The 57,181-nt window shown below is 71.1% G+C and carries 51 protein-coding genes and 1 pseudogene; 29 read left to right on the top strand and 23 right to left on the bottom strand.

The genetic code is table 11. From position 1 onward, the window contains the following. Positions 1–116: 116 nt before the first annotated feature. The 12 genes from BMY97_RS30335 (at position 117) to BMY97_RS30280 (ending at position 11,907) form a co-directional block, all read left to right on the top strand. Positions 117–896, top strand: a complete 780-nt coding sequence (locus BMY97_RS30335) for an MlaE family ABC transporter permease (protein ID WP_091623324.1) — start codon at positions 117–119, stop codon at positions 894–896. Positions 897–900: 4 nt separating this feature from the next. Further along, entirely contained in the window at positions 901–1,752 is an 852-nt protein-coding gene (locus tag BMY97_RS30330) for an MlaE family ABC transporter permease (protein WP_091623321.1), read from the top strand. Next, on the top strand, positions 1,749–3,026 hold the full coding sequence (locus tag BMY97_RS30325; RefSeq protein ID WP_091623318.1) for an MCE family protein: 1,278 nt from the start codon (positions 1,749–1,751) through the stop codon (positions 3,024–3,026). The genes BMY97_RS30330 and BMY97_RS30325 overlap by 4 nt, the downstream gene beginning before the upstream one ends. Beyond that, the gene (locus BMY97_RS30320; RefSeq protein ID WP_091623315.1) at positions 3,023–4,024 is read left to right on the top strand and encodes an MCE family protein; all 1,002 of its coding nucleotides are present in this window, start codon (positions 3,023–3,025) and stop codon (positions 4,022–4,024) included. Before BMY97_RS30325 ends, BMY97_RS30320 begins: the two co-directional genes overlap by 4 nt. Further along, the gene (locus BMY97_RS30315; RefSeq protein ID WP_091623724.1) at positions 4,021–5,007 is read left to right on the top strand and encodes an MCE family protein; all 987 of its coding nucleotides are present in this window, start codon (positions 4,021–4,023) and stop codon (positions 5,005–5,007) included. The genes BMY97_RS30320 and BMY97_RS30315 overlap by 4 nt, the downstream gene beginning before the upstream one ends. After that, positions 5,004–6,026, top strand: coding sequence for an MCE family protein (locus BMY97_RS30310; protein WP_218156917.1), 1,023 nt, complete (start codon positions 5,004–5,006; stop codon positions 6,024–6,026). Before BMY97_RS30315 ends, BMY97_RS30310 begins: the two co-directional genes overlap by 4 nt. Further along, complete coding sequence (locus BMY97_RS30305) at positions 6,023–7,075, top strand: MCE family protein (protein WP_091623310.1); 1,053 nt, start codon at positions 6,023–6,025, stop codon at positions 7,073–7,075. The genes BMY97_RS30310 and BMY97_RS30305 overlap by 4 nt, the downstream gene beginning before the upstream one ends. Further along, positions 7,075–8,295, top strand: coding sequence for an MCE family protein (locus tag BMY97_RS30300; protein WP_091623308.1), 1,221 nt, complete (start codon positions 7,075–7,077; stop codon positions 8,293–8,295). Before BMY97_RS30305 ends, BMY97_RS30300 begins: the two co-directional genes overlap by 1 nt. Then, positions 8,274–8,954, top strand: a complete 681-nt coding sequence (locus BMY97_RS30295) for a hypothetical protein (protein WP_245787583.1) — start codon at positions 8,274–8,276, stop codon at positions 8,952–8,954. The genes BMY97_RS30300 and BMY97_RS30295 overlap by 22 nt, the downstream gene beginning before the upstream one ends. Before the next feature lie 800 nt (positions 8,955–9,754). Next, positions 9,755–10,219, top strand: a complete 465-nt coding sequence (locus BMY97_RS30290) for a hypothetical protein (RefSeq protein ID WP_245787582.1) — start codon at positions 9,755–9,757, stop codon at positions 10,217–10,219. Between the two features lie 56 nt (positions 10,220–10,275). Beyond that, positions 10,276–10,917, top strand: a complete 642-nt coding sequence (locus tag BMY97_RS30285; protein ID WP_091623305.1) for a hypothetical protein — start codon at positions 10,276–10,278, stop codon at positions 10,915–10,917. Positions 10,918–11,265: 348 nt separating this feature from the next. After that, positions 11,266–11,907, top strand: coding sequence for a DUF6801 domain-containing protein (locus BMY97_RS30280; RefSeq protein WP_091623303.1), 642 nt, complete (start codon positions 11,266–11,268; stop codon positions 11,905–11,907). 57 nt (positions 11,908–11,964) lie between these two features. Here BMY97_RS30280 and BMY97_RS30275 read toward each other — a convergent pair whose 3' ends face one another. After that, entirely contained in the window at positions 11,965–12,906 is a 942-nt protein-coding gene (locus BMY97_RS30275) for an RCC1 domain-containing protein (RefSeq protein ID WP_425425344.1), read from the bottom strand. Positions 12,907–13,156: 250 nt separating this feature from the next. Here BMY97_RS30275 and BMY97_RS47290 point away from each other — a divergent pair, with 250 nt between their 5' ends. Continuing rightward, complete coding sequence (locus BMY97_RS47290) at positions 13,157–14,992, top strand: DUF6801 domain-containing protein (protein WP_177231609.1); 1,836 nt, start codon at positions 13,157–13,159, stop codon at positions 14,990–14,992. Between the two features lie 864 nt (positions 14,993–15,856). On the opposite strand, the gene BMY97_RS30265 is transcribed toward BMY97_RS47290, so the two are convergent. Continuing rightward, the gene (locus BMY97_RS30265) at positions 15,857–17,146 is read right to left on the bottom strand and encodes a PucR-like N-terminal domain-containing protein (protein ID WP_091623298.1); all 1,290 of its coding nucleotides are present in this window, start codon (positions 17,144–17,146) and stop codon (positions 15,857–15,859) included. A 333-nt stretch (positions 17,147–17,479) separates the two neighbouring features. Between BMY97_RS30265 and BMY97_RS30260 the strand changes: the two genes are divergently transcribed. After that, positions 17,480–18,202, top strand: coding sequence for a hypothetical protein (locus tag BMY97_RS30260; protein ID WP_091623297.1), 723 nt, complete (start codon positions 17,480–17,482; stop codon positions 18,200–18,202). Next, positions 18,203–18,592: a GntR family transcriptional regulator gene (locus BMY97_RS30255; RefSeq protein WP_091623295.1), complete on the top strand. Its 390-nt coding sequence runs from the start codon at positions 18,203–18,205 to the stop codon at positions 18,590–18,592. It begins immediately after the preceding gene. A 148-nt stretch (positions 18,593–18,740) separates the two neighbouring features. Here the strand turns inward: BMY97_RS30255 and BMY97_RS30250 are convergent, their stop codons facing one another. The 4 genes from BMY97_RS30250 to BMY97_RS30235 all read right to left on the bottom strand — a co-directional run bounded on the left by BMY97_RS30250 (position 18,741) and on the right by BMY97_RS30235 (position 25,463). Continuing rightward, positions 18,741–19,544, bottom strand: a complete 804-nt coding sequence (locus BMY97_RS30250; protein ID WP_091623293.1) for an arginase family protein — start codon at positions 19,542–19,544, stop codon at positions 18,741–18,743. 121 nt (positions 19,545–19,665) lie between these two features. Then, complete coding sequence (locus BMY97_RS30245) at positions 19,666–23,043, bottom strand: pyruvate carboxylase (RefSeq protein ID WP_091623291.1); 3,378 nt, start codon at positions 23,041–23,043, stop codon at positions 19,666–19,668. A gap of 142 nt (positions 23,044–23,185) precedes the next feature. After that, a complete protein-coding gene (locus BMY97_RS30240) occupies positions 23,186–24,079 on the bottom strand; it encodes a S8 family peptidase (protein WP_245787581.1) in 894 nt (297 codons plus the stop codon). Positions 24,080–24,239: 160 nt separating this feature from the next. Further along, positions 24,240–25,463 (bottom strand): erythromycin esterase family protein, encoded by a 1,224-nt coding sequence (locus BMY97_RS30235; protein ID WP_091623285.1) that lies wholly within the window; start codon positions 25,461–25,463, stop codon positions 24,240–24,242. 31 nt (positions 25,464–25,494) lie between these two features. On the opposite strand from BMY97_RS30235, the pseudogene BMY97_RS30230 reads away from it, so the two are divergent. Then, a pseudogene (locus tag BMY97_RS30230) lies at positions 25,495–26,091 on the top strand (TetR/AcrR family transcriptional regulator); the annotation flags it as partial. Between the two features lie 223 nt (positions 26,092–26,314). Here the strand turns inward: BMY97_RS30230 and BMY97_RS30225 are convergent. Genes BMY97_RS30225 through BMY97_RS30215 form a run of 3 tightly spaced genes read right to left on the bottom strand, consistent with a single transcriptional unit; the run spans position 26,315 to position 30,854 of the window. Beyond that, entirely contained in the window at positions 26,315–26,839 is a 525-nt protein-coding gene (locus BMY97_RS30225; protein WP_091623280.1) for a GNAT family N-acetyltransferase, read from the bottom strand. Continuing rightward, positions 26,836–28,989, bottom strand: a complete 2,154-nt coding sequence (gene recG / locus BMY97_RS30220) for an ATP-dependent DNA helicase RecG (protein ID WP_091623277.1) — start codon at positions 28,987–28,989, stop codon at positions 26,836–26,838. The genes BMY97_RS30225 and recG overlap by 4 nt, the downstream gene beginning before the upstream one ends. A gap of 2 nt (positions 28,990–28,991) precedes the next feature. Further along, a complete protein-coding gene (locus tag BMY97_RS30215; RefSeq protein ID WP_245787580.1) occupies positions 28,992–30,854 on the bottom strand; it encodes a DAK2 domain-containing protein in 1,863 nt (620 codons plus the stop codon). A gap of 133 nt (positions 30,855–30,987) precedes the next feature. Here BMY97_RS30215 and rpmB point away from each other — a divergent pair, with 133 nt between their 5' ends. Next, entirely contained in the window at positions 30,988–31,179 is a 192-nt protein-coding gene (gene rpmB, locus BMY97_RS30210; RefSeq protein ID WP_091623274.1) for a 50S ribosomal protein L28, read from the top strand. Positions 31,180–31,306: 127 nt separating this feature from the next. On the opposite strand, the gene BMY97_RS30205 is transcribed toward rpmB, so the two are convergent. The 5 genes from BMY97_RS30205 to BMY97_RS30185 form a co-directional block, all read right to left on the bottom strand. Then, positions 31,307–32,098: an alpha/beta fold hydrolase gene (locus BMY97_RS30205; protein ID WP_091623271.1), complete on the bottom strand. Its 792-nt coding sequence runs from the start codon at positions 32,096–32,098 to the stop codon at positions 31,307–31,309. Between the two features lie 82 nt (positions 32,099–32,180). Continuing rightward, entirely contained in the window at positions 32,181–32,858 is a 678-nt protein-coding gene (locus BMY97_RS30200) for a uracil-DNA glycosylase (protein ID WP_091623269.1), read from the bottom strand. Between the two features lie 31 nt (positions 32,859–32,889). After that, positions 32,890–33,420 carry a gamma carbonic anhydrase family protein gene (locus BMY97_RS30195; protein WP_091623266.1) on the bottom strand — a complete coding sequence of 177 codons (531 nt, stop codon included), beginning with the start codon at positions 33,418–33,420 and terminating at the stop codon, positions 32,890–32,892. A gap of 15 nt (positions 33,421–33,435) precedes the next feature. Next, positions 33,436–33,903, bottom strand: a complete 468-nt coding sequence (locus BMY97_RS30190; protein WP_425425347.1) for a GNAT family N-acetyltransferase — start codon at positions 33,901–33,903, stop codon at positions 33,436–33,438. 66 nt (positions 33,904–33,969) lie between these two features. Then, positions 33,970–34,926: a thiamine-phosphate kinase gene (locus BMY97_RS30185; protein WP_091623264.1), complete on the bottom strand. Its 957-nt coding sequence runs from the start codon at positions 34,924–34,926 to the stop codon at positions 33,970–33,972. A gap of 138 nt (positions 34,927–35,064) precedes the next feature. On the opposite strand from BMY97_RS30185, the gene BMY97_RS30180 reads away from it, so the two are divergent. Both BMY97_RS30180 and BMY97_RS30175 read left to right on the top strand, forming a co-directional pair. Then, positions 35,065–35,298 (top strand): Lrp/AsnC ligand binding domain-containing protein, encoded by a 234-nt coding sequence (locus tag BMY97_RS30180; RefSeq protein WP_091623261.1) that lies wholly within the window; start codon positions 35,065–35,067, stop codon positions 35,296–35,298. A 19-nt stretch (positions 35,299–35,317) separates the two neighbouring features. Further along, the gene (locus BMY97_RS30175) at positions 35,318–35,866 is read left to right on the top strand and encodes a DUF3515 domain-containing protein (RefSeq protein WP_177231608.1); all 549 of its coding nucleotides are present in this window, start codon (positions 35,318–35,320) and stop codon (positions 35,864–35,866) included. Here the strand turns inward: BMY97_RS30175 and BMY97_RS30170 are convergent. From BMY97_RS30170 to pdxR, 3 genes are all read right to left on the bottom strand, one after another. Then, positions 35,847–37,187 carry an MFS transporter gene (locus tag BMY97_RS30170; protein ID WP_091623259.1) on the bottom strand — a complete coding sequence of 447 codons (1,341 nt, stop codon included), beginning with the start codon at positions 37,185–37,187 and terminating at the stop codon, positions 35,847–35,849. The two genes, BMY97_RS30175 and BMY97_RS30170, sit on opposite strands and share 20 nt — an antisense overlap. Positions 37,188–37,424: 237 nt before the next feature. Next, on the bottom strand, positions 37,425–38,522 hold the full coding sequence (locus tag BMY97_RS30165) for a D-alanine--D-alanine ligase family protein (protein WP_091623256.1): 1,098 nt from the start codon (positions 38,520–38,522) through the stop codon (positions 37,425–37,427). A gap of 965 nt (positions 38,523–39,487) precedes the next feature. Further along, on the bottom strand, positions 39,488–40,858 hold the full coding sequence (gene pdxR / locus BMY97_RS30160) for a MocR-like pyridoxine biosynthesis transcription factor PdxR (RefSeq protein ID WP_091623254.1): 1,371 nt from the start codon (positions 40,856–40,858) through the stop codon (positions 39,488–39,490). Between the two features lie 90 nt (positions 40,859–40,948). Here pdxR and BMY97_RS30155 point away from each other — a divergent pair, with 90 nt between their 5' ends. After that, complete coding sequence (locus BMY97_RS30155; protein WP_091623251.1) at positions 40,949–41,623, top strand: pyridoxamine 5'-phosphate oxidase family protein; 675 nt, start codon at positions 40,949–40,951, stop codon at positions 41,621–41,623. On the opposite strand, the gene BMY97_RS30150 is transcribed toward BMY97_RS30155, so the two are convergent. Both BMY97_RS30150 and BMY97_RS30145 read right to left on the bottom strand, forming a co-directional pair. Continuing rightward, positions 41,595–43,046, bottom strand: a complete 1,452-nt coding sequence (locus tag BMY97_RS30150; RefSeq protein WP_091623248.1) for a sensor histidine kinase — start codon at positions 43,044–43,046, stop codon at positions 41,595–41,597. The two genes, BMY97_RS30155 and BMY97_RS30150, sit on opposite strands and share 29 nt — an antisense overlap. Further along, complete coding sequence (locus BMY97_RS30145; RefSeq protein WP_091623245.1) at positions 43,043–43,753, bottom strand: response regulator transcription factor; 711 nt, start codon at positions 43,751–43,753, stop codon at positions 43,043–43,045. Before BMY97_RS30145 ends, BMY97_RS30150 begins: the two co-directional genes overlap by 4 nt. A gap of 147 nt (positions 43,754–43,900) precedes the next feature. On the opposite strand from BMY97_RS30145, the gene BMY97_RS30140 reads away from it, so the two are divergent. The 6 genes from BMY97_RS30140 (at position 43,901) to BMY97_RS30115 (ending at position 48,707) form a co-directional block, all read left to right on the top strand. After that, entirely contained in the window at positions 43,901–45,247 is a 1,347-nt protein-coding gene (locus BMY97_RS30140; protein ID WP_091623242.1) for a ferredoxin reductase family protein, read from the top strand. 10 nt (positions 45,248–45,257) lie between these two features. Beyond that, entirely contained in the window at positions 45,258–45,671 is a 414-nt protein-coding gene (locus tag BMY97_RS30135) for an FMN-binding protein (RefSeq protein WP_091623241.1), read from the top strand. Then, the gene (locus tag BMY97_RS30130; RefSeq protein WP_091623239.1) at positions 45,671–46,408 is read left to right on the top strand and encodes an FAD:protein FMN transferase; all 738 of its coding nucleotides are present in this window, start codon (positions 45,671–45,673) and stop codon (positions 46,406–46,408) included. Before BMY97_RS30135 ends, BMY97_RS30130 begins: the two co-directional genes overlap by 1 nt. A 67-nt stretch (positions 46,409–46,475) precedes the next feature. Further along, positions 46,476–46,856, top strand: a complete 381-nt coding sequence (locus BMY97_RS30125; RefSeq protein ID WP_091623237.1) for a VOC family protein — start codon at positions 46,476–46,478, stop codon at positions 46,854–46,856. Further along, positions 46,853–47,674: a class I SAM-dependent methyltransferase gene (locus tag BMY97_RS30120; protein ID WP_091623234.1), complete on the top strand. Its 822-nt coding sequence runs from the start codon at positions 46,853–46,855 to the stop codon at positions 47,672–47,674. Before BMY97_RS30125 ends, BMY97_RS30120 begins: the two co-directional genes overlap by 4 nt. Before the next feature lie 37 nt (positions 47,675–47,711). Further along, on the top strand, positions 47,712–48,707 hold the full coding sequence (locus BMY97_RS30115) for an asparaginase (RefSeq protein ID WP_091623231.1): 996 nt from the start codon (positions 47,712–47,714) through the stop codon (positions 48,705–48,707). 105 nt (positions 48,708–48,812) lie between these two features. Here the strand turns inward: BMY97_RS30115 and BMY97_RS30110 are convergent, their stop codons facing one another. The 3 genes from BMY97_RS30110 to BMY97_RS30100 all read right to left on the bottom strand — a co-directional run bounded on the left by BMY97_RS30110 (position 48,813) and on the right by BMY97_RS30100 (position 51,227). Beyond that, on the bottom strand, positions 48,813–49,292 hold the full coding sequence (locus BMY97_RS30110; protein WP_091623229.1) for a cysteine dioxygenase: 480 nt from the start codon (positions 49,290–49,292) through the stop codon (positions 48,813–48,815). A 211-nt stretch (positions 49,293–49,503) separates the two neighbouring features. Beyond that, positions 49,504–50,529: an NAD(P)H-dependent glycerol-3-phosphate dehydrogenase gene (locus tag BMY97_RS30105; protein ID WP_091623227.1), complete on the bottom strand. Its 1,026-nt coding sequence runs from the start codon at positions 50,527–50,529 to the stop codon at positions 49,504–49,506. Then, positions 50,529–51,227 carry a lysophospholipid acyltransferase family protein gene (locus tag BMY97_RS30100; RefSeq protein WP_091623224.1) on the bottom strand — a complete coding sequence of 233 codons (699 nt, stop codon included), beginning with the start codon at positions 51,225–51,227 and terminating at the stop codon, positions 50,529–50,531. Before BMY97_RS30100 ends, BMY97_RS30105 begins: the two co-directional genes overlap by 1 nt. A 111-nt stretch (positions 51,228–51,338) precedes the next feature. On the opposite strand from BMY97_RS30100, the gene cofC reads away from it, so the two are divergent. From cofC to BMY97_RS30085, 3 genes are all read left to right on the top strand, one after another. Then, complete coding sequence (gene cofC, locus BMY97_RS30095; RefSeq protein ID WP_091623221.1) at positions 51,339–51,971, top strand: 2-phospho-L-lactate guanylyltransferase; 633 nt, start codon at positions 51,339–51,341, stop codon at positions 51,969–51,971. A gap of 433 nt (positions 51,972–52,404) precedes the next feature. Further along, a complete protein-coding gene (locus tag BMY97_RS30090; protein ID WP_425425346.1) occupies positions 52,405–54,576 on the top strand; it encodes an RNA degradosome polyphosphate kinase in 2,172 nt (723 codons plus the stop codon). Then, positions 54,573–55,526 carry an NUDIX hydrolase gene (locus BMY97_RS30085; RefSeq protein ID WP_091623215.1) on the top strand — a complete coding sequence of 318 codons (954 nt, stop codon included), beginning with the start codon at positions 54,573–54,575 and terminating at the stop codon, positions 55,524–55,526. The genes BMY97_RS30090 and BMY97_RS30085 overlap by 4 nt, the downstream gene beginning before the upstream one ends. 900 nt (positions 55,527–56,426) lie before the next feature. On the opposite strand, the gene BMY97_RS30080 is transcribed toward BMY97_RS30085, so the two are convergent. Then, entirely contained in the window at positions 56,427–57,134 is a 708-nt protein-coding gene (locus tag BMY97_RS30080) for an HU family DNA-binding protein (protein ID WP_091623212.1), read from the bottom strand. Positions 57,135–57,181 lie beyond the last annotated feature (47 nt).

The raw sequence follows: 57,181 nt of genomic DNA, 5'->3' as shown, positions 1-57,181 counted from the left end.
CCGCACGGTAACACCCGGAAAAGCATTTGACCGGCCGGTGAGTCCGCCATTCGGACCAGCCGGAAATGGCTCTCCCGGGTCGATTCACCGTGCCCGGGGAATGCTGGGAGGCGCGGATGGCGACACAGTTCCCGGGTGCCGCCGCGCTCCGGCAGACCGGGCGGCTCTACGCGCTCGCCCTCGACGTCGTCCGGCTGACCTTCCGCCGCCCGTTCCAGTTCCGGGAGCTGGTGCAGCAGTTCTGGTTCATCGCGAGCGTCTCGATCCTGCCGACGGCACTGGTCTCGATCCCGTTCGGCGCCGTGATCGCGCTCCACATCGGCTCGCTGACCACGCAGATCGGCGCGCAGTCGTTCACCGGCGCGGCCAGTGTGCTGGCGATCATCCAGCAGGCCAGCCCCATTGTCACCGCGCTGCTGATCGCCGGCGCCGGCGGGAGCGCGATGTGCGCCGACCTCGGTTCGCGCACCATCCGCGAGGAGATCGACGCGATGGAGGTGCTCGGCGTCTCGCCGATCCAGCGCCTGATCGTGCCGCGGGTGCTCGCCGCGATGGGCGTTTCGGTGTTCCTCAACGGCATGGTCAGCGTGGTCGGCGTGCTCGGCGGCTACTTCTTCAACGTGATCATGCAGGGCGGCACCCCGGGCGCGTACCTGGCGAGCTTCTCCGCGCTGGCCCAGCTGCCGGACCTGTGGATCAGCGAGATCAAGGCGTTGATCTTCGGTTTCGTCGCGGCCGTCGTCGCCTCCTATCGCGGCCTCAACCCCCGCGGCGGCCCGAAGGGCGTCGGCGACGCGGTGAACCAGTCCGTGGTCATCACCTTCCTGCTGCTGTTCGTGCTGAACCTGGTGCTGACGACCGTTTATCTGCAACTCGTGCCGCCCAAGGGGAGCTGAGCCGATGGCCACCAAGACCCCGCCCCGGGCCACGCGGGTGCTCGAAGCCGTCGACCGCCGCTTCGGCTTCCTCGACACGCTCGGCGACCAGATCCTGTTCTTCCTGCGCGCGCTGGGCTGGGTGCCGCGCACGGTGCGCCGCTACCTGCGCGAGGTCGTGCGGCTGCTGGCCGAGGTGAGCTTCGGCAGCGGCGCGCTCGCGGTGATCGGCGGCACGATCGGCGTGATGATCGGCATGACCGTCGCGACCGGGACAGTCGTGGGCCTTCAGGGTTACTCCGCGCTGAACCAGGTGGGCACGTCGGCGTTCGCGGGCTTCATCTCGGCCTACTTCAACACCCGCGAGATCGCCCCGCTGGTCGCCGGGCTCGCGCTTTCGGCGACGGTCGGCTGCGGTTTCACCGCGCAGCTGGGCGCCATGCGGATCTCCGAGGAGATCGACGCGCTCGAGGTGATGGGCATCCCGAGCGTGCCGTACCTGGTCACCACCCGCGTGATCGCCGGCTTCCTCGCGGTGATCCCGCTGTACGCGATCGGCCTGCTGTCCTCCTACCTCGCCTCCCGGCAGGTCACCGTGTGGGCGTTCGGCCAGTCCGCGGGCACCTACGACCACTACTTCCTGCTGTTCCTGCCGCCCGGCGACGTGCTGTGGTCGTTCGGCAAGGTGCTGGTGTTCAGCGTCGTGGTGGTGCTGGCGCACTGTTATTACGGCTTCCGCGCGAGTGGCGGCCCCGCCGGCGTCGGCGTCGCGGTGGGGCGCGCGGTGCGCACCGCGATCGTCGCGATCAGCGTGATCGACTTCTTCCTCAGCCTCGCCATCTGGGGCGCGACGACCACGGTCCAGGTGGCCGGATGAGCCGGCACGCGCGGCTGCGCAAAGCGGGCGTCCGGACCGCGGGAGTGCTGTTCCTGGCCGTGATGTCGGTGTTCGTGCTGATCACCATCAAGGTCTACGACAAGGACTTCGTCACGTCCGTGCCGGTCACGCTCAAGGCCGACCGCGTCGGCAACCAGCTGCGCGAAGGCGGCCAGGTGAAGGCGCGCGGGGTCGTCGTCGGTGAGATCCGCGGCGTGCGCGCGGTGGCCGGCGGCGCGGAGATCTCGCTCGCGCTCGAGCCGGACAAGGTGAGCCGGCTCCCGCGTGACGTCTCCGCGCTGCTGGTCCCGAAGACGCTATTCGGCGAGCGCTACGTCCAGCTGTCCATCCCGGCCGCGGACCGGACGCCGCCGCTGCGGTCCGGCGACGTCATCGCGCAGGACCACTCGGCCAACGCGATCGAGCTGGAACGCGTCTTCGACAATCTTTTACCCCTGCTCCAGGCCGTGCAGCCGCAGAAACTCGCCACCACGCTGACGGCCGTCTCCACCGCGTTGCAGGGCCGCGGCGCGCAGCTCGGGCAAACGCTGGCCCAGGCGTCGGACTACCTCAAGCAGTTCAACCCCGACCTGCCCCGGCTGGACCAGAACGTGCACGACCTCGCCACCGTTTCGAACCTGTACGGCGACATCGCGCCGGATCTGCTCGACGCGCTGTCCGCCTCCGCCACGACTCTCGGCACCGTCAACGAGAAGCGCGGCGACCTCGGCGCCCTGTACCAGCAGGTGACCGCTTCGTCCGGCGACATCACGACGTTCTTGCAGCACAACGGGAACAACATCATCTCGCTGTCCGCCGACAGCAGGCGGCCGCTGGAGATCGCGGCCGAGTACTCCCCCAGCTTCCCCTGCACGCTGCAGGCGCTGACCGACCTGAAGCCCGACATGAACAAGGTGCTCGGCGCCGGCACGAACCAGCCCGGCCTGCACGCGGAGATCTCGGTGACGCAATCGCGCGGCAAGTACGTGCCCGGCCAGGACGCCCCGGTGTACAACGCCACCGGCGGCCCCCGCTGTTACCCCAGCGGCGTCGTGCCGACCACCGGCACCGCGGCGGCCGCGCCCGGCACGCAGGCGCACCCACTGTTACCCGGCGCCGACGGCGACCTCGGCGTCGCGAATTCGCCGCAGGAGCAGGAATTGCTGGCCACGCTCGTCGCGCCGTCGATCGGCGTGCCCACCGCGCAGGTGCCCTCGTGGGGCAGCGTGCTCGTCGGCCCGCTCTACCGCGGCACGGAGGTGAAGCTCAAATGAGGAACCTCGCCGCGCCGCTGGTCAAGAGCCTGATCTTCATCCTGGTCACGGCCGTCGCCACGCTGGTGCTCGCGCTGTCGATCACCGGCGGCACCGTGGGCAGCGCCCAGGTCTACGGGGCCACCTTCCTGGACGCGACGGCGCTGAACGTCGGCGACGACGTGCGGATCTCCGGGGTCAAGGTGGGCCAGGTCGAGAGCCTGGAGATCACCGGCCGCAACCGCGCGCACGTCAGCTTTTCGCTGGAGCAGGGCCGCACGCTGCCGTCGAATGTCAGCGCGGTGATCAAGTACCGCAACATGGTCGGCCAGCGCTACATCGCGCTGGACCGGGGCGAGCCCGGCGCCGGTCCCTTGCCGCCGGGCGGCGAGATCCCGCTGTCGCGGACCACACCCGCGCTGGACCTGACCGACCTGTTCAACGGCTTCAAACCGTTGTTCCAAGCGCTTTCGCCGAAGGACGTCAACGATCTGTCCGGCGAGATCGTGCAGGTGCTGCAGGGCGAGGGCGGGACGGTCGACGACCTGCTCGCGCACACGGGCTCGCTGACCACCACGCTGGCCGACCGCGACCAGGTGATCGGCCGGGTGATCGACAACCTGAACTCGGTGCTGAAGACCGTCAACGGCAAGGGGGACGCACTCGCGACGCTCATCTCCACCCTGCGCCAGCTCGTCTCCGGCCTGGCCGGCGACCGCACCGCGATCGGTGACGCGATCGGCGGCATCGCCGACCTGTCCCAGTCCACCGCCGGCCTGTTCGAGCAGGCCCGGCCGGGGCTGAAGGACAGCATCTCCGGGCTCGGCACGCTGTCCCAGCACCTGAACACCGGACAGTCCGATGTGGACAATTTCCTGAACAAGCTGCCGCCGAAGCTCAACGACCTCGGCCGGATCGGCTCGTACGGCTCCTGGCTGAACTTCTACCTGTGCAGCGCCACGCTGCAGACCTCGCCGCCTCGCGGCGTTCCGGCGACCGCGGCGAGGTGTGGCGCGTGAAGTCCTTCCGCGAACGCAATCCCCTGACGCTGGGGGTGGCCGGCAGCGTCGCGCTGGCGGCCGTGCTGACCCTCACGCTGAACTGGAACAACCTGCCCGTCGTCGGTGGCGGCACCACCTACGAGGCCGAGTTCACCGAGGCCGCGGGACTGCAGCCGGACGACGAGGTGCGCATCGCCGGCATCAAGGTCGGCGCGGTGTCCAGCGTCGACCTGGCCGACGACCACGTGCTGGTGAGCTTCCAGGTGAAGGACGCCTGGATCGGCGACCGGACCTCGGCGCAGATCAAGATCAAGACCCTGCTGGGCCGCAAGTTCCTGGCGCTGAACCCGACCGGCGCCGGCGTCCAGGACCCGGACCAGCCGATCCCGCGCAGCCGCACCGTGACGCCCTTCGACGTCACCGACGCGTTCAACGGCCTCGCCGACACCGCGGGCGCCATCGACACCAAGCAGCTCGCGGACAGCTTCGCGACGATCAGCGACACGTTCAAGAACTCGCCCGAGCACGTCCGGACCGCGCTGGACGGCCTCAGCGCGCTGTCCAAGACAGTGTCCTCACGGGACAACAAGATCGCGGAACTGCTGGCGGGCGCCCGGAAGCTGACCACCACGCTGGCGAACTCCAACGACGACTTCGAAAAGCTCATCGGCGACGGCAACCTGCTGCTGACCGAGCTGAACAACCGGCGCGACGCCATCCACCAGCTGCTCGTGGGCGCGCAGCAGCTCTCCCAGCAGCTGAACGGGCTCGTCGCGGACAACAAGGACCAGCTCGGCCCCGCGTTGCAGCAGCTCGGGCAGGTCACCGACCTGCTGCAACGCCAGAACGACAACCTCGCGAAGAGCCTGCAGCTCGCCGGCCCGTACTTCCGCGTGGTGAACAACTCCGTGGGCAACGGCCGCTGGGTCGACAACTACCTGTGCGGCCTGATCCCGGAGAACCGCGACCCGTGCACGCCGCCGAAGGGAGGCGCCAAGTGACCACCACCCGGACAGGCCTGCGCATCAGCCGGTTCCTGACCTTCGCCGTCGTCCTCGTGCTCGTGCTCGCGGGCGTGCTGTGGTGGGTCTTCTCCGGATCCGGGCAGCACCACGTCACGGCGTACTTCTCCCGCGCCGTCGGTGTCTACAGTGGATCGGACGTGCGGGTGCTCGGCGTCAAGGTCGGCGAGGTCACCGCGGTCACGCCGCAGGGCGAGCAGGTGCGGGTCGACATGTCGGTCGACGCCGGGGTTGCGGTCGCCGCCGACACGCCCGCGGTGGTGGTGGCGCCGAGCGTGGTCGCCGACCGGTACGTCCAGCTGGCCAGGCTGGCGCGCGGCGGGCCGCGGCTGCCCGACGGCGCCGTGATCGGCCGGGACCGCACGGCCACGCCGGTGGAGCTGGACCAGCTCTACGCCAGCCTGAACACCCTCGCCACGGCGCTCGGCCCGAAGGGCGCGAACTCCGACGGCGCGCTGTCGGACCTGCTGCGCACCGGCGCGGCCAACCTCCAGGGCAACGGCACGGCGTTCAACAACTCCGTCCGCGACTTCGCCCAGCTGGCCCGCACGCTGGCGGGCAACTCCGACGACCTGTTCGGCACCGTCGACGAGCTGCAGAAGTTCACCAGCATGCTGGCCACCAACGACAGCCAGGTGTCCGACGTGAACCGGCAGCTCGCGGCGATCTCGGACACCCTCGCCGGCAACCGCGGCGAGCTGGCCGGCGCGCTGAACGGGCTCGGCAGCGCGCTGGCCGGGATCCAGGCCTTCATCCACGACAACCGGGCCGCGATCAAGTCCAATGTGGACAAGCTGGCCGGCACCACGCAGACGCTGGTGGACCAGCGCGCGTCACTGGCCGAGGTGCTCGACGACGCGCCGCTGGCCGCGACCAACGTGCTGAACGCGATCGACCCCGCCACGGGCACCCTCCAGGGCCGGACCGATCTGCTCGATTACACGCCCGGCCTGCCGTTGCCGGTGTCCGGCGAGGTCGTCTCCGGGGGCGGGCGATGAGGGCCCGGCCGCTGCTGACCGCGGTGACGGTGGCCTGCCTGGCGCTGGCCGGGTGCTCGTCGCCCGGCGGCTTCCACGGGGTGTACGACCTGCCGCTGCCCGGCGGCGCGGACCTCGGCGACCACCCGTACCAGGTCACCGTGCAGTTCGCCGACGTGCTGGACCTGGTGCCGCAGGCCGCGGTCAAGGTCGGCGACGTGCCGGTCGGCCGGGTCCAGTCCATCGGCCTCGGCGCCGACGGGTGGACCGCGCAAACCGTGCTGACGGTGAACGGGGACATCTCGCTGCCCGCGAACGCCGTCGCGCGGCTGCGCCAGTCGTCACTGCTGGGCGAGAAGTTCGTCGAGCTGGCGCCGCCGGACCAGGCGGCGTCCGGGCGGCTGGGCGACGGCGCCGTCATCCCGGTCTCGCGCACCAACCGGAACCCGGAGATCGAGGAGATCTTCGGCGCGCTTTCCCTGCTGCTCAACGGCGGCGGCATCGGGCAGCTCCAGACCATCGACCAGGAGCTGTCGAAGGTGATGAACGGCAACGAGGCCGAGATCCGCGGGTTCCTGTCCGGAGTGGACACCCTGATGTCCAACCTGGACGCCCACCGCGCGGACATCACCACCGCGCTCGACGGGCTCGACCACCTGTCGGCGTCGCTGGCGAACCGCGACAACCAGATCGCCGACGCGCTCACCGACCTCACCCCCGGGCTCAAGACGCTGACCGACCAGCGCGCGCAGCTGGTGGCCATGCTGGACTCGCTGAACCAGCTGTCCTCGGTGGCCACGAACGTCGTCGACCGGAGCCGGGACGACCTGGTCGCGGACCTGAACGCGCTCGCGCCGATCCTGCACCGGCTCGCCGACGCCGGGCAGAACCTGCCCAAGGCGCTGGAAATCCTGCCGACGTTCCCGTTCACCGACCCGGTGCTGGACGCGATCAAGGGCGACTACCTCAACGTCTACGCGTCGCTGATCCCCGCGCCCGGGGTGCCGCTGCCGCCGCCGGGCGAGGGCACGCCGCCGGGGCTGCCGACGCTGCCGCTGGGAGGCCAGTGATGCTGTCGACGAAGGCGCGGGTGCAGGTGCTGGTGTTCGTCGTGATCGCATTGGTGACGACGGCGTTCGTCGGCGCGAAGTACGCGGGCATCAGCCGGCTGTTCGGCATCGGCTCGTACACGGTGAAGCTGGAGCTGTCCGACGGCGGCGGCATCTTCACCAACGGCGAGGTGACCTACCGCGGCGTCCCGGTCGGGCGGGTCGGGCCGCTGCGGCTGACCGACTCGGGCATGGAGGCCGACCTGCTGCTCGATTCGTCGGCACCGCCGATCCCGGTGAACTCCCAGGCGGTGGTGGCGAACCGGTCGGCCGTCGGCGAGCAGTACGTCGACCTGCAGCCGCGCACCGGCGACGGGCCGTACCTGGCGGCGGGTTCGGTGATCCCGCGCGAATCGACCACGCTGCCGTTGCCGGTGCAGACGTTCCTGACCAACCTCGACGACCTGACGGCGTCGGTGCCGACCGGCGACCTGCGCACGGTCGTCGACGAGCTGGACAACGCGTTGCAGAACTCGGGCCCGGACCTGCAGCTGCTGATGGACACGGCGTCTTCGTTCACGAAGTCGGCCTCGGACAACCTGCCGCAGACCCACAGTCTGATCGACAACGGCGCCACGGTGCTGCGCACGCAGGCCGATTCTTCGGACGAGTGGCGGGACTTCAGCCGCAACGCGCACCTGTTCGCCGACCAGCTGAAGACCTCCGACGGCGACCTGCGCCGCCTGATCGCGGCCGCGCCGCCCGCCGCCACGGAGATTTCGGGCCTGCTGAAGGACACCGACCCCGGGCTGCCCGTGCTGCTCGCGAACCTGCTCACGACGTCGCAAGTGTTCAGCGCCCGCACCGACGGCCTGGAGCAACTGCTGGTCACCACGCCGAAGGCGGTGGCGGCGACGTCCGCGGCCATCACCCCGGGCAGCGGGAAGGTCTCGCTGGCGCTGACGTTCTTCGATCCCCCGCCGTGCCGCACCGGTTACGGGAGCACGCCGGTCCGCAGCAGCGCTGTCACTTCGCCGCTGCCGTTCAACACCGCGGCGGCGTGCACGCTGCCCGCCGGCTCCGCGACGTCGGTGCGGGGCTCGCAGAACGCGCCCCACCCGGGCCTGCCGCCGGTCGCCGTCCCAGGCGGCGCCGCCGGCCTGACCGACCTGACGCGCTTCGACGGCCAGCCCACGTCCACCGATCTCGAGGAGATGCTGTGGCTGCGCAACGGAAACTGACGGCGGTCGTGGAACTCGAAGCGCCCGCTTCCACGGTGACCTCGCCGGAGTCCGACCACGCTCCGGCCGATGAAACGTCAGCCGCCGCGCCGACGCTCGCCGAGCCAGACCTCGATCCGCCCTCCTCCGCGCCCCGGAAACGGTCTTGGGTCCCCCGCCGAAAGCCGGTCTGGGCGGCGGCGGTGGCGCTCGCGGCGGCCGCGGTGTTCGCGGGCTGGTCGGGCTACTCGTGGTACTCGGCGTCCCATTCGACGTCCACCACCTACGGCCAGACCCGCGACGAGGCGCTGGCCACCGGCCGCACCCTGGTCGCCACCCTGAACACCCTCGACTACCACCAGGTGGACGCCGGCCTGTCCCGCTGGCTCGACGCGTCCACCGGCCCCCTCCACGACCAGCTGGCCCGCACCACCCCCCAGACGAAACAGGCGCTGGCCGCCGGCGCCACCGTCGCGACCGGCAAGGTCCTCGACGCGGGACTGTCCGAACTGGACACTCACGCGGGCACGGCGAAACTGATCGCGTCGGTCGAAGTCACCGTCGCGAAGGCGGGCGCCGCCCCGGCCACCCGCCGCAACCGCTACGCCGCCACGCTGACCCGCACCGCGTCCGGCTGGAAGCTCAGCACCCTCGACCAACTGGCGGTGACGTCGTCATGAGCACCCCTTCCTCCGGGTCTTCCCCCACACCGTCACCCGGCGGCTCGGCCACGCTTGCCAAGCTGGGCATCCTCTCCCCGCGCCGCCCCGCCTCCCCACCCGCCGACACCGCCGACGGCCCCGACACCCCCAACGCAAGCGACGGCCACGCCGTCACCGCTGGGGCTGCTGAGGCCACTGGGGTCATTAGGGTCGCTGGAGCTGCTAGGGCCGCTAGGGTCATTGGGGCTCCCAGGCTCACTGAGGCTGCTGAGGCTGCTGAGGCTGCTGAGGCTGCTGACCGCACCGAAGCCTCCCAAGCCCCTCGCGCCACCGACCGCACCGAAGACTCGCGCTCTCAGCCCACCGGCCGCGCCGAACCCGCAGAAATCCCTCGCATCACCGACCGCGCCGAACCCGCAGGAACCTCTCGCGTCACCAGCCGCACCGAAGCCCCCAAAACCCCTGGCACCACCAGCCGCACCGAAACCCCCGAACCCCCTGGCACCACCGACCGCGCCGAACCCGCAGGAACCTCTCGCGTCACCAGCCGCACCGAAACCCCCGAAACCCCTGACACCACCGACCGCGCTGAAACCCCCAAAACCCCTGGCACCACCAGCCGCACCGAAACCCCCGAACCCCCTCGCGTCACCAGCACCGAAGCCCCGGAATCCCCTCACCCCGTCGACGCCCTCCAAACCCCGGCCCCCGTCGATTCCGCTCCGTCCCCCGATTCCGGCACCCTCGTCACCCCGGAACCACCCGGCCACCACCCCTTCCGCCGCCACCGCCTCCCCGCGGCCCTCCTGGCCGTAGCCGTGGTCCTGGCCGCCGCCGGTGCCTGGTTCACCTTCGAAGCCCACGCCGCCGCCACCTCCACCGCGACGACGAACCAGGCCCTCACCGACGTCAGCACCACGGCCGACGTCACCTCCGCCGTCAGCCTGGCGCTGAACAAGGTCTTCTCCTACTCCTACGACAAGACCGACGTCACCGAAAAGGCCGCCGACGTCGTTCTCCGGGGCAAGGCACGGGATTCCTACGACAAGCTGTTCGCGGACGTCCTCCGAATGGCTCCGGCACAAAAGATCGTGCTCGCCTCTCGCGTTTCGGAGATTTCCGTCCAGCAACTCGACGGCGACCACGCACAGTTGCTCGCATTCCTCGACCAATCCGCCACCCGGGCGGACAATGGCACCACCAGTACGGCGGCGGCACAACTTTCCGTCACGGCCGAATGCGTGAACGGGAGCTGGGTCGTCACCGACCTCTCACCGCGTTGAAAAAGGTTTCCGGGGGCAGCCGGAGACTGATCGTCAAACCACTAAGGAGAACAATCATGTCCATTTCCCGAAAGGTCAGGACCGGCGCCCTCGCCGCGGCGGCAGTGGTCGGGTTGAGCCTCGCCGCCGCCGTGCCCGCGTCCGCCGACGTGGTGGAGATCCCGGTCTCCTACGACGTGGCCGGCAGCACCACCGTGCAGAAGACCGGCAGCGCGATGAAGCTCGGCCCCGGCACCCTCGACGGCGCCCTGCTGATCGACGACCAGACCGGCAGCGTCGGCCTGCGCGCCGACCTGAGCCTGCCGCCCGCCCAGGCCGACATCTCGCTGGCCTCGGGCATCATCCGCGTCAAAGCCAAGGTCACGGTCACCCCGACCGCGCCGGCCACCGGCACGATCGCCAACGGCACGCTCACCACGCACGCCACGGCGAACATGGAGATCAGCGACATCTGGGCCGGTTTCGTCGTCCCCGTGATCCCGGTGCCGACCGTGCCCGGCAGCTGCAAGACGAGCAAGCCGCTCGACCTCACCCTGACCGCCGAGAACGTCGACATCACCCAGCCCATCACGGTCAAGGGCACCTACACCATCCCGGACTTCACCAACTGTTTCATCGCCGATCTCGCACTCGGCGCACTCGTCTCGGGCCCGAACAACACGATCTCCCTGACGATGACGCCCAAGACGGATTCCTGATTTCGATCACCACCTCGAAGGGGCGCCGGAATCATTCGGCGCCCCTTCTGCTGTTACCCCGGGAAGAACTTGTCATCGACCGACGAAAACCGCGTTTCCTTTAGTCCGGCGATGACAAGAGAATCGGTCCAGCCGACCTGCCGGAAAACCTGCACGTCACAGGCTTGTTACTAGTAGAACTCGCGGGTAACCTTGGCTTCGCGACCGGATCCCGATGGTCCGGACGCCATCCACAAAAGCCTACTGCGCTCGATGATTACTCTCGAGCCGGGGGGATTTCGTGAGCACGTTGTGCCCGCGCCGAAACGTAGGCCACGCGGAAGTGAACCTCGAAACAAGGAGACCGGCATGTCCCGACTCAGGAAGCTGTCCACGAGCGCCGCGATGACCGGAATCGCCGTGGGCGCCATCGCGGTGCTCACGGCCGGCACGGCGGCGGCGGCCACGACCGTCTACTCGGCCGGCACCGACCCGAACCCCGCGATCACCTACACCTGCACGTTCCCGGGCATCCCGGCGCAGCCGGTGACGGTCACCGCGCACCTCAGCGCACCCGACACGGTCCCGTCCGGCACCACCATCACGCCGACCGACGTGGGCGGCACCGCGACGGTCTCGGCGACCGTCCACGCGCTGCTCACCGCCGTCGGCCTCGACGGGATCCGGGGCTCGGCCACGGTTCCCGTGACGGCGACGTCGGGCACCCTCTCGCAGCCGGCCGCCACCGGCCTCGACATCCCGGAGACGATCTACCCGGCCGGCGGCCCGATCACGGTGATCATCTCGCAGGTCCCGACGTCGAGCATCCCGAACTACACCGCGGGCCCCGCGGGCACGGCGACGCTCAAGCTCGGCACGCCGATCAGCGCCGCGCTGCAGTTCCACAAGGCGTCGGACGGCAGCTGGTCCAACTGGACGATGAACTGCACCCTCAAGGCGCAGTCCCCGGCGCAGAACACCTCGTTCACGCCGGACCTCAACATCAGCTGATTCCCGGGGCAGGAAAACGGGGGCGGCCACCGCGGCCGCCCCCGTTTTCGCGGGTGCTCACTGGCAGACGTTCAGGTCCGCCTTGAGCACGAACGTGGCCCCGTCGCCCGCGGAGGCGCCGAAGATCGGGGCGCACGCCGAAGGGTCGCTCTCCCCGGAGATGTCGGATCCCCAGAGGACGATCGTGCCGTCGGACTTCACCGCGACGTTGTGGTTCCAGCCGGCGTCGATCGCGACCACGCCGGAAGTCGCCTCGGCGGGCACGTCGATCTGGTGGAAGTTGTCCCGCCCCCAGGCGAGGACCCCGCCGTTCTTGAGCGCCAGGCTGTGGTCGTAGCCGGCCGAGATCGCGCTGACGCCGGACGTCGCGGCCGCAGGCACCGTCGTCTGGCCGTAGGTGTTATTGCCCCAGGCAAGGACGCCGCCGTTCTTCAGCACCAGGTTGTGGTCGCCGCCCGCGGAAATCGCGCTGACGCCGGAGGCCGCGACGGCGGGCACGTCGGAGCGCGAACCCCAGCTCACCACCTGCCCGCCCTGCTTCAGCGCGAGACTGTGCACATTGGACGTCGCGACCGCCGTGACCCCGCTCGTGACGGACGCGGGCAGGTCGGTTTGGCCGTACCAGTCATTGCCCCAGGCGTAGACCTGGCCGTTCTTGAGCGCGAGTTCGTGCGCCCAGCCCGCCGCCACCTGCGCGACGCCCGACGTGAGCCCCGCGGGCACCTCCGTCTGGCCGAAGTTGTTGTCCCCCCAGGCGAGCACGCCACCGCTGCGCAGCGCGACGGCGTCGATGCCGCCGGCCGACATCGACGTCACACCGTCGGCCGACTCCGGCGGGATGGCGAGCGTGACCGTGATCGCCACACCCCAGCCGAACACGCCGCCGGCGGGCGCCGCCGCGGCCGCTCCGGTCGTCCACAGTGGCGCGACCACGGCCAGCGCGGCGCCGAGAACGACGCCACGGCGCGGGATCCGTCGGTAACGCGAGACACCAGACACAGCAGCCTCTTTTCTCCGGCCATTTTTCGCCGATGGTCGCAGCCGCTCCGGAACCGGTAAACCACGGCGGATTTCTTTGTCACCCAGCTACGAAAACGCCCCGCCCGCCACGCAGGATCGGACAACAAAAGCGGCCCCCACCAGGGCGTTGACGCCGGGTCTTGTCACCCGCCGAACCCGCGGGTAACTTCGATTCCGGCGGAGCTTTCCTGGCATTTGCCCGCCCGGAAAATGGGGCGGTGGAGCAGCAGTGACACTTCGTTTCCGGCAGCGAACCCGGTCGCTCGCAGTGCTGTCGGCCCTGGGCGTCCTGAGCGCCGCCGGCGGCGTGCTGACGGCGGCGGGCTCGGCCGCCGCGCCGGGCCCGGACAAGTCGGCCACCCACCGGGCGAGCGCGACGGTCGCGATGACGTGCCCCCTCGACGGCCCGGTCCCGCTCACGATGCGCACGACCGTGACCCTGCCCGCGTCGGTGAAAACCGGTCAGACGCTGTCCCTCGACGACTTCACCGCAACCTTCACCCTGCCCCACGACGTCGCCCAAGCCCTGACCACAACCGGCAGCCTGGCGGGCGGCCTGACCTTCGGCCTCGCGGTCCACCGCGACGACAAGAAGGACACCATCCCCGTCCCGCTGACCTTCGCCCCCACCGCGGTGCCGGCGACCGGCGACGTCACCCTCACCGCCACCGGCCGGGCCCCCGGCCTCGCGCTGGACACCCCCGGCGCCGTGACCCTGGACGTCACCGCCCCGACCCTCGCCCTCTCCCCGGCCCCCGCGAGCACCGGCACCGGACCTGGCACCGGTTCCAGCGCTGGCACTCCCGGCGCCCCTGGCACTCCCGGCGCCCCTGGCACCCCTGGCACCCCTGGCACCCCTGGCACCCCTGGCGGCGATCCTCCCAGCACTCCCAACAGCAGCACCCCCGAAAACGTCCCCCCGGCCAACGGCTCCTCCAGCACCGGCTCCAGCACGGGCACGGGCTCAGCAGCCAACGGCTCCTCCAGCACCAACTCCAGCGCGGGCTCAGCAGCCAGCGGCTCCTCAAGCACCGGCTCCGCAGTCTCCCCGTCCGCAGCCACGAACGCCGCCAATTCCGCCCGCACCATGGCCACCGCCCCAGCCCCCTCCACCGGAGGCGGCTCCGGCTCCGGGGCAAGCTCCGGCACGAGCTCCGGCTCCGACACAAACCCCAGCACCCCCACCACCGGCGAACCTCCGCAGACGGGCACCACTCCCCCGACCGGAGGCTCCCCCACCGGCACCCCACCCGCCAAAGAGGCGGCCTGCACCCTGTCCCCCGGCCAGCCCACCTCGCTCGGCACGCTCGTGGTATTACCCGGCCAGGCCGCAGCCGGCAGAGTCAGCGCACAGGACGACGAGCCACTGTCGATCATCACGCCGCTGGTCCTGGTCCGGATCGTCGCCAGATCCACGGTCGTGCGGCTGGGCGCGAACATCACCAGCACACCGACGGCCCTACTCAACGGCATCTGGACCATTCGCCTAGACCCGACCACGGGGATCCCGATCGACAGCACCGTCTCAGGCACGACGTCGTTCAAGCCCCAGCAGTCCACCTTCCTCGGCTTCGGCTTCGTCCCGGTGACCGCGACGGTCGAGTTCCTGCCCGTCGATTACCGCAACGCCAAGCAGATCCCCATCAACGGCGCCATCACCACCGACGCGAACGGTGTCTCCATCCTCACCAGCCACATCGACGTGATGGCCCGCCTCAGCAACGCCAAGGTCAACGGCCAGCCCCTCGACGTCGGCCCGGACTGCGTCACCTCGGAGCCCGTCGGCCTCGACCTCCGCGGCCCCTACGAGCCACTGGGTGTCGGCTCGATCGGCACCGATCCGAACTCCCCGGACCCCAAGTTCCGCGGTTTCGTCCTCCCGCCGTTCCGCAGCTGCGGCGCCACCGAGCCGTTGAGCCCACTCCTCACCGGCATGGCCTCAGGCCCCGGCAACCAGGCCCACGTCGAGACGCTCAACCTGGCCGAATGCACGTCCCCGGACCACAACCAGTGCCCACCCGACCCGAACCTCCCACCCGCGCAGGCGGTCAACTCACCCCACTAGGAACTTACGAGTTCGGTAATTCCCGGCGGAGATACCGAAGCTCGCAAGCGACGAGCAACGCCGACCGCCCTTGGCAACTTCCTCCGCCTTTCGACATTCGGCTACGGCGCTCGGCACCGCCGCAGGCCGTCGTGGCACCACCGCAGACCAGTCGGCACCGCCACAGACCAGTCAGTGCGGTCGCAGACCCAGCCGCCGCGGACCGCTTCGATCCAACCCAGCCCCGCCGCGACCTCTTTCGACGCCCAACTTTCGCGCCCTGTCTCCGTTCTATGCGGACTGCTCCAGCACCGCGTCGAGGTCCAGTCACTCCCCAGACCGCCTAGTTCCTGCTCGCCCCGACATCCGGGCAAGCCCTCCGCGACTGCCGCACAGGTTCGGGCACCATCGCCGTACCGTCACATTCCGGCCAGCTCCCGGTGAGAGATCAGCGAGCCCGGCAGCAAAGAACAACGGTCGGTTCGCAACCGACCAGATCACGGCGAACGCCGTCGACGGCCACATCACGCTCGCACACGACATCCGGCTGACCCGGCCTCACCAATGCCGCCACCCCCACCGACTCCCGCCAGCTCCACCAGCCCGCCGGTCCTGCCGATTCCGCCCGTCCCGCCAGGCCTGCCAACGCCGCCAGTCCCGCCAGCCCAGCAACCTCTCCACCAACCGGAACTGCCCAGCGACCGTCAGCCCGTCCACCCACCCCGGCCCTACAAAGGCGCGCGCTCGCCGGACCCACAACCAGTCACCGGCATCGCCTTGTCGCGGCGAATCGAAAACCTTCCGCGAACCCACTGCTCCACAAGGACCAGACCAGCGTCGCCATTCCGCGGCCACTGCCTGGTCCTCACCGCACAGACGCCGAGTTCAGCGATCGCTCCACTGTGGGCTTCTGCGCGGCGACGGCATCAGCTCGCCCACCGGGAAGCCGCCCACCCAGGATTCGCCGGCCGTCGGCGAATGGCCCGGGGCACATCCGCGCAACACCAGTTCCAGCTCGAAGCGAGCCGACGGGTCGCGCAGGCGGTCGCCGAACGTCGCCTGCAGCTGGCGCATGCGGTAGCGCACCGTCTGGGGGTGGACCTGGAGGCGTTCGGCGATCTCGACGACGTTGCCCTGGCTGTCGAGCCAGGCCCGCAGCGTCTCCAGGAGACGGTCCTGCTGTTTGTCCGTCATTTCGACGAGTGGGGCGAACAGCCGGGTGCGCAACAGCGTGACCAGCGCGGTATCGGAGTTCACGAGCAGCGTGGCCAGGTGCTCCTCGGCGCGGATCACGCGTTGACCGGGGATTCGCCCCCGATCGGCGAGCACCAATGCGGCCCGGGCCCAGCGCAGCGAATCCGCGAGGCTTTCCAGCGGCACACACGGCCCGATGGCCAGGCAGCGGTCCGGCAACGCCGCCTGCAACGTCGCCAGCCGCGCGCCGCCGATTGGTCCCGGGACGACGAGGCGGGGCTCCACGCCGTCGAGTTCGGCCAGCACATCGGAGTCCAGGGTGACGCGCCGGCGCGGATGCGCTTCGAACAGCGGCCGGACGGCGATCGGCGAAACCAGCTCCGGCACCGCCCAGCCGGTTAGCTGCGCGAGTTCCGCCACGGCCTTCGCCGGGGCCGCCGGGACCTCCAGCAGCAGTCCGAGAAGCTTTCGCCGCCACGTCTCCAACGCGCCGGCCGTCCGGGCCTTCGCCTCCAGGTAACCGTCGAGGGCCACCGACGCGAGCTCGTCCATGAACGCCAGCATCGCGTCCGCCAGCTGCGACATCACTGCCGATGAAAGGCCACTGCGCCGCCCGACCCGCATGATCCGCCGCCACGACACCCGCGCGCCGACGCGGTACGCCGACTGCAACGTGTCCAGGCTGCGGCCCTCGCGCATCTCGTTCTGCCCGAGCCGGTGGTGCACCTCGTGCGACTGTTCCTTGGACACGCTCGGGTCGGCGATCTGCGCGACGAACAGCGTGATCGCGTACTCGACACCCGCCCGGATCGACTTCCCGTACGGCCCGTCGAGCGGCCGCGCGTACGCCGGGATCGTCGACTGGATCTCGTCGACGATCTCCTCGGAGAGGCTCGCGAGTTCAGGGCGCAAGATCTCGGCCAGCTTCCGGGGCAGCGCCGACGGCGACACCGGATGATCGAGTCCGCGCTCCACCGACATCGCAGCTCCTTTGCCCCACCCCGGTTCCCGGCCGTCGCCACGGCGTGGCCGGACACCCCGCGGCCATCGAGGGGTGACACCCGACACATCGAAAAACCAAGCCGAAACGTGTCACCCCCCGCAGGAGAAACCGATTTCTTGTCCCGTCCGTGACAAGTTCACGGGAAGCGGCTCGTACTTTCCGATAAATCTCCCCCGGCTGCCGCGAAAAGTACGTACGAACGGACGAACCCGCGCGTCGCCCTCCAGCGGCGACGAAAACGGCAAGCCTCGCCCCGCGCAGCACAACGCGGTCTTGTATCATCTGCTTGATACAAGACTGGAGGGTTCGCCATGCAATTCGACAACGCGCTGGCCGTCGCGCTGACCTGCGGCGTGTTCGGGCTGGTCATCCTCATCGTGCTGTGGCCGGGCGAACGGCAAGGCACGCGGCTGCTCACCAAGTGGGGCCTGCCCGAGGCAACGCCGGACCAGGTCTCGACGGCCGTGCGCTATCTGCGCCGCCGCCGGTTCTGGTACCCGTGGCTGTTCATCGGCCTCCCCCTCATCCCGCACGCGGGCGACCTGCAGGACTCCAACGGCGGCGGCGCGATCGTCGTCACCCTCCTGGTGGGCGCGCTGATCGCCGAGTTGTTCGCCCAGCGGCCGGCGCGCACGGCACGACGCGAAGCCACGCTGACGACCCGCCGGATGGTCGACTTCGTCCCGCCGTGGGCGCTCGTGGTCAACCTCCTCGCCATGCTCGCCGCCGTGGCGCACCTGGCGCTGCTCGGCCAGTGGACAATGTTCGGCATCACACTCGCCGCCGACGCGGCGGCCTGGCTGGTCGCCATGCTCGCCGTCCGCCGCCCGGCAGAGGGGGACCCCGTGGTCGACTTGGCGCTGCGTTGCCGCAGCGCGCGCGTCGCCATCGGCCTTGGCGCGGGTTTGTGCGCCATGACCGGCTGGACCGCAGGGAACCTTTCGTCGCTGGTGGCGTTCGTCGTGACGGTGGCGGCGTTCCGCGCGATCGCCGCCCCGCCCGGGAAACTGCCCGCGACCGCAGCGGCGAAGTAGGTGCCGCTGCGAGTAGCGGTCGACGCCGACAGCGGCGTCGCCCCCTGGCGCCAGGTGTACGACCAGATCGTCCGCGCGATCACGACGGGCACGCTCGCGGATGGCGCCAAACTGCCGCCGATCCGCCAGCTCGCCCGCGACCTCGGGCTCGCCTCCGGCACCATCGCGCGCGTCTACCGCGAGCTGGAGGCCGGTGGGCAGGTGGTCACAGGCCGCGCGAAGGGAACCGTCGTCACAGGTCCGGCCGAACAGCCGAACCGTGCCGGGTTACTTCGCGAAGCGGCCATGGAGTTCGCCGCCCGGGCACGCGAACTGGACGCCGGGCCGGCCGAAGCCGTCGACGCCGTCCGCGCGGCGATGGACGAGAAAACCTCCGGATACCTCGGCTGAGGAGAGCCGGATCCGTGCCGGCCGGCGCGGTTTCGCGCCGTACGACGACCGATCAGCGTCACGGCCTCGGGCGCACCTCCTTCGGGCCGCGCACGTGCGTGGTCGTCTACCTGCAAGGACACCGGGCGAACAGCCGGCGTTCCGGGGCTCAATCCCGCATCAGCAACCTCCCCACTGCGGCGACGACGGGCTCGAGAACGTTCAGTTCCGCGCCCGTGCCGACGCACTCCGTGATTCCCGCGCCGACGACGTCCATTTCGGACAGTCCGTCGAGCGCCTCGACAAGTTCAGTGATCGTCAGCCCACCCGGTTCCGGGTAGTTCAGGCCGTCGAACTCGGCCGGGTCCAGGACGTCCAGGTCCAGGTGCAGGTACACCTGATCCGCGCCGGCCGCGCGCAGCGTCCCGGCGACATCCTCGGTCCGCACGGCCAGCCCGCGGGCGACCGCGTCCTCCTCGGCCGCGTCGAAAGCCCGCGTGCCGGACAGCGCGACCCGGCCGGGCTCGAGCGCGGGGCTGGCCGCGAATGACGCGTCCCCCTCGCCGAGCAGCGACCGCAGCACCATCCCGTGGAAGGCGCCGGACGGCGACGACTCGGCGGTGTTCAAGTCCGCGTGCGCGTCGAACCACGCAACGCCCAGCCCTGCGCCGTAACGGAATCGTGCGACCCCGACCGGGATCAGCTCGACTCCGCAGTCTCCGCCGATGGTCAGCACCGGACCGCCCGGGGCCTCCAGCGCGGCCAGTTGCGCCGCCCGGTTCGGGCCGGTGAGCACGGCCCGGTTGGCGACGCCGTCGACCGCGCCCGACGTCGCCGCGTCCTGGCGAACATGGCGAACCGGCAGGCCGAGCACGTGCCCGGCCAGTTCGGAAAGCGCGAGGCAGCCGTCGACCAGCCCAGGTGCTCTCGGGCCGATCGCGCCCTGCCACTGCGGCACCGCGTTGATCAGCATGCGGCCGACGTTAGCGCGGGACCGGCGCGGAGCACGAGCCCAGAACGTCGCGAACGGCCCTTTCGCTACGCAGGGGAGCGAAAGGGCCGTTCGCGACACCGGAAACTGGCGGAGTGGCCGGCTACTCCAGCACGATGAGGAGGTCCCCGCCCTCGACCTGCTGAACGGAGGTGATCGCCAGCCGCCCGACCTTGCCCGCCGTCGAAGCGGTGATGGAAGCCTCCATCTTCATGGCCTCGATGGTCGCCACGGTCGCACCGGACTCCACCTCGTCGCCCTCGGCCACCTGCAGCGTCACCACGCCGGCGAACGGTGCGGCGATCTGCTTCGGGTTGCCCTTCTCGGCCTTTTCCGTGGCCGGGATGTCCGAGGCGATGGAGCGGTCCCGGATCTGGATCGGCCGGATCTGGCCGTTCAGCGACGACATGACGGTGCGCAGGCCACGCTCGTCGGCCTCGCCGATCGCCTCCAGCTCGATGAGCAGGCGGACGCCCGGCTCCAGGTCGACCGCGTACTCCTCGCCCGGGCGCAGGCCGTAGAAGAAGTCCTTGCTGGGCAGCACGCTCGTGTCGCCGTACGCCTCGCGGTGGGCCTGGAACTCCTTGGTGGGGCCCGGGAACAGCAGCCTGTTCAGCGCGCCGCGACGGTCGTCCGTCAGCTCCTTCCGGTCCTCTTCGGACAGTTCCACCACCGGCTTGGCCGCCGAACGGCCCTCAAGAGCCTTGGTGCGGAACGGTTCCGGCCAGCCGCCCGGCGGGTCGCCGAGTTCGCCGCGCAGGAAGCCGATCACGGAGTCGGGGATGTCGAACTTGTTCGGCTCCGCCTCGAAGTCCTGGGGCGACACGCCCGCGCCGACGAGGTGCAGCGCGAGGTCACCGACCACTTTGGACGAAGGCGTCACCTTCACCAGGTGGCCCAGGATCTTGTCCGCGGCGGCGTACATGGCCTCGATGTCCTCGAAGCGGTCGCCAAGGCCCAGCGCGATGGCCTGCGTGCGCAGGTTCGACAGCTGCCCGCCCGGGATCTCGTGGTGGTACACGCGACCGGTGGGCGACGCGAGGCCGGCTTCGAAGGGCGCGTAGATCTTGCGAACGCTCTCCCAGTACGGCTCCAGGTCGCCGATCGCCTGCAGGTCGAGGCCGGTCGAGTGGTCGGAGTGGTCGGTGGCTGCGACGATCGAGCCGAGCGAGGGCTGCGACGTCGTGCCCGCCATCGACGAGACGGCGCCGTCCACCGCGTCCGCGCCCGCCTGGATGGCGGCGAGGTAGGTGGCCAGTTGGCCGCCCGCCGTGTCGTGCGTGTGGATGTGGACCGGGAGGTCGAACTCCCTGCGCAGTGCGGTCACCAGCTTCGCCGCGGCGGGCGCGCGGAGCAGGCCGGCCATGTCCTTGATCGCCAGGATGTGCGCGCCGGCGCCGACGATCTGTTCGGCCAGCCGGAGGTAGTAGTCGAGCGTGTAGATCTTTTCGCCGGGGTCGGACAGGTCGGAGGTGTAGCAGAGCGCAACCTCGGCGACGGCGGTGCCGGTCTCGCGGACGGCCTCGATCGCCGGCCGCATCTGCTCGACGTCGTTGAGCGCGTCGAAGATGCGGAAGATGTCGATGCCGGTGGCGGTCGCCTCCTCGACGAAAGCGTTCGTCACCTCGGTCGGGTAAGGCGTGTAGCCGACGGTATTGCGCCCGCGCAGCAGCATCTGCAGACAGATGTTCGGCACGGCCTTGCGCAGCTGGGCCAGCCGCTCCCACGGGTCCTCGGCCAGGAAGCGCAGCGCGACGTCGTACGTGGCGCCGCCCCAGCATTCCAGCGAAAGCAGCTGCGGCACGGTGGCGGCAACCACCGGCGCGACGGCGAGCAGGTCCTTCGTCCGCACCCGCGTGGCGAGCAGCGACTGGTGCGCGTCGCGGAACGTCGTGTCCGTGACGCCGAGCAGCGGCGACTCGCGCAGCCAGCTCGCGAAGCCGACCGGGCCCAGCTCGGTGAGCTTCTGCTTGGAGCCGTCGGCCGGCTTGACGCCCGCCGGGATCTTCGGCAGCTTCGCCGCTGCCTCGATGGTGCGCGGCCGCTCGCCGTGCGGCTTGTTCACCGTCTGATCGGCCAGATAGGTGAGCAGGCGCGTGCCGCGGTCCGCGGAGTGGCGCGCGGTGAGCAGGTGTGGCCGTTCCTCGATGAACGACGTGGTGACGTGGCCTGCGCGGAAATCCGGGTCGTCGAGCACGGCCTGCAGGAACGGGATGTTCGTCGCCACACCGCGGATACGGAACTCCGCGACGGCTCGGCGGGCGCGGCCCACGGCGGTCTTGAAGTCACGGCCGCGGCAGGTGAGCTTCACCAGCAGCGAGTCGAAGTGGGCGCTGATTTCCGTGCCGGAGAAGGCGGTACCGCCGTCGAGCCGGATGCCGGAGCCGCCCGGCGAGCGGTAGGCGCTGATCATGCCCGTGTCCGGGCGGAAGCCGTTGGCCGGATCCTCCGTGGTGATCCGGCACTGGAGCGCGGCGCCGCGCAGGTAGATCTTGTCCTGCGAGAGGCCGAGGTCCTCGAGGGTCTCGCCCGAGGCGATCCGCAGCTGGGACTGCACGAGGTCGACGTCGGTGACCTCCTCGGTGACCGTGTGCTCGACCTGGATCCGCGGGTTCATCTCGATGAAGACGTGATTGCCTTGCTTGTCGAGTAGGAACTCGACCGTGCCGGCGTTGCGGTAGCCGATCTGGCGCGCGAACTTGACGGCGTCGGCACAGATCCGGGCCCGCAGCTCGGGGTCGAGGTTCGGCGCGGGCGCCAGCTCGACCACCTTCTGGTGGCGGCGCTGGACGGAGCAGTCGCGCTCGTAGAGGTGGATGATGTTGCCCTCGCCGTCGGCGAGGATCTGTACCTCGATGTGCCGCGGTTCGACGACGGCCTTCTCCAGGAACACCGTCGGGTCGCCGAACGCGGACTCGGCCTCGCGCGCGGCCGCCTCGATGGACTCGCGCAGCTGAGCCGGCTCCTGGACCCGCCGCATGCCGCGGCCGCCACCACCGGCGACGGCCTTCACGAACACCGGGAAGCCCAGGTCGTCGGCCGCTGCCACGAGTGCGTCGATGTCGCTGGACGGCTCCGACGAGCCCAGAACCGGCACGCCGGCCTCTCGCGCCGCCTTGACGGCGCGGGCCTTGTTGCCCGTGAGCTCGAGGATGTCGGCGGATGGCCCGACGAACGTGATCCCCGCCTCCTCACAGGCACGGGCCAGGTCGGGGTTCTCCGACAGGAAGCCGTATCCCGGATAAACGGCGTCCGCGCCCGCCTTCTCGGCGGCCGCGACGATCTCGTCCACCGAGAGGTAGGCGCGCACCGGGTGACCCGGCTCACCGATCTCGTAGGCCTCGTCGGCCTTCAGCCGATGCAGCGAGTTGCGGTCCTCGTGCGGGAACACGGCAACCGTGCCCGCTCCCAGTTCGTAGCCTGCGCGGAACGCCCGGATGGCGATCTCGCCGCGGTTGGCCACCAGCACCTTGCGGAACATGCCCGGTCCTTCCCGTTTCGGATCGGTAGTGAAGGCACGTTACCCGGTTCTTCCCGCTGTCCGGGAGCCGTTGTCCAGGTGATGGACATCATGCCCGCCGACCTGGGTGCATGATGCGGGGCGTTGCGCTCCCCCGCAACAGTCAGGGCTTCGCCGCAGGCAGGGTGCAGAGGAGCCGGTTGGCCGTTCCCGCGGGCACGTTCTTGAGCACGTCCGGGGTCGCCGCCTGCACCAAGGCCGTGGCGACGTCCGCCGGCGCGGCCTCCGGATGCGCCGAGCGGTAGAGGGCGGCGGCGCCCGCCACGAAGGCCGCGGCCATCGATGTGCCGGAGAGCGTGCCGACATTCGACGTCCCCGCGATCGGCGCCGGGATGTCGACGCCCGGCGCGTACAGTTCCAGGGGTTGCCCGAAATTGGAGAAACTCGCCACCTGGTCCTGGACGTCGCTCGCGCCGACGGTCAGCGCGGTCGGCACGTGCGCCGGCGAGATCTGGCTCGCGTCCGTACCGCCTTCACCCGCGGGAACCGCGACGGGCATGACGGCGGCGAGGCCGGTGACAGCGTTGTCGAGCTTCTCGTTGGGCACGCCGCCGATGCCGAGGACGGCGACCGCGGGCTGGTGCGCGTTCTGCGTCACCCAGGTGATGCCCGCGATGATGTTGTCGGTGGAGCCGCCGCCGTCCTTGTCGAGCACCCGGACCGGGAAGATCTGCGCGCCCTTGGCGACGCCGTAGCTGCTCCCGGCGATGATGCCGGCGACGCGCGTGCCGTGGCCGTTGGTATCGGAGGTGTCGGCGCCGCTGGTGAGGAAGTCCTTGCCCGGCGCCACGCGGCCTTGGAGGTCCGGGTGCTTCGCGTCGACACCGCTGTCGATCACGTACACGGTGACGTCCGAGGCGTCGGTTTCGTAGTGGTACTTCTGGTCGAGCCCGGTCCGCTGGTCGATCCGGTCGAGTCCCCAGCTCGGTGGGTTGGCCTGGGTGCCACCGGCCGCGAGCGCCGGCGTTTGCACGCCCGCCACCAGCAGAAACGCCATTGTTGCCGACAAGAGACCACGCGCCGTCCGATTCCGCATGACTGCGTCGTATCCCGGTCGCCGGTGGGCGGCAACTCGACATCACCCGATGGGCTGGTCCGTGTTTGACCCAGGCAATCTGTCCTCGCCGACGCACGAACCGCCGCGAGGACGCCGACCGCTAGGCAGACGGGACGTTGCCGCTGACGGACATCCGCGGCAGGTGGACCAGGGCGTCGAAGGCCTGCACGACGTCAACCGGTGTGAACAGGTGAGCGTGCCGCATGCTCGACGGCCCCGTGACGCCCTTGGCGCGGTTGGCGCGCAGGTCGACGAGACAGGAACCTGACTCGGCCAGCGCGGCCTCGACGCTGTCCTCCACCAGCGGCGGCAGCTCGTTCTCGTAGACGCGGAAGCCGAGGCGCTCGCTGTCATCAGGCGTGAGACCGGTGGTGGTGCCCACGCCGGCGGTGAGACCGAGGGCGAAGTAGTCCTCGCCGAGCTCCGCCGCCAGGTGGGTGCCCGCCGAGGGGAAGCGCATCGACGGCTTCGGCGCGAATGGCACGCGCTGCAAGTGTCCGTTGTGGACCATCACGATGATCTTCTCGCCCTCGCCGTGGAGGCGCCGCAACAGCTGGACCGTCGAGGCCATGTAGGTGTCACGCGAAGAGCTCACGAGCGCCGGCGCCGCGCCGGACATCATTGCCGCCAGCTCGCGCAGGCAGGTGTCGATGCGGAGCGCGCCGGCCGCGTGATGCTCGGCGATGGCGTGCGCGTGAGAGTCCCCCTCGCGACGCTGCTGGTACACCGGCGCCAGCGAACGGAGGTGCGCGACGAGCACGGCCAGCGCCGCCGTCGCCGCATCACGCGCGGGCGCGGCCATTGCCGCATAACGGCCAGGGGCGACGGCATTGCTGACCGACGCGTATGGCTCCGAAGCGGTGAGACCGGCCTCGACCAGCGGAAGGACGTCCGGGTCGACGTCCTCCAGATACCGCCGCACGGCAAGCAAAGCCGGGACCGGCGAGCCTCCCGAGCTCGGGACGTCGAGGCCCGCGTAACGGACTCCGCCGTGCCCGCGCAGCCACGTGAGCATCTCGTGTATCTCGGGCGGGTCGCCGAGCTTGAAGGTGAAGCCGTCACGGGCGATGTCGGCGACGTCACCGGGACCGCCGCGCAGCCATTCGTCGACGAGCTGTCCCTCGGCGAATCCCGACTCGAAGCCCAGCACGGTGAAGCCGCGCTCCGTCACGAGGTGCCGCAAGAGCTGGTTGCGCAGCTCGCCGAACTCGCGGATGTGGTGGTTGTTCTCGCCGATCGCCACGACGCGCGCGTCGCCGATCAGGTCGGCGATCGGGGTCAGGTCGTCCGGCGAAAAGGGCGTCACTGCGTCGAGGTCTGGCATACTGGGCACACTAACGCAACAGGAGTCGCATTTGGCAACTGAATTGGCCGGGACCCGCCGACCGGGTGGCCGCACGGAGCGGACGCGCGTCGCCGTGCTGCAGGCGACCCTCGACCTGCTCGCCGAGCGCGGCTTCGTCAACCTGACCGTGGAGGCCGTCGCCGAGCGTTCGGGCGTGCACAAGACCACCGTTTATCGCCGTTGGGAGTCGACGGACGGGCTCGTCGCCGCCGCGCTGCACCTGGGCGTCGAGGACGATTGGACGGCGCCCGACACCGGCTCGCTCGCCGGCGACCTGCGCGAGATGCTGGCGGAGGTCGTCCGCTATTTCACCGAGCCCGCTCTGCGTGAACTGCCGACGGCGTCGGTGCTGGCGGCCTTCCACTCGGCGCGCGCGGCCGAGGCGCTGCACGCGTTCTACCAAGATCGGCACGGCCGTTGCGCGGTGATCGTGACGCGCGCCGTCACCCGTGGCGAGGCTCCGGCCGGCACCGACCCCACGGAGGTCCTGCGCGCGGCGAACGGGCCGATCTTCTACCGCCTGTTCATCTCGCGGGAACCCGTGACCACCCGCGAGGCGCGAATTGCCGCGGAGGCTGCCGCGGCCGCCGCCCGGGCGGGAGTTTTCGCCACGGATTCGCCGCCGAACGACGACGCCGGCGACGGTGATAGCGACAACGCAGGCAACGACCACGAAGCCCTGGCCGATCGCGAGACCGATTCGCCGAATTCCGCCGACGACCAACCCCGCCGGATCTGAAGCCGAGACGACCGAGCTGATCCACACGCGCTCGCCAGCTTGGCCGTAGCCCCCAGAAACGACTGCCAGCACCGGCAACGGGGCCGGGAGTTCAGCCGCGCAGCGACAACCGGTACCGGACTTCGTCAAGCGTGACAGTCCCGTTCGCGATCGTTTCGACCTTGGTGCGGTCCTCCGGTGACCAGCCGGCCCGTTCGTAGAAGCGGCGGGCTCGGGCGTTCGTCGAGAGGACCCACAGGGTGGCCGTGCTGAAGGTGGCGGCCAGTGCCGCCACCGCGCGTTCGTGCAGCGCCCGCCCCGCGCCACGGCCCCAGTGGTCCGCCACCAGGTAGATCGCCGACAGCTCACCGGTTTCCGGGGTCGCGTCCTCGTCGCGGCTGGGGCCGACGGCGGCGAAGCCTGTGACGGCCCCGTCCACGGACGTGACCAGCACCGTGTGACGAGAATCAGCGGCGGACAGTGCTTCCGTCCAGGCCCGTTCGCGCGCCGGCAGCGAAAGGCCCGCGAGGAACTCCGCCGACAACAGCCCGTCGTAAGCCGCCTGCCAGGAGCCGATGTGGACGGCGGCGATCTCCGCTGCGTCGGCGACAGTGGCGAGACGGATGGCTGAGGTCAACTCTTCTCCAGGTATTCCGCGCGGTCCATGTCCACGACGTCCGAGACCATCTGGGCCAGGCGAGGGTATTCCGACAGCGACGGGTCGCGCACCACGATTTCCTGCGACTGCTCACGCGCCTCCGTGATCACGTCCTCGTCGCGCAGCAGCGAAAGCAGCTTGAGGCTCGAGCGTTTGCCGGACTGCGACGCGCCGAGGATGTCCCCCTCACGACGCAGTTCGAGGTCCAAACGCGACAGTTCGAAACCGTCCGTGGTCGATTCGACCGCGGCCAGCCGTTCGCGGGTGGAGGTGCCGTCCAGGGTCTCCGTGACCAGCAGGCACAGGCCGGGCACGCTCCCCCGGCCGACGCGGCCACGCAGCTGGTGCAGCTGGCTCACGCCGAACCGGTCGGCGTCGAGGATCACCATGGCCGTCGCGTTGGGGACGTTCACGCCGACCTCGACGACGGTCGTCGCCACGAGCACGTCCACCTTGCCGTCGCCGAACGCGCGCATCACGGCGTCCTTTTCGTCGGGCGGCATGCGGCCGTGCAGTGCCGCGACGCGCAGGCCCTTCAACGGCCCGCCCACCAGATCGGGGGCGACGTCGAGCACCGCGAGCGGCGGCCGCTTGTCGCTCTTGTCCGACGGCGGCTCGTCGCCGATGCGCGGACACACGACGTACGCCTGGTGCCCTTTCGCGACCTCCTCGGTGACGCGCTGCCACACGCGGTCGAACCAAGCGGGCTTCTCCGCCACCGGCACCACGGTGGTCTTGATCGGGGAGCGGCCCACGGGCATCTCGCGCAGCGCGGACGTCTCGAGGTCGCCGTAGACGGTCATCGCGACCGTGCGCGGGATCGGCGTCGCCGTCATGACGAGCACGTGCGGGCTGGTGGAGTCGGCGCCGCGCGAGCGCAGGGCGTCCCGCTGCTCGACGCCGAACCGGTGCTGCTCGTCGACCACCACGAAGCCGAGATCGGCGAACTGCACGGTGTCCTGGATCAGCGCGTGCGTGCCGACGACGATGCCGGCCTCGCCGCTGACCGTCTCCAGCAACGACTTCTTGCGCTCCTTCGCGCCCATCGAACCGGTGAGCAGCGTGACGCGCGTGGCGTTGTCCGCCGCGCCCAGCTCGCCGGCCATGCCCAGCTCACCGAGCATTTCACGCAGCGAACGCGCGTGCTGCGCGGCCAAGACCTCAGTGGGCGCGAGCAGCGCGGCCTGTCGCCCGGAATCGACGACCTGCAGCATCGCCCGCAGCGCGACCACGGTCTTGCCGGAGCCCACTTCGCCTTGCAGCAGACGGTTCATCGGATGCTCGGTCGACAGGTCGGCGGCGAGATCCTCGCCGATCGCGCGCTGGCCCGCGGTGAGCTCGAACGGCAGCCGCTTGTCGAACGCGTCCAGCAGGCCGCCGTCGGTGTGCGGGCTGGCCTTCGCCGGCCGGGACACCGCGGAATGCCGCCGCTGCGCGAAGATCAGCTGGACGGCCATGGCCTCGTCCCACTTCAGCCGGTGCCGCGAGGTCTCCAGGTGAGCCCAGTCCTCCGGCCGGTGGATCCCCCGCAGCGCGCGCTCCAAGCCGGGCAGGCCGTTGCGCTTCAGCAGCTCCTCTGGCATCGGGTCCTCGTCGACCTCCAGCACGTCGAGCACCTGGCGCACGCACTTGGCGATGGACCACGACGGCATGCCCTGCGCCGCCGGGTACACCGGGATGATCTCGGCGAGGAAGCTGTCGACGGCCTCGGCCTCGCGCTCGGCGTCGAGCAGCTCGTACTCCGGGTTCGCCAGCTGCAGCGTGTCGCGAAACGCCGTCACCTTGCCCGCGAACAGCCCCGTCTTGCCGGGCGACAGCTCTTTCTCGCGCCACGCCTGGTTGAAGAACGCACAGGCCAGGCGCCGTTTGCCGTCGGTGATGACCATGTCGAGGATGGTGCCGTTGCGCGACTTCATGCGGCGCTTGCTGATCTTCTCGATCCGCGCCAGCACGGTCGCGTGCTCGCCCAGCTCCAGGCCGGCGATGTCGGTCAGCTCGCCGCGCTCGGCGTACCGGCGCGGGTAGTGCCGAAGCAGGTCTGAAACGGTCTCGATGTCCAGCGCCCCGGAGAGCGCCTTCGCCGTCTTCGCGCCCAGCAGCAGCGGGAGCTTGTCGCGTAGCCCGGCCATCCCTATTCCACCCCCATCAGCAGCACGGCTTCGGCCTGGCCACTGGCATAACTCGTCAACTCCACCTCGGGGTGTTCCAGCCTCAGCTGCTCGGCGAGTTCGGCGGCCACCCCGGGCGGGGCGTCCGCGCCGGCCAGGACGGTGACCAATTCGCCGCCCAGGGTCAACATCCGGTTGAGCACGCCCATCGCGGCCGCGACCAGGTTCGTCTCCGAGGCGGGCGCCGCTTCGATCAGCACCACCTCGTCGTCGACCAGGCCGATCACGTCACCGGACTGGGCCCGGCCCACCCAGGTTAGCGACTCCTCGTCGGCGATCCGCAGCTCGCCACGCCTCGTCGCGGCGGCGGCCTCGGCCATGGCGACGACGTCGTCGTTGGCGCGGCGGTCCCCGTCGTGCACCGCGAGCGCCGCCAGCACCTGGACCGGCGACGTGCAGGGGATCACCACCACGTCACGGTCGCCCGCCATCGCGTGCCCGGCGGCGGTGTCGGCGGCGGCGGTCAGGTCGATACCGCCGGGCAACACCGTGACGTGCCGCCCCGCGACCTCGTTGAACAGCCCGATCATGTCCTCGACGCCCGGCGTCTCGCCGTCGGGAACGGCTAGCACAGCAACGCCCTCTGCACGCAGCAGCTCGGCCAGCCCGCCGCCGCGGACGACGGCCACCACGGACCGGTCCAGGCCGCCGCCGGGCTCGATCGGCGTCGGCGTGAGCAGCGGTTCGACGCGGACGCGGCGCGGCCGGCCCAGGTCGAGCCCGGCCTCGATGGCGGCGCCGATGTCGGCACAGTGAACGTGGACGGCGTGGCTGCCCGAGCCGTCACCCGCGACCGTGACGCTGTCGCCGAAACCGCTCAGCTCCTTGCGCAACGCCGGGAGCTGCGCCTCGTCGACGCCGTCGAGCAGGTACATGACCTCCCACGCGTACGGCGCGGGCTCGGCGACAGGCGCGGCGACGGCGACCTCCAGCTCGTGTTCGGGCGCGGCGTTCTTGCCGGTGACGACGCCGGCGAGCGCGTCGAGCACGGCGACCAGCCCGCGTCCCCCGGCGTCGACGACCCCGGCCTTCGCCAGGGCGGGCAGCTGCTTGGGGGTCTCTTCGAGCGCGGCGGCAGCGGCGGCAGCGACGGTTTCGGCAACCTCGGCAAGCGGCCGGGTGTCCCCGCGAACGGCCCCGGCCACCGAGTGCAGGACAGTGAGCATCGTCCCCGCGACGGGACGGCTGACCGCACCGGTGGCGACCTTGTCGGCGTGCCCGAGCGCGGCGGCCAGCCCGGCGCCGTCCAGCTCGCCCCCCGTGGCCGTCCATTCGGCGATTCCGCGGATGACCTGGGAGATGATCACGCCGGAGTTACCCCGGGCCGCGGCCACGGCGCCGCGGGCGAGCACGGCGAGAGCGGCGGCCACGTCGCCGGGAATTGCCGACGGATCGGAGAGGGACCAGCCGTCGCCGCTGGACGACGATTGGTCATCGCGAGGCCGGGCTGTGGCGTTGACCTGCGGGGCAGCATCCCCGACGGCGTCGCCAGCCAGCGGCGAATCACCCCTCGCGCCAGCGTCGCCCTTCAGCGGCGAAGTGCTGCTCAACCCGGCGTCGCCCGCTGACGGCGAAGCGCTGCTAGGCCCAGCGTCGCCAGCCAGTGGCGAAGAGCTGCGTACGACCACGTCGCCTGGGGACGGGTCGAGGAGGGCGGCGGCGAGGGCGTCGCGGGCGCCGGTCAGGGTGTAGAGGAGGTTGGAGCCCGTGTCGGAGTCCGCGACGGGGTAGACGTTGATGCCGTTGATGGCCGGGCGCAGCCGGTCCAGGCTGCGCACACACGCCGTCGACCAGGCCGCCACCGCTGCCACGTCCAGCACCCGCACCCCGTAACCTCCTCGCTGGTCCCCGCGAGGGTATCGACCCCGTGACGACCCACCGGAGACCACTCGTTACTATGGTCGAGTTGCCCGGCTGGTTCGGGCGCGCATTCTTAGTCCCATATCAGAGGAGTTCGACGTGGCTGCCGTGTGCGACGTCTGTGGCAAGGGACCGGGCTTCGGTAAGTCGGTCTCGCACTCCCACCGGCGTACCAACCGCCGGTGGAACCCGAACATCCAGACTGTGCACGCCAAGATCGGCGTGTCCCAGCGCAAGCGTCTCAACGTGTGCACCTCGTGCATCAAGGCCGGCAAGGTTGTCCGCGGCTGAGGCGAAAGTTTCAGGGTGGCGAGTGCTCGTGTAGAGCACTCGCCATTTTTTTCGCCTCAGGTGTCTTTCGGGGGTCGAACCCCCGAACCCCCGCCAGGGGGCAAGCCCCCTGGACCCCCATCGGTGGTCACCTCAGGAAATCGACGAGCAGGCCGCGCAGCGACTCGGGGTGGTGGAGCACGCCGTGGTCCTGTCCTTCGAGCGTCTCGTAACGGCCATTGGGCACAGCAGCGGCGACGGCCTCCGCGGCGGCCCGAATCCACGCCTCGCCGTTGCCGCCGCCGATGGCCAGGACCGGTGCGTCGATCTTCGCCAGCCGGTCGGCGGGCAGGTGGTTTCCCGGGCCGCAGATCTCGAGGTCGTACGGCAGCGTGTGCGCCAGCGCCGCGAACCAGCCCCACACCGGCGACGCCTTCATGCCCGCGATCTGCTGCGGCGGGGCGCCGACGCCTTCGGTCAGGAACAGCTCCACGGCACCGTCGCGATCGTCGGCGGAAATCAGCTCGCGCACGCGGGTGACCAGGTCGTCGCCGGGGCTTGGCCGCGATTCGACGACGACGAACGGCGGCTCGTAGATGGCGACTTTCGTGACCGGCAAGCCCTGCGAAGCCGCCTCCAGCGCGAGGATCGCGCCCGACGAGTGCCCGAACAACGCCGCCGAGCCACCCACGTGCGAGATCAGCGCGGCCAGGTCCTCGACCTCGCGCGCGACCTCGTACACCGGCGCGTCACCGCTGTCACCGCGGCCTCGCCGGTCATAGGCGACGGCGCGGAAACCCGCGTCGCCGAGGACCGTGGCGAGGCCGGCGACCGTGGTCCGGTCGTTCACGGCGCCGCCGACGAGGATCACGGGCACGCCCGTGCCGATGCTGTCGAAGGCGATCGAGGTGCCGTCGGCGGAAGTGACGGTGGCGGTCATGGCAGTCCTCCTGGATCAGGGTGATTCGTCATGGCCTGGTCGGAACCGCGACGCCGGACCGGACACCGGACGCGCCGGAACGTCAGGGAAGTTTCCACTCCACCGGCGCCGCGCCCTGGTCGGCCAGCAGCTGGTTCGCGCGGCTGAACGGGCGCGAGCCGAAGAAGCCGTTGTGCGCCGAAAGCGGGCTCGGGTGCGCCGACTCGATGCACGGCACGTCGCCCAGCATCGGCCGCAGGTTGCGGGCGTTGCGGCCCCAGAGGATCGCGACCATCGGCTCGTCGCGCGCGGCGAGGGCCTTGATCGCCTGCTCGGTCACCTGCTCCCAGCCCTTGCCCTGGTGGGAGTTCGACTTCCCGGGCTGGACGGTCAGCGCCCGGTTGAGCAGCAGGATCCCCTGCTCGGCCCACGGCGTCAGGTCGCCGTTGGACGGCAACGGGTGGCCGAGGTCGTCGGCGTACTCCTTGTAGATGTTGATCAGGCTCTTCGGGATCGGCCGCACGTCGGGCGCCACCGAGAAGCTCAAGCCCACCGCGTGGCCCGGCGTCGGATACGGGTCCTGGCCGACGATCAGCACCCGCACGTCGTGGAAGGGCTGCTTGAACGCGCGCAGCACGTGCTCCCCCGCCGGCAGGTAGGTGCGGCCGGCGGCGATCTCCGCGCGGAGGAACTCCCCCATCGCGGCCACCTGCGGGGCCACCGGTTCGAGGGCCTGCGCCCAGCCTGCTTCGACGATCTCGTTCAGCGGTCGTGCGGTCACGGCCCGCGAGCCTAGCGCGGGGTGGGCGACGTCACCTGGGCGGGTCGAGGCGGCGGAGCTCCGCGCGGAACCGGGCGCCGCGCCGGACGTAGGAGTCGACCACCATGGCGATCTCCTCCGGCGAGAACGACTTGTTCGGCCGCGTTTTCGCCGGCACGCCGAGCGCGATCTCGCCGCTGCCGACGTGGGAGTCGTACGACAGCACCGCACCCGCGCCGACCATGCCGCCGTCCTCGATGACGGTCCCGTTCAGCACCACCGAGCCGGACGCGATCAGGCAGCCGCTGCCGATCGTGGCGCCCTCGACGTGCACGGCGTGGCCCACGGCCGACGACGGGCCGAGGATCGTCGGATGCCGGCCGGTGCAGTGCACGACGCAGCCGTCCTGGACGTTGGACCGCTCGCCGATCTCGATGTAACCGTGGTCGCCGCGCAACACCGTCTGCGGCCAGACCGAGGCGCGCGCGCCGATCCGGACGTCGCCGATCACAGTCGCGTCCGGATGGACGTAGGCGTCCGGGTGGATCGACGGAACGAGGTCACCGAGCGCGTAGATCGCCATTTCGCCTCCGGTTCGTCAGTGCTGGAAGTCCTGGGCGGGCTGAGGTTTCAAGGGTGCTGCGACGAGGTCCTTGCCGAAGTACCGGCTCTCGATTTCGTCCTTGTACAAGCCGAAACCGGGGATCTCGGCGTAACCGGAAGAACCGTAGAGGGCGATCGCCTCGGGCTGTTCGGTGCCCGTCTCGAGCACCGCGCGCAGCCGTCCGGCGGCGGCCGCCGTGCGCTCGAGCTCGGCCAGCATCACGCGCGCGTACCCACGTCCTCGAGCGGATTCGACGACGTACATGCGCTTCAGCTCGACGTCCCCGGGCCGGAACGTCGGCGCCGGCCCGTCATGCGCCCGCCACGCCCCCGTCGCGACGGGGACCTCGGCGACATAGCCGACCAGGAACAATCCCCGCGGCGGCGCGAACTGCGCCGGGTCCATCGGGGTGGCGTCCTCGCTGCCGTAACGCTTCACGTACTCGAGCTGGACCTCGGCCATCAACTTCGCCGCATCGGGATGGTCGAACGCGACCGCACGGATCTCCACGCCCGCCACTCTAGGCAGCTACCGCCAGTGCTCCCAGCCGCCTTCGTGGCCGTATTCCTTCCCGTCCACGGTGATGCCGGAGTCCGGCATGGTCACGGTGCCGATCCGGCGCCAGCCCTCGGGCAGGTCGCCGAACGGCGGGAAAGTGGCCGCCAGCGCGTGGTCCTCGCCGCCGGTGAGCACCCAGCGCAGCGGGTCGGCGCCGAGCGCGGTGCCCACCTCCCGCAGCCGCGTGGAGACCTCCAGGTCCGTGGTCTGCACGTCGAGGCCGACCCCCGACGCCGACGCGATGTGCCCGAGGTCGGCGAGCAGGCCGTCGGAGATGTCGATCATCGCCGTCGCCCCGGCGAGCGCGGCCCGCGGACCGGCTTCGTAGGGCGGTTCCGGACAGCGTTGCGCGTTGACCACGCCCACGGGCGAACGGAACCCGCGGCGCAGCACCGCAAGCCCCGCCGCCGCCCAGCCGAGCCGACCGCTGACGGCCAGCACGTCGCCGGGCCGCGCGCCCGAGCGCGTCACCGGCTCGCGGTCCTCGAGGTCGCCGAGCGCCGTGACGCTGATCACGAGCTGGTCGGCACTCACCATGTCGCCGCCCGAAACCCCGATCCCGGCCCGGCCCGCCTCGGCCCACATGCCGTTCATGAGCTCCGTCACCACCGTCGCCGGCAAATCCGGCGGACAGGCGAAGCCGACCAGCACCGTGGTCGGTTTCGCGCCCATGGCCGCGACATCGGACAGGTTCACGGCCACGGCCTTGCGCCCCACCTGCTCGGGGCTCGACCAGTCCAGCCGGAAATGCACGCCCTGCACCAGCACGTCCGTGGTCGCGACCACGCGCCCGTCCGGCGCGGCGACGACCGCGGCGTCGTCGCCGGGGCCGAGCAAAGTGGACGCCGGCTGGCGACGCCCTTCGGTGACCGCCTGGATCAGCGCGAATTCGCCGATCGCGGCCACCGTGCCGTCGTTCGGTGACACCGGTCACCTCCGATTTCTCTCCGGGCACGAAGCCTCGACCACCGACAGTCGGATCCCCTAGGTTTTTCCCGGGGCTGGCGATACGTTGCCTACACCGTTCCTACCTCGACACCATCGCTACCGACGAAAGGGCACGCCGTGGTCCACGCATACATCCTCATCCAGACCGAGGTCGGCAAGGCGGCCGCGGTGGCGGCGGAGATCGCCGGTGTCCCCGGCGTCACCAGCTCGGAGGATGTCACCGGCCCGTACGACGTCATCGTGCGCGCGACCGCGGACACCGTGGACCAGCTGGGCCAGCTCGTCGTCGCGAAGGTGCAGAACGTGGAGGGCATCACGCGGACCCTGACCTGCCCGGTGGTCCATCTCTGAGCCGTGGTGCACTGGTCCGGTGGCAGATTCCGACACCGGCGCACCGCCGAAGGTGGTGCTCATCACGGCCTCCGCGCTCGTGGTCGCGCTGGCCGTGGCAGTCGCGGTCTTCGCGCTGACGAAGGGAACGGCGGCGTCGAGCGCGGCCCCGGACGCGAACGGGCCGCTCGCGCTCGTCTCCGTTCCGGCGCCGCACGCGGGCGAGCCGTCGTGCACCACGCTCGTTTCCGCGGTTCCGGCGGACCTGACGTCCAACGGCAAGCAGCTCGCCCCGCGCACCCTGGCCGCGCCGGCGCCGAAGGCCACGGTCGCTTGGGGAGACGGTGACCCGATCGTCCTGCGCTGCGGCCTCGACCGGCCGCCGGAGCTGACGCAGACCGCGCAGCTGCGCGTCGTCAACGGCGTGCAGTGGCTGCAGCTCAGCGAGGACGGCTCGGCCACCTGGTACGTGGTCGACCGGGACGTCTACATCGCACTGACCATCCCGGACTCCGCCGGCACCGGCCCGCTGCAGGCGATCTCCGACACCGTCGCGGCGAAGCTGCCGGTCAGGCCCCTGAAGTTCTAGCGGCGATCGTCTCTAGCGACTCTCCGGTCGTGCGTGGCCCCAGAATGGCGACGTCGATGATCAGCAGCACCATCGCGCCCGCGACCACGGCGTACATCGTGGTGGCGCCCGCGCCCTGCAGCACTGGCAGCAGGATGAACGGCATCGCCGCGGTGGCCAGCCGCGAGAGCGCGTACGCCGAACCGGCGGCGGTCGCGCGCAGCGACGTCGGGAACAGCTCGCCCTGGTAGGTGTGGAAGGCGTTGGAGAAGACATTGCTGACGGCCGTGTAGCAGAAGCCGAAGACGGCGATCAGCACCCCGGACGTCGAGTAGCCGAACGCCAGCCCGAACACCGCCATGCCCGCCGCGCTGGCGACGATCAGCCACTTGCGCTCGATCCGCTCGATGATCGGGATCGACAGCGCCGAGCCGATCGGGTAGCCGAGGAACGTCAGCGCGCTGAATGTCAGGGAGCTGACGAGGGAGAAACCCTTGGCTGCGAGCACGATGGGGACCAGCGAGCCGAAACCGTAGTAGCCGAACGCCTGCAGCAGCTGGAACACGTGGAGCATCGCCGTGCGGCGGAACCACGGCGGGCGCAGCAGCGCGGACACCCGCACCGGCTCCGGCGCGGGTGGCTCCGGTTCCGGCTCGGCCAGCGGTTGCGGCGCCGACGCCTCCAGCCGGCGGACGATCTCGTCGGCCTCCCGCTCCCGCCCGCGCGCGGCGAGCCAGCGCGGCGATTCGGGCAGCGTGAACCGCAGTCCCCAGACGATCGCGGCGCCCAGCGCGCCGATCACGAACAGCCAGCGCCAGCCGTCGACGCCGAGCGGCGAATGGCCGACCAGCGCGCGGGCCAGGAAGCCGGCGGCGGGGACGCCGCAGAAGCCGATCGTGTAGGCCCATGCGGTGGCGCGGCCGCGGGCGCGAGCGGGCAGGAGGTCGGCGAGGTAGGCGTCGGCCACGGGCAGCTCCGCGCCGATGCCGATGCCCGCGACGAACCGGCAGGCCACCAGCATCCAGACGTCCGTGCTGAACGCGCCGAGCAGCGTGAAGACCGAGTAGATCCCGAGGGTGACCAGAAACGCGCGCCGCCGCCCGAGCCGGTCCGCGAGCCGCCCGAGGAACACCGCCCCCACGAACGCCCCGACGAACGCCGACGCGATCAGCGGCTTCAGCAGGTCGGCCGTGACGCCGAACTCCTTGGTCAGCACGGTGCTGATGGTGGCGGCGAGGAACAGGTCGTAGAGGTCGAAGAACGTCACCACCCCCACCACGGCGACGAAGTACCGGTGCCGCCTGGTGACCGGCAGCCGGTCGAGCCGGGACGCGATCTGCACGCGCTGCCTCCTTGTGCGCCGGCGCGCGCCGCTGGAGCCGCGACAGTGCCGCCGGGATTTCCGGTTGATCACTGTAATGGGTGACGTCCGGGGCGCGGGTACGCGGTTTCGCCGATCAGCGGCAACGGTCCGGAAGGTGGTCCGTTTCGGCGGGTTTGGCTGGTGTGGGGCGGTTCTCGGCCGAGGCGCGGTTTCGCCGTCTCGTGGCGACGGTGAGCGCGAGATGCGGGCGAGGCGTTAGCGAAGGCCGGTGCCGCGAGCGATGGCCGTGTCGACGAGGGTTGCGAGGAGGGTCGGGTAGTCCACTCCGGTGACCTCCCACATCTTCGGGTAGGCGGACTTCGTGGTGAAGCCCGGCATGGTGTTGACCTCGTTGATCACCAGGTCGCCGCTCTCGGTGACGAAGAAGTCGACGCGGGCGAGGCCCTGGCAGTCGAGGGCGCGGAAGGCCTCGATGGCCATCGCGCGCACGCGTTCGGTGAGGGCGTCGTCGAGTTTGGCCGGGATGTCCAGCTCGGCGTCATCGCCGAGGTACTTCTTCTCGAAGTCGAACCAGGCGTTGTCGTCCTCGCTGAGGACGCGGATCTCGGCCGGGAGGGAGGCCTCGACGTGCCCGTCCGGGAATTCCAGCGCGCCGCACTCCACCTCGCGCCCGGCCACGGCCGCTTCGACGAGGACCTTGGGGTCGGTGCGCCGGGCCAGCTCGATGGCGGCGTCCACTTCGGACCAGTCGGCGACCCGCGAGATGCCCACCGAAGAGCCCGCGCGCGCTGGCTTGACGAACACCGGCAGCCCCAGGCGTTCCCGGTCCGATTGCTCCACTGTGGACTGTCCACGGCGGAGCGCCGAGTACGAGCCCACCGGAAGGCCTTCCGCGGCGAGGAGCTTCTTCGCGTACTCCTTGTCCATGGCGGCCGCGCTGGCGAACACGCCCGGGCCGACGTACGGGATGTCGGCCAGCTCGAGCAGGCCCTGGATGGTGCCGTCCTCGCCGAAGGCGCCGTGCAGGACCGGGAAGACGACGTCGACGCCGCCGAGCACCTCGGTCGCCTGGCCGGGGTCGACGGTGCGCAGCTCGCGGCTGGTCGGGTCGCCCGCCAGCACGAGCGCGCGACCGGAGTCGACGGACGGCAGCTCGCGGCCCTGGATGCTCAGCGCCTCCGGGTCGCCGCTGCCGAGCACCCAGCCGCCCTGCGGCGTGATGCCGACGGGAAGGATCTCGAAGCGCTCCGGATCCAGGTTCGCGATGACACTGCCCGCCGACAGGCACGAGATCGTGTGCTCGCTGCTGCGCCCGCCGAACACGACCGCCACCCGGACCTTTTCAGCACTCATAGCCGGTCACCGTACCGGGTGACCACCGCGAACAGCGCGGCCCCGTGGACTGAGCGCGACGGACACCACTCCCGCACAACCAGTCGACGGGGTGGCCTGGCGGTCCGGACGCCCACGCTCCGGCCGGGCGTGAGCCGCCTCCGGTCGGACGGCTGGCTCCGCACCTTTCACCACCTGGCAGCAACAGGTCCTCGCCACCTCGCGGCAACGGCTCTTCGCCGCTTGACGGCGACCACAGTTCGCCACCCGGCAGCAACCGCCACTCGTCGCCCAGCAGCAACCGCAGTTCGCCACCCGCTGGCAACCGCCACTCGCCACCCAGCGACGACAGGCCCCCATCGCCTGGCAGCACCAGCCTCTCGCCACCCGGCGGCAACAGCTTTCGCCATCCGGCGGCCACGGCTTCTGGAAACCCCGCAACCATGGCTTCTCGCCACCCAGCGGCGACGGGTGTGGTGAGGGGTGCTCGTGCCCAGCGGAGCACCAGCAGCGGATCTCGCCACACGCTGGCAACAGCTACTCGCCACCCAACGACAACGGTCCCGCCAGCCGCTGACAACAACCTCTGGCCTTCCGGAGGCAACAGCCCCCACCAGCCCGGCGGCAACAACCCCTCGCCGTCCAGCGGCGACAGCCCTCGCCAACCAACGGCGACAGCCACTCGCCGCCCGGCGAGAGCAGCCACCCAGTGACAACAACCTCTCACCACCCGACGGGCTACAACCTCTCGCCGCCCAACGGCGACAGCCCCTGCGACCCCAACGACGACCGCCACTCGCCACCCGGCGAGAACAGCCCCCACCGCCCCAATGGCAACCGCTACTCGCCACCCAACGGAGATAGCGCCGGCCACCCCAACGGCAACCGCCGCTCACCACCGAAAGGCGACAGCCCCGCCACCCCAACGGCGACAGCCACACGCCACCCGGCGGCAACAGGCCACTCGCCGCCCAGGGACGACAGGCTCACCGAAGCAGTGACACCAACGTCGGCAAGGCCGTGACCAACGCTTCCCGCGAGCAGCCCGCGTAACCCAGTGCCACCCCGTGGGCCGTGGGGGTGCCGGCGAAGTGGCGGGCGAGCCCGTCGAGGCGGATGCCGTGGCGTTCGGCGGCGGCGATGCGGTTCGTCTCGTCCTCGGCGGACTCGAAGAGGACCACCAGGTGGGCGCCCGCGTCGTCGCCGAGGATGGGGACGGCGGCGGAGGACAGGGCTTCCGACAAAAGAGTGCGGCGCTCGGCCAGTTCGCGGCGGAGCTTGCGCAGGTGGCGGCCCAGATCGCCGTGACGAGCCAGTTCCACGAGGACCCGCTGGCCCGCCGGGGACGGACGCGTGCCGGTCAGGTCCCGGTAGGCCAGCACGGCCCGCACGACCTCCGACGGCGCCACCAGCCAGCCCGCCCCGAGCGTCGGGGTGAGGATCTTGCTCGTCGTGCCCAGGTGGACGACGACGTCGGGCGCGAGGGCGGCCAGCAGGGGCAGCGGGGCGACGTCGAAGCGCAGCTCTCCGTCGTAGTCGTCTTCGATGACCAGGAGACCGTCCGCCCGGGCCCGCTCGACCAGCTCAACCCGGCGGGCCGCGCTCATCCGGCTGCCCATCGGGTACTGGTGCGCCGGCGAGCAGTAGACCGCCCGCGCGCCCGCCGGGATGGCGTCCGGGCGCAGGCCCTGCTCGTCGACGGGCACGCCCACCACCGTGAGCCCCGCCTGCCGAAACGCCTGCACGGCGCGCTGATACCCGGGCTCCTCGAAGGCGACCACCGCGCCTCGTCTCAGCACGGCGGCGGCCAGTTCGACGACCGCGGCCGTCGTCCCGCCCGTGGCGAGCACCGAGCCGGCGGCCAGGCCGCGGTGGCGCAACAGATGCTCGGAGACCGTCGCTCGATACTCGGGCAGCCCCGCGCGGTGCGCCCGGATCAACGGCTCCGGGTCCGCCGCCGCCCGCCACGCGCGGCGCCAGGCGGCGCGGTCCAAGCCCGCGGCCCACGGCGTGCCCGGGCTGAGGTCCAGCATCGGCGCGATCTCGGCGTCGGCCAACGGCGGTCCCGACGGCGACACCGACGCGGCCGCGCGCGTCGGCGGGGTGGTCACGTACGTGCCAGAACCGTGTCGGCCGGCGATCCAGCCCTCGGCGTGCAGCTGCTCGTACGCGGCCGAGGTCACCGTGCGGGAGACGCCGAGTCTGTCGGCAAGAGCGCGCGTCGACGGGAGCCGGTCGCCGCCGCGCAGGTGACCACTCGCGGCGGCCTCGCGCAAGGCGTCTGCCAGCTGGACGGCGAGCGGCGTACCCGCTTCGCGGTCGAGGCGGACCGGCAACGCGGTGTCGGCGTACGACACGAGGGACCTCCCTCAAGAAAAAGTGGACTTTCCAAGTGTACGAGAAGTGGATGTTTCATGGGTCCACTTGCCTGTTTCAGACTAAAAGGCATGACGAGCCTCTCGCCGACCCCCAGGACCAGCCTCGGCCGCAAGAAGCACCGCGCGGCCACCGACCGCGCCACCCTCTACTCCGTGCTCGACGAGGCGCTGATCTGTCACCTCGGCGTCGTCCGCGACGGCGCGCCGCTGGTGCTGCCCACCGGTTACGCCCGCGACGGCGACACCCTCTACCTGCATGGTTCCACGGGTGCGGCCAGTCTGCGCGCCGCGACGGGCGGCGTGGACGTGTGCGTGACCGTCACTCTGCTGGACGGCATCGTCTACTGCCGCTCGGTGAACAACCACTCGATGAACTACCGCAGCGCCGTCATCCTCGGCCGCGCCGAAACCGTCACCGACCCGGACGCCAAGATGCACGCCCTGCACGTGCTCACCGACCACCTCTCGCCCGGTTCGTGGGAGCACGCGCGCGGCGTCAACGCCAAGGAGTTCGCCGCCGTCAGCGTGCTCGCACTGGACCTGGCGGAGGCTTCGGTCAAGCTCCGCGCGGAGGGCCCGGACGACGAAGCGGACGACGTCGAGGCCGACGCCGCGTGGGCCGGGGTCCTGCCCGTGCGGACGGTGTTCGGCGAGCCCGAGCCGGCGGCGGACCTGTCCGCGAAATGGACGACGCCCGAGCACGTCGCCCAGCGCGTCACGAAGGAAGGGGCAGCCGCACGGTGAACGTCGTGCGGCCCGGTTCGCTGGCCACCTCGACGGTGCCGCCGTGCTCCACCACCAGCGACTGCACCACCGACAGCCCCAGCCCGGTGCCGCCGGCCGAGCGCGTGCGGGAGTTGTCGACGCGGAAGAACCGGTCGAAGATCCGCCGCTGGTCCTCCGCCGCGATGCCGGGCCCGGCGTCGCTGACGCGCACGACGGCCTGACCGTCCTCGACCGTCAGCGCCAGCGAAACGGCCGTGCCCGGCGGTGTGTGGACCGCGGCGTTCGCCAGCAGGTTGTCGAGAACCTGACGCAGCCGGACCGGATCCGCGTCGATTTCGACCGGCCCGGCCGGCACGGCGATCTCCAGTGGACGACCCGGCCGTCCGGCCCGGAACGCGTCGGCGGCCGCGCGCGCCGGATCAGCCAAGTCGATCCGCTCCGGCCGTACCGGCGGCTCGGCGTCGTGCGCGTCGAGCCGCGCGAGCAGCAGCAGGTCGTCCACCAGCACGCTCATCCGCGCGGTCTCCTCGCGGATCTTCGACAGGTGCGCCTCGCGTTCCTCGGGCTCGTTCGCGGCGGCGTAGCGGAACAGGTCGGCGTAGCCGCGAATCGACGTCAACGGCGTGCGCAGCTCGTGGGAGGCATCGGCCACAAAACGGCGAAGGCGCTCGTTCGCCGCTGTCCGCGCGGCCAGCGAGGACTCGATGTGGGTCAGCATCAGGTTGAACGCCGTCCGCAGCTCCTGCACCTCGGCACCGCCGCCTTCGCCGGAAGCGCGGACGGGCAGCGCGGCCGTGGCCATGAGGTCGTGCGACGCGATGTCGTGCGCCGTGCCCGCCATGTCCGACAGCGGCCGCAGCCCCCGGCGCAGCACCAGCCGCCCAGCGACGACGAGGATCGCCAGCGCGATCAGGAACGCGATCACCTCGACGAGCACCAACTGCCGCACGGTGTTGTCCAGATCCGCCTGCGGCGCCGCGCTCAGCAGCACGGTGCCCGTGTCGACCTGGTCCGTCGCGACCGGGCAGGCGCGTACGCGGTATATCCCGGCGCCGTCGATGTACACGGTGCGGAACACGTCGCCCCGCGTCGCGTCGACAGCGACCTTCGCGAGCGTCGCAGCGTCGCTGGGCAGCTTCCCGCCCGGCTGCGGCGTCGCCACGCCTTTGTCCACCTCGAACACGGCGGAGTACCAGGAGTAGATGGTCTGCGGGTTGCCGTGGGACGAGCGCAGGTCGGGCACCTGCGCGACCTGGCTGGTCTTGAGCTGCTCGTCGAGCCGGCGGCCGAGGTAGCCGTTCATGAAGCTCACGGTGACCGTGCCGACGATCGCGAAGACCACCAGCGCCAGCGCGCCCAGCCCGAACGCCAGCCGGGTGCCGAGCCGCGACGCGCGCCACGCGCCGAACCAGCGCCGCGCCCAGCGACCGAGCCGGCTCACCGGCCCGCCCGGCGCACGACGTACCCGACGCCGCGCACGGTGTGGATCAGCGGTTCCGCACCGTCGTCCAGCTTTCGCCGCAAATGGGAGATGACCAGCTCCACCACGTTGGAGCGGCCCCCGAAGTCGTACTCCCAGACGTGGTCGAGGATCTGCGCCTTGGTCAGCACCGTGGGCGAGCGGCGCATGAGGTAGCGCAGCAGCTCGTACTCCGTCGGCGTCAGCTCGGCGGCGCGGCCGTCGCGGCGGACCTCGCGCGTGTCCTCGTCCAGGGTGAGATCGCCCACGGTCAGGACGGCGCCACGCGCGGCCGCCGGGACCGCGGCGCCGGTGCTGCGCCGGAGGACCGCACGCAGCCGCGCCATCAGCTCCTCCACCGAGAACGGCTTCACGAGGTAGTCGTCGCCCCCGCGGGTGAGTCCGGCGATCCGGTCGGCCGTCGCGTCTTTCGCCGTCAGGAAGACCACGGGCACGGTGTTGCCGTTCGCGCGCAAGCGGTCCAGCACCGTGAAGCCGTCGAGGTCGGGCAGCATCAGGTCGAGCACCACGATGTCGGGCCCGAACTCAACCGCCCGGCTCAGCGCCGCCGCGCCGGAGCCCGCGGTCACGGCCAGCCAGCCCTCGTACCGGGCGACGGTCGCCACCAGGTCGGCGATGTGCGGCTCGTCGTCGACGACCAGCAGCCGCACCGGGTTCGGGGTTTCCACTCCCCCATCCTCCGTGAGCCGCGGGCGGGCGCGCGAGCCGAACCCCCGCTCGACAGCCAGTCGACAGGTTCCGCCCAGACCCGGCACAGGTTCCGCGATGACGCTGGCGTTCGTGAACCCGAACCGAAGGGAACCCGTGTGACTGTCATGACACCGATCGCCGCGCCGCCCAGACCGGCGGTGTCGCCGCGCGTCACCGCGAAAGCCTGGCTCTTCGCGTTCCTGGGAGCGAACGTCCTCCTCGTCACCGTGTTCTTCGTCAACGGCGGGCTGTCCGACAACCCGTTGATCAGTGCCGGCCGCCTGGCGGGGCTGTACGCCGCGCAGGCCATGGCTTTCCAGTTGCTGCTCGTGGCGCGCCTGCCGTGGCTCGACCGGCGGCTCGGCATGGACCGGCTCACGGCGTGGCACCGCTGGACCGGCTTCACCCTGTTGTGGACGCTTCTCGCGCACGTCGTGCTCATCGTCTTCGGCTACGCGAGCGTGGAGGCCCGCGGCCCGGTCGGCGAGCTCGTGCAGCTGGCCGACACGCTGGAGGGGCTGCTGCGCGCGATCGTCGCGTTCGTGCTGATCCTCGTGGTCGGCGCCGCTTCCGCCCGGTTCGCGCGCAAGCGGATGGCGTACGAGACCTGGCACTTCGTGCACCTCTACACCTACGCGGCGGTGCTGCTCGCGTTCACGCACCAGGTCGCCGTGGGCCAGTCGTTCACCAGCCACCCGGTCGCGCGCGCCTACTGGTGGACGCTGTGGCTGGGCGCCGGGGCCGCGGTGCTGGCCGGGCGCGTCGGGCTGCCGCTGTGGCGGAATCTGCGGCACCAGCTGCGAGTGGTCGCCGTCGTCCCGGAGTCGCCCGACACCGTTTCGGTCTACATGACGGGCAGGGACCTCGACCGGCTGCCCGCGCGCGCCGGGCAGTTCTTCCTGTGGCGATTCCTGACGAAGGACCGCTGGTGGCAGGCCAATCCGTTCTCCCTTTCGGCCGCGCCCGACGGCCGCACGCTGCGGCTGACGGCGAAGGCCGTCGGCGAGTCCAGCGCGAGCCTGCGCTCGCTGCGCGTCGGCACGCGGGTGTTCGCCGAAGGCCCGTACGGCGCCTTCACCACGATTCACCAGCAGCAGCCGAACGCGCTCCTGGTGGCCGGCGGCGTCGGCATCACGCCGATCCGTGCGCTGCTGGAGGACATCGCCGGCCACGTCGTCGTCCTGTACCGCGTGCGCGCCCCGCAGGACGCGGTGCTGCTGCCCGAGCTGCGCGGGCTGGCCAAGGCCCGCGGCGCGATCGTGCACGTCCTCAGTGGACCGTCCGACCAGCGCGGCCCGCACGGGCCGCTGCTGGGCACCGAAAGCCTGCACGCCCTGGTGCCCGACGTCGACGACCGTGACGTGTTCGTCTGCGGGCCGCCCGGAATGACGGCGGCGGTGCTGCGCAGCCTGCGGGAGCTGCGCGTGCCGTCCGCGCGGGTGCACGCCGAACGTTTCAGCCTGGCCGCGTGAGGAGCGGGAAATGAAGAAGACCATCCTCGTCGTCGCCCTGTCGATCGCCGGGTTCATCGCCGTCTGGCGGTTCGAGCCGACCGCGATGGGGACCACCACGACCACCACCGCCACCCCGCCGTCGGTCTCGGCACCGTCCACTTCGGCCGGCAACAGCGGGACCACGGTGACCGTGCCGGGTTCGGCGCAGAGCAGCGAGTTCGGCACCGTGCAGGTCCAGGTGACGTTCTCCGGCAGCCGGATCACCGACGTCCAGCTCCTGCAACAGCCCGACAGCGGCCGCGGCATCGACGCGCTCCCGCAACTGCGGCAGGAGGCATTGCAGGCCCAGAGCGCGAAAATCGACACCGTGTCCGGAGCGACGCAGACCAGCGAGTCCTACATCCAGTCGCTGCAAGCGGCGATCGACACGAAGGGCGCCTGATGACGACCCACGTCGAGCAGGTGATGGGCCTGCCCGTTTCGCTCGACCTGCGCGACGAAGGCGACTTCTCGGCAGCCGTCACGGACGCGTTCGGCTGGCTGCACGAGGTGGACGCTCGCTTCAGCCCGTACAAAGTGGACAGTGAGGTGTCCCGTTACGACCGGGGCGAGCTGGCCGCGGGCGACCTCAGCGGCGACCTCGACGAGGTGCTCGACCTGTGTGCGTACTACGAGCACCTCTCCGGCGGCGCGTTTTCGGCGCGGCTGCCCGGGCGCGCCCTCGACCCGTGCGCCGTGGTGAAGGGCTGGGCGGTGCAGCGGGCGGCCGACCGCCTGCACGCCGCCGGGGCGCGGCGGTTCTGCCTGAACGCGGGCGGGGACGTCGTCACCTCCGGCGAGCCCGAGCCGGGACGGCCGTGGCGCGTCGGCATCCGGCATCCCGAGCAGCCGCAGTCGGTGTGCGCCGTGGTCACCTCTCGCAACGGGGCGGTGGCGACGTCCGCGGCTTACGAGCGCGGGCAGCACATCCTCGACGGCCGCACCGGGCGACCGGCCACCGGGCTGCTGAGCGTGACGATCGTCGCCGAAGACCTGACGAACGCCGACGCACTGGCCACCGCGGCCTTCGCGCTCGGCGAGGAAGGCATCGAGTGGGCGGCCGGGCAACCCGGCTGTGAGGTGCTGATCATCGACGCGGCCCGCCGGGTGCACCGCTCCCCCGGCCTCGACGCCGCCTGAAAACCGATCGCCCGTGATGTCCGGTTCGGGCACACTCGCGGCAAACCAAGTCGACGTGGGGAGCCGCATGAGCTCGGTAGTGCACAACATCACCTTCGACTGCCCGGACGCGTATGCGCTGGGGCAGTTCTGGAGCGTCGTCGTCGCGCGGCCGCTCACCGACGAGGACTTCCCCGGCGACGAGGAGGTGCTGATCGAACTCGACGCGGGCGTCAACCTGCTGTTCAAGCAGGTGCCGGACGCCAAGACTGTGAAGAACCGCGTGCACCTCTGCCTGCGCCCGGACCGCCCGCGCGACGAGGAAATGGCGCGGCTGCTGGCGGCGGGCGCGACCCTCGTCGACGATCAGCGGCGACCGGACGGCACCGGCTGGGTCGTGCTGGGCGACCCGGAGGGCAACGAGTTCTGCGTGCAGCGCAGCGCGGCCGAAAAAGCGGCGACGGCGTGACCGGCTCGTTCGACGTCAACCGCGCCAACTGGGACGAGCGCGCGCCACTGCACGCGGCGGCGGAGCAGTACGCCGTGCGGAAGTACGTGGACGACCCGGAGTTCCTCAGCCACGTCGTGCGGTTCGACCGGCCGCGGCTCGGCGACGTCGCCGGGTTGCGCGGCGTCCACCTGCAGTGCCACATCGGCACGGACACGCTTTCCCTTTCACGGCTGGGCGCGCGGATGTCCGGCCTCGACCTCTCGCCCGCGTCGCTCACCGAGGCGCGCAAGCTCGCGTCGGCCGCCGGCGCGGACATCGACTACCGGGAGGCGAACGTCTACGCCGCCGCCGAGGTCTTCGGCGAAGGCGGCTTCGACCTGGTCTACACCGGAATCGGCGCGCTGTGCTGGCTGCCGCGGATCGCGGACTGGGCCTCGGTCGTGGCGCGCCTGCTGCGCCCGGGCGGCCGGCTGTTTATCCGCGAAGCCCACCCGATGCTGTGGACTCTGGATGACGAAACCGAGCGCGCCTGGCCCAGGTTCGGCTATTTCGAGCTGGACGAGCCGATGGTGTGGAACGACGAGAACACCTACGTCGACACCGAACGGCCCCTTCGCAACACCACCACGCACGAGTGGAACCACTCGCTCGGCGAGATCATCACGGCGCTTCTGGACAACGGCCTTTCGCTGACCGGGTTCACCGAGCACGACAGCGTCCCGTGGAACGCGTTGCCGAAGGAGATGGCCGCGGGCGACGACGGCGAGTGGCGCATGCGCGAGAATCCGGGCCGGCTCGCGGCGAGCTACACACTCCAGGCGGTGAAAGGTTCCTGACGTGGCCCGGATCCTGCTCGGTTCCTAGAGTGGCGGCATGACTCGTCCCCTGATCGCCGTCGCCGCGCTGGGCGGCACCATCTCGATGACCCCCGGCGGCCGGATCGAAGACGGCGTCGTGCCCCGGCTGACCGCCGCCGACCTGCTCGGCGAGCTGGGCGCCGACCTGCCGATGGACGTCCGCGCGGCCACGCTCGCCGGCATCTCCAGCGCCTCGATGGACTACGCCACCCTGGCGCGTTGCCTGGTCTGGGGAGCCGAACAGGTCGCGGACGGCGCCACCGGGCTCGTCGTGGTGCAGGGCACGGACACCTTGGAGGAGACGGCGTACTTCTTCGAGCTGGCCTGGCCGCACGACGACGTGCCGGTGGTGGTCACCGGCGCGATGCGCAACCCCAGCCTGCCGAGCGCGGACGGGCCGGCGAACCTGCTGGCGTCGCTCACCGTCGCGGCCGACCCGCGCAGCCGCGGCTCCCTGGTGGTGTTCAACGACGACGTCCACGCAGCACGCTGGGTGCGAAAGTCCCATTCGAGCCACCTGGAGGCGTTCTCGTCGGCGCCGGCGGGACCGCTGGGCCTCGTCGCGGAGGGCTCGGTGCACTACTTCCACCCGCCCCTCCCGCGCCCGCCCGCGCTGCCGTTGGCGGACGCGGACTTCTCCGGGCTGGTGCCGCTGCTGGAGGCCGGCATCGCGGACTCGGGCGAGCTGCTTTCCCTGGTGCTGGCGGGCGGCGCGCGCGGCGTGGTCGTCGCGGCGAGTGGGGTCGGCCACGTTTCCACGGGTACGGCGGACGTGATCGCGGCCGCGAAGGTCCCGGTCGTGATCGCGTCGCGCACCGGCGCCGGCCCGACTTTCCGCGGCACGTACGGCTTCCACGGCTCCGAGTCCAGCCTGATCCGCATGGGCGCGACCATGGCCGGGTGGCTGTGCCCGCGCAAGTCCCGGGTCCTGCTGCAACTCCTGCTGGCGACCGGCGCGTCGCGGTCCCGGATCGAGGCGGAGTTCCGGCTCCGCGGCGACCTGGACCGCTGACCGGCACGGGTTCCCGACGGCGCGCGAACGGGACTCTCGCACCGTCACCCGATTGGACCGATTTCCCCGTGGCAGCAACGACTTTCGCCGCGTCCGAACCCGGGATCAGTCGCGGATCGGGCCGCCCAGCGGATCCAGGTGGTACGGCCGCATGTCGCGGGGGCCGTCGCGGTAGACGTGGATGCTGATGGCCGGGTCGGGCCCGTCGTTGCGCACCTCGTGGACGTAGCCGGGGCCGAAGACACGCGACTGGCCCGCGGCGAGCGCGTGCACCTCGGTCACGGCGCGGCCGCCGGGGGCGCGACGCGCGACCGTCTCGGTCAGCCGGCCCGAGACGACCGTGAACGCGCCGGTCGCGAAAACGTGGTCGTGCAGGTCCGTGTGCTGGCCCGGCAGCCAGCCGAGCAGCCAGATCTCCTGGCCGTCCTCGCGGGAGACGAGCGCGGAAAACCGCTCGTCGGGGTCGTAGCGGAGCAGGCCGCCCCAGCGGTCCCGGTCGGCGGCCACCTCGAGGGCGACGCGGACGGGGTGGCGCAGGGCGGGGTTCTCGGGACGCAGCAGGGTGTTGTCCGGAACGGCGAACATGAAACTGTCCTCACAGAAGGAAAGAAGAGAAGAGCTGGGCCGGGGCGGGGCTCACCGACAACAGCGACACGACGCGCCCATGACGGGGCGGAGGTCACAGGACCCCGGCCACACGATCATCAGGCACGTCGACATGCCGTACAGCGAACCAGCGCCACCGGCCCCGGTCAACCCGTCCCATCCCCTGGACCCGCCCGGCCCAGGGAACCGCTCAGCTCCACTCGTGTTTCTGCGACCGTCCCAGCAGCTCGGCGCCGGCCTGGCGGGGGTCGACGCCCTCGTGGCAGACGCGGTGCATCGCGTCCGTGATGGGCATGTCGACGCCCAGTCCCTGGGCCAGCGCGCGGATCGACGAGCAGGACGCGACGCCCTCGGCCACCTGGCCGCCGGCCGCGGCCTGCGCCTGTTCCAGCGTGTCGCCCCGGCCCAGCCGTTCGCCGAACGTGCGGTTGCGCGAAAGCGGCGACGAGCAGGTCGCCACCAGGTCGCCGAGGCCGGCCAGGCCCGCGAACGTCAGCGGGTCCGCGCCGAGTTTCGCGCCGAGGCGCGCCATCTCCGCCAGCCCGCGGGTGATCAGCGTCGCCATCGTGTTGGCGCCGAGGCCCATGCCCGCGGCCATGCCGCAGCTGAGCGCGATCACGTTCTTGCACGCCCCGCTCAGCTCGCAGCCGACCACGTCGGTGTTGGTGTACGGCCGGAAGTACTGGTTGGAGCTGGCCCGCTGCACCGCCATCGCGCGCTCGTGGTCGGCGCAGGCGATCACCGCCGCGGCCGGCTGGGAGGCGGCGATTTCCCGGGCCAGGTTCGGCCCCGAAACGACCACGATCTCGTCCGCGGGCACCTGCGCCAGCTCCGCGATGACCTCGCTCATCCGCTTCAGCGTGCCCAGCTCGACGCCCTTGGCGAGGCTCACCAGGATCGCCTCGCGCGGCAGCAACGGCTGCCACGCGGTCAGGTTCGCGCGCAGGCTCTGGCTCGGCACGCCCAGCACGACGGCCTGGGCACCGTCCAGCGCCGCCGCGGCGTCCGCCGTCGCCGTGATGCGCTCGGGCAGCCGGACGCCGGGCAGGTACGAGGAGTTCGCGTGCGCCGAGCGGATCTCCTCGGCGACGGACTCCCGCCGCGCCCAGACGGTCACGTCCCGGCCGGCGTCGCCGAGCACCTTCGCGAACGCGGTGCCCCACGAGCCGGCGCCCAGCACGGTGACCCGCTGGACGTCGGTGGCGAAGGTGGCCATCAGGCGTCCGGCTTCTTCGACGGCGGCTCCTCGTGCCGGATCTCCGACAGCAGCCGGGTGACCTCGTCCATCATCAGCGCGGTCACCTCACGCAGCGTCGAGGCGCTGCGCGGGTTCGCGCCCTCGTACGCCGACAGGTCGATCGGGTCGCCGACCAGGTGGGTCACGGTCTTGCGCGGCAGCGGCGTGAACTTCTTCGTGTAGCCGTTGAAGATCTCGTTCGTGCCCCAGCGCGCGATCGGGATCACCGGGACGTCGTTCTGCAGCGCCAGCCGCGCGACGCCGGTGAACGCGTCCTTCGGCCAGCCCGCGGGGTCCTTCGTGATGGTGCCCTCGGGGTAGATGACGATGACCTTGCCCTCTTCCAGCGCCTGGTGGGCGGCCTTGAGGCTGTCGCCGGCCGCGCTCGAACCGCGCGAAACCGGGATCTGCCCCGAGCCGTCCACGATCTTCCCGAGCACCGGGACGTGGCGCAGGCTCTCCTTGAGGAAGAACCGCGGGACCCGCTTGAGCCGGTGCACGAACACCGCGTCGACCACCGGGTCCAGGTGCGAGATGTGGTTCAGCACCAGCACCGCCGGACCCTGCCGGGGCACCTTCTCCGCACCGATCTGGACCCGCTTGCCGATCGCCGTCAACGGGTAGAACACAGCGGCGGCCAGTCCCACCCAGAAGCCGCCCTTTTCACGCCGTGTCAATGTCTCCTCCTCGAGCTCGCACTCCTGCTGATCCTGCCGCGCGCCGGTTCACGCAGTCCAGGGAGGGTGTGCTCACCACGGGCGGCGGCGGTTTCGGGTAAAGATGGACGGGTGGACGTGGACCTGATCGTGCCGTTGAAGCACCCGCGCGACGGCAAGTCGCGGCTGCGGGGCGCACTCGCCGAAGAACGGCACCCCGACCTGGTGCTGGCGCTGGCGTACGACACGCTGGCGGCGGTGGCATCGGCCGCGCACGTGCGTCGGGTGCTGGTGGTCGCGGCCGATCCGGCGGCGGTGTCCGAACTGGCCGCGCTCGGCGCGGAGATCGTGCCCGAGCCGGAGGTGCCCGGCCTCAACGAGGCGCTCCGGCACGGCGAGGCACTGCTGCGGGCGGGCTCGCCCGGCGGGGTGATCGGCGCGTTGCAGGCCGACCTGCCCGCCCTGCGCCCGGGCGATCTGGCCACGGCGCTGGGCGAGGCGGCGGGACGGCGCGCGTTCGTCGCCGACCGTCAAGGCACCGGCACGACGCTGCTGCTGTCGGCGCCCGGCGCGCCGCTCGACCCGCGGTTCGGGGTCGGCTCAGCGGGCCTGCACACCCGCTCCGGCGCCACCCCGCTGGCCGGCGGGCTGGTCTCCCTTCGCAGCGACGTGGACACTCCCGAGGACCTCGGGCACGCCTGTTCGCTCGGTGTCGGGGAGCACACCGCGGCGGTGCTGGGCACGGCCTGTGTGCCGCTGGGCTGAGCTGTTCATTTGACCTTCACCGCGGTCTGCGCAATCGGTAGCTTTGTAGTGAACAATGGGCCTCGTGAGCACAGACGACGGCAGCACTCCAGCCCGTAGCGGTCAGCAGGCCCGGCGACGCGGGACCAGCCCGGCGACGCCGGTCGCGAAGGACCCCGCTCCCCGCCGGAGCTCGGCCGCCCGGAAGACGGCCACCGGCCAGGCGGCCCCGAAGTCCGTGACCGCAGGCCCGGGTTCGGCCAAGGCGACGGCCGCGCGCGCCACCGCGGCCAGAGCCGGTGTCTCCGCCGCCGCGTCCAAGAGCGAGCCCAAGAACACGCCGTCGAAGTCGGCCGCGCTGCGGGCTTCGGCCTCGAAGCCCGCGACGCCGAAGAGCCGCGAGTCGAAGAACCCGGGCGGCAAGAGCGTTCCGGGCAAGACCGCGCTCGCGAAGATCACCGCCCGCGCTTCCGCGGCGAGTGCGGCCGCGAGGGAGGCCTCGGGCGAGGAGATCCGCGCCGTGCCGTCCGCGCCGCCCGCCGTCACCTCGACCGTGCCGACCGCCGTGGAGACTCTGCCCGACGACCGGTACTTCAACCGGGAGCTCTCCTGGCAGGACTTCAACGCGCGGGTGCTCGCGCTGGCCGAGGACGAATCGCAGGCCTTGCTCGAACGGGCGAAGTTCCTGGCCATCTTCGCGTCCAATTTGGACGAGTTCTACATGGTCCGCGTGGCCGGCCTGAAGCGCCGCGACGAGACGGGCCTGCCGGTGCGCAGCGCGGACGGGCTCACCCCGCGCGAGCAGCTGGACTACATCGCCAAGCGCAACCAGGACCTGGTGGAGCGGCACACGGCCGCGTTCGAAGAGCACCTTCGCCCGCAGCTGGCGGAGCAGGACATCCGGATCGTCGGCTGGGCCGACCTCGCCGGGGCCGATCAGCTGCGGCTGTCCAGCTACTTCTCCGAACAGATCTTCCCGGTGCTCACACCGCTGGCCGTCGACCCCGCGCACCCGTTCCCGTACATCTCCGGGCTGTCGCTGAACCTCGCGGTGACGGTGCGCGACCCGCAGGGCGGGACCGAGCGCTTCGCCCGCGTGAAGGTGCCCAGCAACGTGCCGCGGCTGATGCGCGTGGAACAGGAACGGACCAGCCGCACGGCCACCTTCCTGCCGCTCGAAGAGCTCATCGCCGCGCACCTCGGCGAGCTGTTCACCGGCATGGAGGTGCTTGAGCACCACATCTTCCGCGTCACCCGCAACGCCGACTTCGAGGTCGAAGAGGACCGAGACGAGGACCTCCTGCAGGCGCTGGAGCGCGAGCTGGCCCAGCGCCGGTTCGGCCCGCCGGTGCGGCTCGAGGTCGCGCAGGACATGAGCGAGCACATGCTCGAACTGCTGCTGCGCGAGCTGGAGGTGGACCCGGCCGACGTCGTCGAGGTGCCCGGCCTGCTCGACCTGACCTGCCTGTTCCAGCTGTCCGGTGTGGACCGCAAGGAGCTGAAGGACCGGCCGTTCGTGCCCGCGACGCACCCGGCGTTCGGCGAGCGCGAGACGCCCAAGAGCGTGTTCGCGACGCTGCGCGAGGGCGACGTGCTGGTGCACCACCCGTACGACTCGTTCTCCACCAGCGTGCAGCGCTTCATCGAGCAGGCGGCGGCCGACTCGAAGGTGCTGGCGATCAAGCAGACGCTGTACCGCACCTCGGGCGACTCCCCGATCGTCGACGCGCTGATCGACGCCGCCGAGGCCGGCAAGCAGGTCGTGGCGCTGGTGGAGATCAAGGCCCGCTTCGACGAGCAGGCCAACATCGCCTGGGCGCGCACGCTGGAGCGCGCGGGCGTGCACGTGGTGTACGGCCTCGTGGGCCTGAAGACGCACTGCAAGGTCTCGATGGTGGTGCGGCAGGAAGGCGCCACCATCCGCCGCTACTGCCACATCGGCACCGGCAACTACAACCCGAAGACCGCGCGCCTGTACGAAGACCTCGGCCTGCTCACGGCCGACCCGAGCGTCGGCGCGGACATCACCGACCTGTTCAACGTCCTCACCGGCTATTCGCGCCAGGACACCTACCGGACGCTGCTCACGTCGCCGCACGGCATCCGCCGCGGCATCGTGCGCGCGATCGGCGAGGAGATCGAGCTGGCCCGTGCCGGGCAGCGGGCCGGGATCCGGATCAAGTGCAACTCGCTGGTCGACGAGCAGGTGATCGACGCGCTGTACCACGCGTCGCAGGCCGGCGTGCAGGTCGACGTGGTGGTGCGCGGGATCTGCGCGCTGAAGCCGGGAGTGCCGGGGCTGAGCGAGAACATCCGCGTCCGCTCGATCCTCGGCCGGTTCCTGGAGCACTCGCGGGTGTTCCACTTCCGCGCCGGCGGCACGCACTGGATCGGCAGCGCGGACATGATGCACCGCAACCTGGACCGCCGGATCGAGGCGCTGGTGCGGGTCAAGGACCCGAAGCTGACGCAGCAGCTGGACGCGGTGCTCGACTCGGCGCTCGACCCGACCACGCGCTGCTGGGTGCTTTCGGCCACCGGCGAGTGGCAGCCGTTCCCTGCCGCGGGCTCGCAGGTGCGCGACCACCAAACCGAACTGGCGAAGCTGCACGGAGCCGCCGGATGAGCCCGGACGTCCGGGCGGCCGGCGCCGTGCTGTGGCGCGGCGCCGGTGACGCGTTCGAGGTGGCGCTGGTCCACCGTCCGCGATACGACGACTGGTCGCTGCCCAAGGGCAAGGTCGACCCCGGCGAGACGATCGCCGCCACCGCCGTCCGCGAGATCCGTGAGGAGACGGGTTTTCGCGCCGTGCTGGGCCGGTACGTCGCGCAGACCGCGTACGACGTGCCCGCTCGCCACGGCGAAGGGGTGTTGAAAAAGACGGTCGACTATTTCAGCGGCGAAGCCGTATCCGGCTCCTTCGAGCCCAACGACGAGGTCGACGAGCTGCGCTGGCTCGACCCGTCGGCGGCGGAACAGCTGCTGACGCGGGACACCGACGTCCGCGTGCTGCGGGAGTTCTGCGCGCTGCCGCCGTCGTCGACCACCGTCCTGCTGGTGCGCCACGCGAAGGCGGGCAAGCGCGAGGACTGGACCGGCGACGACGACCTGCGCCCGCTGTCCGACGCCGGGCAGCGCCAGGCCGAAGCCCTGCGCGCGCTGGTGCCGTTGTTCGGCGCGGACCGCGTGCTGTCCGCGCCCCGGCTGCGCTGTGTGCAAACGGTGGCCGGTGTCGCGGACGACCTCGGCGTCGAGGTGCGGCACGAGCACCTGCTGTCGGAAGAGGGTTACTGGCCCGACCCGGTGCTCGGGATCGCCCGCCTGCTCGCGATCGCGGGCGACGGCGGCACTCCCCTGGTGAGCAGCCAGGGCGGGGTGATCCCGGATCTGATCAGCGCGCTGGCCGACCGCGACGGCATCGAGCTGACGGCCTCCCGCGGCGGCGTGGTGCCCAGCAAGAAGGGCTCGCTGTGGGTCCTGACCTTCCGCCCGCCGTCGGGCAGCACCGGCCCGGAACTGATGAGCGCCGATTATTACCCGAGCGCACTCCCTTCCCCGGCGCCGTCGCACTCGTAACCATCCCGACCGGAAACGTACGTTCCTCCATTGTGGAGGCACGGGGATTCGGTCCCGGCGAAGATCGGCAATTACGCGAAAGCCGCCCGGGCGCCTTTGCGAAGCCGCCGGATTCACCCGGGGAATTCCGGGGAAGTCAGCGCTCGGCTGTTGCGCCTCGCGAGTTGTTGTCCGCTGCCACCTGCCGATCATTGCGCCACTCGGGGGACAGCGCCGGCTCCCCCGCCCACGATGGCCGCTGAGCGACCGTTGCCCCCGCGCGCTTCTCCACGGGCGCTGCCGCGGACCACGGCTCGCTGGGGGGCTTCCAGGCCGCAGTAGCGTTCTGCCCTGGGAGCGGCGACACCTGACGGTGACCCTCACTCGTCCGACCGGGTGGCCCCGATCCCACCACCGGAGGGGACTTTCCCGGCCAGGCCACAGCGAGTACGACTCCGCCTCCGTCACAGGGCAGCCTGCCGCGTAAAGAACTCCTTACCAGCTATACCGATCTGCCATTCCCGGCCCAAGACCAGGGTCGCCAGGCCCGAACCAGCGGCTGCCACCACAACCCAAGGCCCCAAGCCACCAGTCGCAAACCGACGGCCGAAAGGGAACAGCAGCCGGTCATCGACCCCTCGCCCAAACCAGCCGCGACAAGTCACCACGCCCCCGCCGAAACCAGCCGCGGCCAGCCGCCACGCCCGCCCAAACCAGCCGCCAACCCGTCGCCCACGCTCCCAGCAGGCCTGCCCGAACCCCGGCTCCCAGCCATCTCCGCGCACCCCGCCACCGCGCCCCGCCGAATGCCCTGCCACACAGCCGATTCACAGAACCGGCCCGAACATGCGGCAGGGCCCCACCCGTGGTTCGGGTGGGGCCCTGCCGTTGCTCGCCTCGAGGAGAGGTGGCTACAACTGCCTACTTCTTCTTCGCGGCGGACGTGCGCTTGGCCGGGGCCTTGGCGGCGGGCTTCTTGGCCGCGGTGGTCTTCGCGGCGGTTGCCTTCGCGGCCGGCTTGGCGGCGGTCTTCGTCGCAGTCGCCTTGGTTGCCGGCTTGGCGGCGGCCTTGGCGCGGGTGGTGGTGGCCTTGGCGGCGGTTGCCTTCGCGGCGGGCTTGGCGGTGGCCTTGGTGGCCTTCGCCTTCGTCGCGGGGGCCTTGGTGGCCGTGGCCTTCGCGGCGGGCTTTGCTGCGGTGGCGCGGGTCCGCGTGGTGGTGGCGCGCGTGGTCGCCGGGCGCGAAGCCGTCGCGCGGGTGGCGGTGGTGCGCGTGGTTGCCGCCGCACGGGTGGTGGTGGCGCGGGCGGGGGTGGCGGTGGCGCGCTTGACGGCGGTGGCCTTGGGCAGTTTTTTGGTGCCGGAGATGACGTCCTTGAAGGTGGTGCCGGCGCGGAAGGCGGGCACGTTGGTCTTCTTCACCTTGACGGTCTCACCGGTACGCGGGTTCCGTGCGGTGCGGGCGGCGCGGGCACGCTTCTCGAACACACCGAACCCGGTGATGTTCACCTTCTCGCCCTTGTTGACCGTCCGGATGATGATGTCGACGAGACCGTCGACGGCCTCCGAAGCAACCTTTTTGTCGCCCAGACGCTCCGACAGCGCCTCGATCAGCTGGGCCTTGTTGGCCATTTCCGGTCCTCCAAGAAGAACTCTTCGTCCACGGCCACGTCGGCCGA

Origin of the sequence: Amycolatopsis saalfeldensis, from assembly GCF_900110575.1 — a bacterium.
GTDB classification, from domain to species: Bacteria; Actinomycetota; Actinomycetes; order Mycobacteriales; family Pseudonocardiaceae; genus Amycolatopsis; species Amycolatopsis saalfeldensis.
This window is presented reverse-complemented; position numbering and strand designations above follow the sequence as displayed.

Excerpts from the sequence above, each read along its gene's own strand:
- BMY97_RS30335 (WP_091623324.1), top strand. The coding sequence starts at position 117 with ATGGCGACACAGTTCCCGGGTGCCGCCGCGCTCCGGCAGACCGGGCGG.
- BMY97_RS30330 (WP_091623321.1), top strand. The coding sequence starts at position 901 with ATGGCCACCAAGACCCCGCCCCGGGCCACGCGGGTGCTCGAAGCCGTC.
- BMY97_RS30325 (WP_091623318.1), top strand. The coding sequence starts at position 1,749 with ATGAGCCGGCACGCGCGGCTGCGCAAAGCGGGCGTCCGGACCGCGGGA.
- BMY97_RS30320 (WP_091623315.1), top strand. The coding sequence starts at position 3,023 with ATGAGGAACCTCGCCGCGCCGCTGGTCAAGAGCCTGATCTTCATCCTG.
- BMY97_RS30305 (WP_091623310.1), top strand. The coding sequence starts at position 6,023 with ATGAGGGCCCGGCCGCTGCTGACCGCGGTGACGGTGGCCTGCCTGGCG.
- BMY97_RS30300 (WP_091623308.1), top strand. The coding sequence starts at position 7,075 with ATGCTGTCGACGAAGGCGCGGGTGCAGGTGCTGGTGTTCGTCGTGATC.
- BMY97_RS30285 (WP_091623305.1), top strand. The coding sequence starts at position 10,276 with ATGTCCATTTCCCGAAAGGTCAGGACCGGCGCCCTCGCCGCGGCGGCA.
- BMY97_RS30280 (WP_091623303.1), top strand. The coding sequence starts at position 11,266 with ATGTCCCGACTCAGGAAGCTGTCCACGAGCGCCGCGATGACCGGAATC.
- BMY97_RS30265 (WP_091623298.1), bottom strand. The coding sequence starts at position 17,146 with ATGTCGGTGGAGCGCGGACTCGATCATCCGGTGTCGCCGTCGGCGCTG.
- BMY97_RS30260 (WP_091623297.1), top strand. The coding sequence starts at position 17,480 with ATGCAATTCGACAACGCGCTGGCCGTCGCGCTGACCTGCGGCGTGTTC.
- BMY97_RS30250 (WP_091623293.1), bottom strand. The coding sequence starts at position 19,544 with ATGCTGATCAACGCGGTGCCGCAGTGGCAGGGCGCGATCGGCCCGAGA.
- BMY97_RS30245 (WP_091623291.1), bottom strand. The coding sequence starts at position 23,043 with ATGTTCCGCAAGGTGCTGGTGGCCAACCGCGGCGAGATCGCCATCCGG.
- BMY97_RS30240 (WP_245787581.1), bottom strand. The coding sequence starts at position 24,079 with ATGGCGTTTCTGCTGGTGGCGGGCGTGCAAACGCCGGCGCTCGCGGCC.
- BMY97_RS30235 (WP_091623285.1), bottom strand. The coding sequence starts at position 25,463 with ATGCCAGACCTCGACGCAGTGACGCCCTTTTCGCCGGACGACCTGACC.
- recG (WP_091623277.1), bottom strand. The coding sequence starts at position 28,989 with ATGGCCGGGCTACGCGACAAGCTCCCGCTGCTGCTGGGCGCGAAGACG.
- BMY97_RS30205 (WP_091623271.1), bottom strand. The coding sequence starts at position 32,098 with ATGACCGCCACCGTCACTTCCGCCGACGGCACCTCGATCGCCTTCGAC.
- BMY97_RS30195 (WP_091623266.1), bottom strand. The coding sequence starts at position 33,420 with ATGGCGATCTACGCGCTCGGTGACCTCGTTCCGTCGATCCACCCGGAC.
- BMY97_RS30190 (WP_425425347.1), bottom strand. The coding sequence starts at position 33,903 with ATGGCCGAGGTCCAGCTCGAGTACGTGAAGCGTTACGGCAGCGAGGAC.
- BMY97_RS30165 (WP_091623256.1), bottom strand. The coding sequence starts at position 38,522 with ATGAGTGCTGAAAAGGTCCGGGTGGCGGTCGTGTTCGGCGGGCGCAGC.
- BMY97_RS30155 (WP_091623251.1), top strand. The coding sequence starts at position 40,949 with ATGACGAGCCTCTCGCCGACCCCCAGGACCAGCCTCGGCCGCAAGAAG.
- BMY97_RS30140 (WP_091623242.1), top strand. The coding sequence starts at position 43,901 with ATGACACCGATCGCCGCGCCGCCCAGACCGGCGGTGTCGCCGCGCGTC.
- BMY97_RS30135 (WP_091623241.1), top strand. The coding sequence starts at position 45,258 with ATGAAGAAGACCATCCTCGTCGTCGCCCTGTCGATCGCCGGGTTCATC.
- BMY97_RS30130 (WP_091623239.1), top strand. The coding sequence starts at position 45,671 with ATGACGACCCACGTCGAGCAGGTGATGGGCCTGCCCGTTTCGCTCGAC.
- BMY97_RS30125 (WP_091623237.1), top strand. The coding sequence starts at position 46,476 with ATGAGCTCGGTAGTGCACAACATCACCTTCGACTGCCCGGACGCGTAT.
- BMY97_RS30115 (WP_091623231.1), top strand. The coding sequence starts at position 47,712 with ATGACTCGTCCCCTGATCGCCGTCGCCGCGCTGGGCGGCACCATCTCG.
- BMY97_RS30110 (WP_091623229.1), bottom strand. The coding sequence starts at position 49,292 with ATGTTCGCCGTTCCGGACAACACCCTGCTGCGTCCCGAGAACCCCGCC.
- BMY97_RS30105 (WP_091623227.1), bottom strand. The coding sequence starts at position 50,529 with ATGGCCACCTTCGCCACCGACGTCCAGCGGGTCACCGTGCTGGGCGCC.
- BMY97_RS30085 (WP_091623215.1), top strand. The coding sequence starts at position 54,573 with ATGAGCCCGGACGTCCGGGCGGCCGGCGCCGTGCTGTGGCGCGGCGCC.
- BMY97_RS30080 (WP_091623212.1), bottom strand. The coding sequence starts at position 57,134 with ATGGCCAACAAGGCCCAGCTGATCGAGGCGCTGTCGGAGCGTCTGGGC.